Annotated in this window: 40 protein-coding genes, 1 other RNA gene and 3 pseudogenes (1 of these 44 running past the window's edge); 25 read left to right on the plus strand and 19 right to left on the minus strand. The window is 37.9% G+C overall.

Annotated elements, in window-relative coordinates:
• Positions 1–36 precede the first annotated feature (36 nt).
• From P375_RS07020 to P375_RS07045, 4 genes and pseudogenes are all read right to left on the minus strand, one after another.
• A complete protein-coding gene (locus tag P375_RS07020) occupies positions 37–399 on the minus strand; it encodes an Imm8 family immunity protein (RefSeq protein ID WP_039135749.1) in 363 nt (120 codons plus the stop codon).
• A 907-nt stretch (positions 400–1306) separates the two neighbouring features.
• Positions 1307–1600, minus strand: a pseudogene (locus P375_RS12995) (VENN motif pre-toxin domain-containing protein); the annotation flags it as partial.
• Between the two features lie 256 nt (positions 1601–1856).
• Positions 1857–10549 (minus strand): annotated as a pseudogene (locus tag P375_RS13000) (hemagglutinin repeat-containing protein).
• A 456-nt stretch (positions 10550–11005) separates the two neighbouring features.
• Positions 11006–11611, minus strand: coding sequence for a DedA family protein (locus tag P375_RS07045; protein WP_039135752.1), 606 nt, complete (start codon positions 11609–11611; stop codon positions 11006–11008).
• A gap of 298 nt (positions 11612–11909) precedes the next feature.
• Between P375_RS07045 and rplY the strand changes: the two genes are divergently transcribed.
• The 3 genes from rplY (at position 11910) to accD (ending at position 14262) form a co-directional block, all read left to right on the plus strand.
• A complete protein-coding gene (gene rplY, locus P375_RS07050; RefSeq protein ID WP_039135753.1) occupies positions 11910–12194 on the plus strand; it encodes a 50S ribosomal protein L25 in 285 nt (94 codons plus the stop codon).
• A 170-nt stretch (positions 12195–12364) separates the two neighbouring features.
• Positions 12365–13162, plus strand: coding sequence for a tRNA pseudouridine(38-40) synthase TruA (gene truA / locus P375_RS07055; protein ID WP_039135754.1), 798 nt, complete (start codon positions 12365–12367; stop codon positions 13160–13162).
• Positions 13163–13368: 206 nt separating this feature from the next.
• Positions 13369–14262, plus strand: coding sequence for an acetyl-CoA carboxylase, carboxyltransferase subunit beta (gene accD / locus P375_RS07060; protein ID WP_039093793.1), 894 nt, complete (start codon positions 13369–13371; stop codon positions 14260–14262).
• A gap of 62 nt (positions 14263–14324) precedes the next feature.
• On the opposite strand, the gene P375_RS07065 is transcribed toward accD, so the two are convergent.
• Positions 14325–15482 carry an iron-containing alcohol dehydrogenase gene (locus tag P375_RS07065; protein ID WP_039135755.1) on the minus strand — a complete coding sequence of 386 codons (1158 nt, stop codon included), beginning with the start codon at positions 15480–15482 and terminating at the stop codon, positions 14325–14327.
• A 362-nt stretch (positions 15483–15844) separates the two neighbouring features.
• Between P375_RS07065 and P375_RS07070 the strand changes: the two genes are divergently transcribed.
• Together P375_RS07070 and mrcB are read left to right on the plus strand one after the other, a co-directional pair.
• Positions 15845–17503, plus strand: a complete 1659-nt coding sequence (locus P375_RS07070) for a SulP family inorganic anion transporter (protein WP_039135756.1) — start codon at positions 15845–15847, stop codon at positions 17501–17503.
• Between the two features lie 46 nt (positions 17504–17549).
• Positions 17550–19934 (plus strand): penicillin-binding protein 1B, encoded by a 2385-nt coding sequence (gene mrcB / locus P375_RS07075; RefSeq protein WP_039135757.1) that lies wholly within the window; start codon positions 17550–17552, stop codon positions 19932–19934.
• 29 nt (positions 19935–19963) lie between these two features.
• On the opposite strand, the gene mepM is transcribed toward mrcB, so the two are convergent.
• Complete coding sequence (gene mepM, locus P375_RS07080; RefSeq protein WP_039135758.1) at positions 19964–21430, minus strand: murein DD-endopeptidase MepM; 1467 nt, start codon at positions 21428–21430, stop codon at positions 19964–19966.
• 195 nt (positions 21431–21625) lie between these two features.
• Here mepM and znuC point away from each other — a divergent pair, with 195 nt between their 5' ends.
• From znuC to P375_RS07100, 4 genes are read left to right on the plus strand one after another with little or no spacing between them, the layout of a single operon-like run.
• Positions 21626–22411 carry a zinc ABC transporter ATP-binding protein ZnuC gene (znuC, locus tag P375_RS07085; RefSeq protein ID WP_039135759.1) on the plus strand — a complete coding sequence of 262 codons (786 nt, stop codon included), beginning with the start codon at positions 21626–21628 and terminating at the stop codon, positions 22409–22411.
• Positions 22412–22419: 8 nt separating this feature from the next.
• A complete protein-coding gene (gene znuB / locus P375_RS07090; protein ID WP_039135760.1) occupies positions 22420–23205 on the plus strand; it encodes a zinc ABC transporter permease subunit ZnuB in 786 nt (261 codons plus the stop codon).
• Between the two features lie 2 nt (positions 23206–23207).
• The gene (locus P375_RS07095) at positions 23208–23624 is read left to right on the plus strand and encodes a group III truncated hemoglobin (protein ID WP_039135761.1); all 417 of its coding nucleotides are present in this window, start codon (positions 23208–23210) and stop codon (positions 23622–23624) included.
• Positions 23625–23626: 2 nt separating this feature from the next.
• A complete protein-coding gene (locus P375_RS07100; RefSeq protein ID WP_039135762.1) occupies positions 23627–24178 on the plus strand; it encodes a DNA-3-methyladenine glycosylase I in 552 nt (183 codons plus the stop codon).
• A 296-nt stretch (positions 24179–24474) separates the two neighbouring features.
• On the opposite strand, the gene ssrA is transcribed toward P375_RS07100, so the two are convergent.
• Positions 24475–24841, minus strand: a transfer-messenger RNA (tmRNA) gene (ssrA, locus tag P375_RS12195).
• An 81-nt stretch (positions 24842–24922) separates the two neighbouring features.
• Positions 24923–25816 carry a Dyp-type peroxidase gene (locus tag P375_RS07105; RefSeq protein ID WP_039135763.1) on the minus strand — a complete coding sequence of 298 codons (894 nt, stop codon included), beginning with the start codon at positions 25814–25816 and terminating at the stop codon, positions 24923–24925.
• A gap of 201 nt (positions 25817–26017) precedes the next feature.
• Here P375_RS07105 and guaB point away from each other — a divergent pair, with 201 nt between their 5' ends.
• The 4 genes from guaB (at position 26018) to P375_RS07125 (ending at position 30603) form a co-directional block, all read left to right on the plus strand.
• A complete protein-coding gene (gene guaB, locus P375_RS07110) occupies positions 26018–27487 on the plus strand; it encodes an IMP dehydrogenase (RefSeq protein ID WP_039135764.1) in 1470 nt (489 codons plus the stop codon).
• 89 nt (positions 27488–27576) lie between these two features.
• On the plus strand, positions 27577–27864 hold the full coding sequence (locus P375_RS07115; protein ID WP_126372104.1) for a hypothetical protein: 288 nt from the start codon (positions 27577–27579) through the stop codon (positions 27862–27864).
• A gap of 30 nt (positions 27865–27894) precedes the next feature.
• Complete coding sequence (gene guaA, locus P375_RS07120) at positions 27895–29469, plus strand: glutamine-hydrolyzing GMP synthase (RefSeq protein ID WP_039135765.1); 1575 nt, start codon at positions 27895–27897, stop codon at positions 29467–29469.
• A gap of 201 nt (positions 29470–29670) precedes the next feature.
• Positions 29671–30603 carry a DUF4268 domain-containing protein gene (locus tag P375_RS07125; protein WP_039135790.1) on the plus strand — a complete coding sequence of 311 codons (933 nt, stop codon included), beginning with the start codon at positions 29671–29673 and terminating at the stop codon, positions 30601–30603.
• Between the two features lie 131 nt (positions 30604–30734).
• Here the strand turns inward: P375_RS07125 and P375_RS07130 are convergent, their stop codons facing one another.
• Both P375_RS07130 and P375_RS07135 read right to left on the minus strand, forming a co-directional pair.
• Entirely contained in the window at positions 30735–31925 is a 1191-nt protein-coding gene (locus P375_RS07130; RefSeq protein WP_039135766.1) for an MFS transporter, read from the minus strand.
• A 73-nt stretch (positions 31926–31998) separates the two neighbouring features.
• The gene (locus tag P375_RS07135; RefSeq protein ID WP_039135767.1) at positions 31999–32802 is read right to left on the minus strand and encodes an MOSC domain-containing protein; all 804 of its coding nucleotides are present in this window, start codon (positions 32800–32802) and stop codon (positions 31999–32001) included.
• Between the two features lie 309 nt (positions 32803–33111).
• Here P375_RS07135 and P375_RS07140 point away from each other — a divergent pair, with 309 nt between their 5' ends.
• Both P375_RS07140 and P375_RS07145 read left to right on the plus strand, forming a co-directional pair.
• Complete coding sequence (locus tag P375_RS07140; protein WP_039135768.1) at positions 33112–33450, plus strand: P-II family nitrogen regulator; 339 nt, start codon at positions 33112–33114, stop codon at positions 33448–33450.
• 44 nt (positions 33451–33494) lie between these two features.
• Entirely contained in the window at positions 33495–34787 is a 1293-nt protein-coding gene (locus P375_RS07145) for an ammonium transporter (RefSeq protein ID WP_039135769.1), read from the plus strand.
• 219 nt (positions 34788–35006) lie between these two features.
• On the opposite strand, the gene cydC is transcribed toward P375_RS07145, so the two are convergent.
• The 4 genes from cydC to P375_RS07165 all read right to left on the minus strand — a co-directional run bounded on the left by cydC (position 35007) and on the right by P375_RS07165 (position 40422).
• Positions 35007–36749 (minus strand): heme ABC transporter ATP-binding protein/permease CydC, encoded by a 1743-nt coding sequence (gene cydC, locus P375_RS07150; RefSeq protein ID WP_039135770.1) that lies wholly within the window; start codon positions 36747–36749, stop codon positions 35007–35009.
• Between the two features lie 10 nt (positions 36750–36759).
• Positions 36760–38514 carry a heme ABC transporter permease/ATP-binding protein CydD gene (gene cydD, locus P375_RS07155; protein ID WP_039135771.1) on the minus strand — a complete coding sequence of 585 codons (1755 nt, stop codon included), beginning with the start codon at positions 38512–38514 and terminating at the stop codon, positions 36760–36762.
• Positions 38515–38575: 61 nt separating this feature from the next.
• Positions 38576–39538 (minus strand): thioredoxin-disulfide reductase, encoded by a 963-nt coding sequence (gene trxB, locus P375_RS07160; RefSeq protein ID WP_039135772.1) that lies wholly within the window; start codon positions 39536–39538, stop codon positions 38576–38578.
• Positions 39539–39573: 35 nt separating this feature from the next.
• Positions 39574–40422 (minus strand): co-chaperone YbbN, encoded by an 849-nt coding sequence (locus P375_RS07165; RefSeq protein WP_039135773.1) that lies wholly within the window; start codon positions 40420–40422, stop codon positions 39574–39576.
• Positions 40423–40603: 181 nt separating this feature from the next.
• Between P375_RS07165 and P375_RS07170 the strand changes: the two genes are divergently transcribed.
• From P375_RS07170 to P375_RS07180, 3 genes are all read left to right on the plus strand, one after another.
• Positions 40604–42397 carry an AAA family ATPase gene (locus tag P375_RS07170; protein ID WP_084598499.1) on the plus strand — a complete coding sequence of 598 codons (1794 nt, stop codon included), beginning with the start codon at positions 40604–40606 and terminating at the stop codon, positions 42395–42397.
• A 136-nt stretch (positions 42398–42533) separates the two neighbouring features.
• Positions 42534–43079, plus strand: a complete 546-nt coding sequence (gene fabA, locus P375_RS07175; RefSeq protein WP_039135774.1) for a bifunctional 3-hydroxydecanoyl-ACP dehydratase/trans-2-decenoyl-ACP isomerase — start codon at positions 42534–42536, stop codon at positions 43077–43079.
• Positions 43080–43288: 209 nt separating this feature from the next.
• Complete coding sequence (locus P375_RS07180; RefSeq protein WP_039135775.1) at positions 43289–44215, plus strand: mechanosensitive ion channel family protein; 927 nt, start codon at positions 43289–43291, stop codon at positions 44213–44215.
• Between the two features lie 43 nt (positions 44216–44258).
• Here P375_RS07180 and P375_RS07185 read toward each other — a convergent pair whose 3' ends face one another.
• Genes P375_RS07185 through P375_RS07205 form a run of 5 tightly spaced genes read right to left on the minus strand, consistent with a single transcriptional unit; the run spans position 44259 to position 49624 of the window.
• Positions 44259–45020, minus strand: a complete 762-nt coding sequence (locus P375_RS07185; RefSeq protein ID WP_039135776.1) for an ATP-binding cassette domain-containing protein — start codon at positions 45018–45020, stop codon at positions 44259–44261.
• Between the two features lie 4 nt (positions 45021–45024).
• Positions 45025–46080: a peptide ABC transporter ATP-binding protein gene (locus P375_RS07190; protein ID WP_039135777.1), complete on the minus strand. Its 1056-nt coding sequence runs from the start codon at positions 46078–46080 to the stop codon at positions 45025–45027.
• 13 nt (positions 46081–46093) lie between these two features.
• Positions 46094–46981: an ABC transporter permease subunit gene (locus tag P375_RS07195; protein WP_039135778.1), complete on the minus strand. Its 888-nt coding sequence runs from the start codon at positions 46979–46981 to the stop codon at positions 46094–46096.
• Positions 46974–47933: an ABC transporter permease gene (locus tag P375_RS07200; protein WP_039135779.1), complete on the minus strand. Its 960-nt coding sequence runs from the start codon at positions 47931–47933 to the stop codon at positions 46974–46976. Before P375_RS07200 ends, P375_RS07195 begins: the two co-directional genes overlap by 8 nt.
• Positions 47930–49624 carry an ABC transporter substrate-binding protein gene (locus P375_RS07205; RefSeq protein WP_039135780.1) on the minus strand — a complete coding sequence of 565 codons (1695 nt, stop codon included), beginning with the start codon at positions 49622–49624 and terminating at the stop codon, positions 47930–47932. Before P375_RS07205 ends, P375_RS07200 begins: the two co-directional genes overlap by 4 nt.
• A 410-nt stretch (positions 49625–50034) precedes the next feature.
• Here P375_RS07205 and P375_RS07210 point away from each other — a divergent pair, with 410 nt between their 5' ends.
• The 7 genes and pseudogenes from P375_RS07210 to P375_RS07240 form a co-directional block, all read left to right on the plus strand.
• Positions 50035–50637: a YagU family protein gene (locus tag P375_RS07210; RefSeq protein ID WP_039135781.1), complete on the plus strand. Its 603-nt coding sequence runs from the start codon at positions 50035–50037 to the stop codon at positions 50635–50637.
• Positions 50638–50824: 187 nt separating this feature from the next.
• The gene (locus P375_RS07215; RefSeq protein ID WP_039135782.1) at positions 50825–52234 is read left to right on the plus strand and encodes a YcjX family protein; all 1410 of its coding nucleotides are present in this window, start codon (positions 50825–50827) and stop codon (positions 52232–52234) included.
• On the plus strand, positions 52234–53289 hold the full coding sequence (locus P375_RS07220; RefSeq protein ID WP_039135783.1) for a YcjF family protein: 1056 nt from the start codon (positions 52234–52236) through the stop codon (positions 53287–53289). The genes P375_RS07215 and P375_RS07220 overlap by 1 nt, the downstream gene beginning before the upstream one ends.
• 368 nt (positions 53290–53657) lie before the next feature.
• On the plus strand, positions 53658–54704 hold the full coding sequence (locus tag P375_RS07225) for an extracellular solute-binding protein (RefSeq protein WP_039135784.1): 1047 nt from the start codon (positions 53658–53660) through the stop codon (positions 54702–54704).
• Positions 54705–54800: 96 nt separating this feature from the next.
• The gene (locus tag P375_RS07230) at positions 54801–55970 is read left to right on the plus strand and encodes an MFS transporter (protein WP_039135785.1); all 1170 of its coding nucleotides are present in this window, start codon (positions 54801–54803) and stop codon (positions 55968–55970) included.
• An 85-nt stretch (positions 55971–56055) separates the two neighbouring features.
• Complete coding sequence (cls, locus tag P375_RS07235; protein WP_039135786.1) at positions 56056–57525, plus strand: cardiolipin synthase; 1470 nt, start codon at positions 56056–56058, stop codon at positions 57523–57525.
• A 7-nt stretch (positions 57526–57532) separates the two neighbouring features.
• Positions 57533–57671, plus strand: a pseudogene (locus tag P375_RS07240) (GNAT family N-acetyltransferase) (its annotated part continues 47 nt past the right edge of the window); the annotation flags it as partial.

The raw sequence follows: 57671 nt of genomic DNA on the forward strand, positions 1-57671 counted from the left end.
CGTTATTATCATGATAAAAATTCTTCCTAAACAAAATTAATCAATATGATAGTAGGTTTCATTATCATATTCCGAACCCATATAATACATTAAATGATTCCTTATTTCATCCCAAGATGTTCCTGTAATAGATGATATTGTTTTTCTAATTATAGCTTCTATTTTATCTAAATCATTACTCAAAACAAATAATACATTTTTCCCCCAACTATATTCATTTTTTAGTAAATAATTATAATCCATTATATATAAATAAAAATATTCAATAGCATCATCATGTGTACAACCAATACCTAAGCATACAGATAAGCAAAATTCCTTGCTAAGACAAACTTTTTCTGCTTTATCTCGTCCAATTGGGAAATCATAAGTAATAAATTTTAATTCTGCTTGATACATAATATTATTCCTTTACATTGATATGTTGATTACTTATAGAGTGAAAACGTTGCTTATTATCCATATATCCTCTTTCAAAATTTGCTTGTATACCTGTTTTAGCATATGGAGAATATTTTTTTAGCTTCGGTGGTCTATAACGTCTTGTACCATCAGCACTAACAAAACTCCCATCACTATTAATTTTATAATTTTCTCCAACCCAATCTTTAGCTAAGTTATCTAAAACTTTTTTATCGACTATACCTGGTGTTGTTAAATTACCATTCCCAAAAGCAGCATGCTCTAAAATAGGATTATTTTTGACAATATTCATTAAATTCTCTTGAATTAACTGTTCTTTTAATTTTGGATATAAAGCAATATTTTCAGCACCTCTAGATATACTAATATTGGCTACTTGATTTTCATATCCTAAAGATTCCCCAACAATAGGTAAATGCTTTGTAGAATCTAATTCTTCAGATACACGATAAGCAAAATTATCTAGTGTACCTTTCTTTGATATTCCTTTCACTGTTGGGGTTAAAACACCTATTATAAGTCCTGAAATATCTTCTAAGGCTTTTTGATCTCCTTGATAAGCTTGAATTGCGGTTGTTTGAATGGCATTCCAATAACTTCCATTCATTAGGCTATTTACTGCATCTGAAATAACTTGATTTTTGCTGCTTAAATCTTGCTTCGCTTGATCACAATAACTATCTTTTACTGCACAGGTTGTAATAGTGGCTAAAGTATCAAATCCACCATCTATTAAGAATAATGCACCATCAGAAGTTTCTTCTATAACATTAATTGCCCCATTTATCAGTTGAGACGTCGCTCCTTCACCGAATATATCTCGGACATTTTGTTTCCAGCTTTCAGCATCAGCTTTTTTTGCTGCTCTAAACTGATCCACAAGTAAAGAATTATTCTCAACCGCCCTCTTTCCAATCTCTGCCGCACTAATAGCACTTGAGGTGCTATCACCCACCAAGCCACCGGCTAATCCACTCGCTAACTGGCTTAATGCCGATACCGTTTGTTTTTGGTTTTCAGTTAAATTTTCGGGGTTAGTTTGATACAGTTTTTCGGTGATAATTTTTGCCGCCAATTCACCGCCAACCGCACCAGCTGCCCCTGCAGCAGTGTTGTTACCAGTCGCATAGGCTTCGATTGCACCTAATAAGGCTTGGGCAATTAAATTTGCTTGGGATATTGGCGATTTTATAATTCAAAAAAATTTCTTATTATTTTCTATATTCCTCTGGACCATACTTATAAAAAAGCCAATGCATAATAAAACATGGAATACAAACTGCTATTGTGGTTTTTAAATTATCATAAAGAAAATAATATTCCCAAACTATAATATTATTATTTTGATATATGCGAAAAATAAAAAAACATATCTTAAAAATAAAAGTAAATATACTCCAATGGAATAGAAAAACCATGATGTATAAAAATTACTATTTTTGAATATTCTCAAATTTATCCTCCTTAATATTTTTATATTGATAGTTCCAATTATTCGAATCACCAATTCCTTCTCCAACTATTCCAGAAATAATAGGTTTTAATAATTGATTATTATATTTATTACCAAAATTAACTCTATTTATAACAGAAGTCCCTATTGTACCTGCAACCGCCCCTAAAGCATTCCAACCATAATCATTTGGATTTTGGGTTGCCATACTACTAATTCCAACGTTGATACTAATCTGCTGTCCTAATGCTCTACCTCTTGTTAGAACGGTAGATAGCTCAGATTGTAATAAACTATATGGATCGTATGTTTTATTTTGAGTCAGTTGGTAGCCTGTATTTGCTATAGCCGTAGTAGTCATTTCTGTTGCAAGAGGATATTTTGTTGCAATCGTTCCAATTTTAGGTAAAAACTCCATTCCTTTTGAAATTGAACCAACACTACTCAAACCCAATGCACTAAATTCTAAAGCTTCTTTTAATGATTGAGCTTGCTTTACATCATAGGAATTATTGATAGCATTTTGGTTATTTAGATACGTTTTCAATGCTGTATCATTTCTTTCAATCGTATTAGAGAAATCCCAGTGATATAACGTTTCAATTGGAATTTGATTCGCTTTAGATATTCTCATTAAAGCAGCATTTAAATATGTTTTCTGAGCATACGTTAAACTATTTGGTGACGTTTGATACAAAGAAAGAAGACGATTAATTTCCTTATCTTGAGATAATAATGTTCCAACTAAGATTTGTTTATCTTTTGATAAATAACCTTTTCTTTGATATTCAACAGAAGCATTATAAATAATCTCATCTTCTTGATTTGTTAATAAATTATCCTCAACCGCTCGCTTACCAATTTCCGCTGCGTTAATCGCCCCTGCGGTGCTGTCGCTAATCAAGCCACCGGCTAATCCACTCGCTAACTGGCTTAATGCCGATACCGTTTGTTTTTGTGCTTCAGTCAGTTGGTCTGGTGTTTTTTGGTAAAGCTGTTCTGTGATAATTTTTGCCGCCAATTCACCGCCAACCGCTCCAGCTGCCCCTGCAGCAGCGTTGTTTCCTGTCGCATAGGCTTCGATTGCACCTAATAGAGCATGGGCAATTAAATTTGCTTGGGTATCTACTTCGCCTGTTATTTGATTAGTTGTGGCTTTCTTTATCGCATAATTGGCATACGGCGATAATCCACCAACCACCGCTTGCGAGGCTTCACCTGTCGCTATCCCTTGTAATACCCCTGTAACCGCACGCACGGCAAGTTGGATTTGACCGCCTTGTCCGTAGGTTTTTATGACCTTATTGGCTGTATCTAATTTCTGTTGTGCTGCTTGGTTATGCTCATCATTCTTTAATATCGCTTCCGCTTCAGCCTTTTGCCGTTCTGCTTCATCTACTTTTGGTTTTAAAACGATGGTAATGCCATTATTGGCTATCTCACCTATCACTTGTGCCATCTCTTGGCGCATTTTCAGGTCAGCAATCTCGGTTTTATCAATTCGTTCGTTTGCTGTGGTGGTATCGCGAGAAAGGGTAGTCGGAATATCACCTTGTTGCGTGGTGAGCTGAATATTGCTACCTATCGTACTATATGTGGTGCTGCTTTCGCGCTTTTGTATATTCCCCAACGCACTTAACGCCGCTGCCATACCATTGGCAATATTTTGTTCCATATTGGTCGAAATGCCTGCACTGATAGATTCCACTTTGGCTTCACTGTGATTCTCAATATTTTCTGAGGTTAAGCTGCCTGTGGTAAAGTGGTTTTTCTCTTGGCTTGCTTGACTGTCAACAATAGCCCCTTTTAAGTGCGTATTGCCTTGTACAGTAACCTCTAATCCTTCTTTGCCTGCGTGTAAACCACTCTGCTCTTCAACTTGGGCATAATTGAGCTTGCCTTTGTTCAAGCTTGCATTGACTGAAGCATTTGAGCCGCTGCCATAAATCGCCACCGATGCCGAAACACCTGCTTGAACTTGGTTACTATCATAGTGTTGCTTATCTTGTCGGCTTGCTATCGTGAGATGACGCCCTATCTCTGCTTGAATGTGGTCAGCATTAACTACGGCTCCTTTCAGGTTTGTGTCTTGCCCACTACGAAGCATAGCGTTATCCGCTTGTATGGCTGTATTTACTTGCGTAACACTATCGCTGTTCTCGTCTCCTTTTCCTACTTGAGCAGAGCCTTCCACTCCAAAACCATAGCTACCGCCGCTATAGCCCACAAATACCCCAGCACTCCAACCGCTATTCTTATTATCACTACGATGACTCATCGTATCTTGTGTAGACAATAAGTTAAGGTTGCCTGCTGCGTCTAATATGGTATTGCCTGCCTTGATAGAAGAGCCAATAATATCTAAATCGCCTTCTGTAGTCGTCAAATTCACATTACCTGCACTTAAGGTACTGCCTTGGTGTATCACTTGTGTGGTTCGACTATGTGATTCTGATTTTTGCTCGCCCACCGACACGGAGATTTTAAAGTCTGAACGCTGACCTGATTGTGCTGCTTGAGCCACTTTTGAGGCTTCTTGTGCGGCTAATACGCCTTCCTGAGCCGCTTTGATTTCATAAAGGGCTTTTAAACGACTATCCTGCACCTGTTGACTACGTGTCATACTGTCTCGTGCTTTCATCGCCATATCAGTCACTGGAGAAGACAGGGATACGGTCAAACCTGACTGTTTAAACTCGTGGTCTTCTGTGCGCTCAATCACGTCTTTACCTGCTTCTACTTTTAAGGACTTGGCGGTGACATTAATACTTTTCTCTGGTTGAACAATCAGGTCAGTCCCCAGAATATTAGCTTGACTGCCAGCGACTAAGGTAACATTACCGCCTAAGCTGCCTACTGTGGCACGTGCATCGGATTGGGTAATTTCATTATCGGTATAATCCTGTTTTTCTGAGCGGCTGCCAATGGTAAAACCAAACCCACCACTACTCATTAAACCTGATTTCTTCTCTGCGTAAAAATCATGTTCTTGTCTGGTGTTTTTAGCCGCAGTGATCTCTATATCTTGAGCTTGTAAGCCCACATTGTTATCAGCAACCATGGCACTGCCTTTAACAGAGACTTTGCCTTGATTTGCAGTAAGTACAATGTTGTCTCCTGAGAGTTGTGAACCTTGGGCTAAGTCATATTGGTGATCATGTTTAATGATTGTTGTGCTACGGCTCAGTAGGCTTTTATCTTTGTATTTGGTTGCAAATGAGAGTGTTTCTTGGTCACGCCCTGCTTGTAGTTGAATATTACCTTGCTCACTATTAACAATAAGGTCGCCACCCGCATTAATTTGTGCGGCACATAACGTGACATCTTGTTTACTATTGAGTACCGCATCTTCTTTAATCTCAAAGGTAGAGCCGATTTCTCTTTGTTGGTCGAGTTTCCAATAGTTTTCTGAATTGGCGACATAGTGTGAGCGTTCGCTTTCGGTGACAGTTCCGATATGTATATCACTACCTGCTTGTAGTAAGGCTGAGCCTGCTTTAACGTTGGTTGCATTTAATTGAATATCGCCTTGGCTTTGCAAAATAAGCGCTTGTTTTACCTGTAATAAAGCTTGCTGATCTAATTGACGATGCGCATAGTTAGGGTTGGCTTTTGCTTCGCTCATTCGCCCTTCAATCTGAATTGAACCTGCATTGAGATAAAGATTATTGGCATTAAGCTCTCCACCTTGCTGATAGAAACGCTTCGCTAGCTGAAAATTCAGTTGATCAGCAGAGAAGGTACCAGTATTGACGACATTTTGTGCGGAAATTTGTGTTAAATTGCGTCCGGCAATTATGCCACTATTGTTGACTTCACCCTCACTATCTATTTCAATTTCTCTTGCAGAGATAATAGCGCCTGTTGGCTGAATATCGACATCACGTTTTACCAGATAAACTTGAGGGACAAGCACTTGAACTTGAGTACCGTCCTTTAAGGTGACGGTTTGAGGCGCAAGCCATACCATATCTTCGGTTAATTCCTGCATTTGTGCAGCGCTAAGCGCAACACCAGGAATCAACTGATAACGTTGTGCATAACGAATACCAGCATCCATTAATGCCTTGTATTGTTGATAATCCGAAGTGTAATTACCTAAGAAACGTTGCTCGTAATAACCATCCCCTAATCGTTTGAGTATCGTTTGCGGATCAGCACGTAGGGCATTAAACATATAGTCAGAACTTAGCCATTGGCGTTTATTGGCAAAGCGTGGATCAGTTTCTACTAAGATATGGCTATCCGTATTTGGATTAATACGGTAGAGGCTGACTTCTGGTAAATGAATTTCAGGTTGATACGTTCTTACTTTACCAACCGCTTGACTCATTTCAACACTGATGATTGGTGGAAGAACTGGTGTTGATGCTTGATGTAGTTCCACAGAAGAAACGGGGGCTACATTTAATGTTTGTTTCGCAAGCGTTGTTGCTTGATGTTGTCCATCAATTGTGGTGTTGGTTGCTTGACTTGCTACTGCTTGCGTTTGACCGATAGTATTTTCGACTAAGTTAAAGTTAAAATACTTCACCGGTAAATCTCGACTAAATAGTTTATCATCATCACCATATTTAGCCCATACTTTTTTACCTCTCCAACCATGACGCTTACGTTTTGTCACCATGGTGTACCAAGTTCCTTCATCATGGCGATGAATTTCACCGATGAGGTCTTTATTCTCTAATCGAACAGAATTACCTTTTAAGTTACGATTTTTCTCATTTTGATTAAATACCCGTCCGCCTATACGGATTCGATTGCCGACCAAAATTTGTGAAACATCATTCACTAAATCTTCACCATTTAAACGTAAATCACCTGCAATCAAAATTTTAGCTGGGTCACGATGTTCCAATGTCGTTGTGACAGTATGACGATTAAAATGCCATTGTACCCAAGTTGGATTGCCCACTCGTGGTCTACCGTCATTAAAATTAAAATAAGAGTTTTTGTCATGCCGATTATTGTTATTACGATCAAACCATCCTTCGAGACTAGAATAGCGTTTACCTTTACTATGTACCGCATATTCACTGATACGTTGATCTTGATGATCTTCTCCAGTAATTAAATGCAAATCATGATTCCATAACCGTTTAGTATTAATTTTTCCATTCCCCAAAGCTTCAATAGTAGCACTACCATTATCCACAAAATCAGCTTGTCCAATGGCTCGTTGCTTTGCATCGATTTGTCCACCAATCGTTAAATCGCCTAAACTCAAAATTAAGGCATGATCACTATTGGTTAAGGTACCTACCCCTAGATGAAGGTTTTTACGTGCCGCTATGGTTGCAGTATGCACTTCATTATTGGAATGTTCTGGTTGATTATTTAACACATTGGCTTGAATCGCTAACTCATCGCCATAAATACGTCCTGTGCCGAGATTATTTAAAGTAATCGCCCATTGTTTTTATCGCTAAATGGCCAGCGACAGTAAAAGGTTGGGTAAGGATTAAATCTTTTTGTAGCTCAATCAAGGCATCCTGATGACTTTTAATATTACCTTCATTATTAAACTGTTGCAGAACCAACCTTAGATTTTGCCCGCTTTCAATGATACCGTGTTGATTATGTAATGTGAGAGAATCGCCCTGCAGATTCACGTTGCCTAAAGAGAGGATTTCACCTTGTTGATTATGGATATCTTGAGCCACATTCACACTAAGTTGATCGGTGGTATAAATGCCACCTTGCTGATTATCCAGTTGATGACTACTCAAGATAAGCTGATGACCTAATAAGCCTTGCGTTGGTATCGCTGTCGTTGCTTTGGTGGCTTGATTATTCAGGTGATTTGTGATCAAGGTGAGCGTGGCACCACTTTGAATCACCGAACCTTTAGCGTTGATTGCTTGATTGTTAATTTCACGATTTGCCGTAATTTCAATATTTTGTTGTGCTTGAATAGCCCCCTGACGATTATCTAATGTATTCCCTGTTAAAGATATTTGTTGTTGGCTAAGTAAGTTTCCTTGTTGGTTATCAATTTGTTCACTTTGGATAACCAAATTGCCTTTCGTACTGAGGTTGCCTTGTTGATTATTTAATACAGAAAGGGCTTGTAAACGAATATCACCTTGACTTGTTATCCCTTGATGTTGGGTTTGTTGATTATTTAATGTATGGTTATGTGTATTAATAGTTATGCCAGTTTGTCCATTAATAAAACCTTGCTGATTATTAAGCTCACCACTGTCGAGATGCAGAGATTGTTGTGCAAATAAAACACCTTGTTCATTGCGTAATAACGATTGATGGGTGTCAATCACTAAGTGAGCAGCACTACTAATTACCCCTTGCTGTGCATTATCAACTCCAAGTACAGAAATTGTTGCATCACCATGGCTAAGTAGATTGCCTTGCCAGTTGGTCAGTTGTCCTCGTGCCTGTAATGTCAGCTGACCATTTTCAGTCACAATCAGACCTTTGTAATTATTGAGATCATCTGTATCAAGAAGTAAATTGTTGCTTGCTACGATTTGTCCTTGAGTATTGTTTAATGTACTAAGGCTAATCAAATGTTGGGCATTATCACTTTGAATAAACCCATCTGAATTGTCTATCTGCTTTGCGGTGATTTGCTGGTTTTGATGACTTGCAATAAAGCCATTTTGATTGATTAACTCACCTGTTTTTACAGCTAATTTATCTCCCTTGCTGACGTGAAGATTGCTTCGTTGCTTGATTGCTTAACCGTTGTTGATGTGTATCAATAGCCATTGCAGCAAGACTTTGAATCAGTCCTGAGTCATTGATTAGCTCGCCACTTTGGAGATCAAGTTGATCCTCTGTATTGATTACACCTTGTTGATTATTAATTCGTGTTTGTTGACTATTAAGAGTTAAATGTCCTTTAGCGAAAAGCAGACCTTGCTGATTATTAATTTCTTGAGCGAGAAGATTGAAGCTGCCTTGTGTAAAAATCTGCCCTTGTTGATTATTAATACCTTTTAGTAATTGAAGGTTAAATGGTTGTTGATCTCGGTTAATCCAAGTACCTAGTCGATTATCAAGTGAAGAGGCTGTGGTAAAAATATGAGCCGCTTGTAAATTCGCTTGCTGACTAGAAAGATGAGTTGGCGTAGATAAGTGAAGTGTATTTTTCAGCTCAAGATGACTTTGATCTAATACTAAATTATTTTGGGTCGCCGTTAAATCAGCTTGATAAGCCAGAAATCCACTTTGAGAGAAATCAAGTTGTTTTGCTTGGGCGGTAATTTGCGTAGAAGCAAGATGTTTCCCGTGAGAGGTAATAGATTCTTCCGCTATTAACTCTAGTGTATTCCCTGAAGAATGGTAAGCAGGAATAGTCACTTGCTCACCTTGTGGAGTATGTGTAAACATCCCGCCAGCTATAAAGTTTGCTGTTGTGAGTGTTTCAATATTCTTCGCTTGATAAGTGATATTCCCCTCTGCCAAACTCTCACCAGATTGACTCATCGTTTCTTTGGCTTTTAAGGTAATATTGCCTTTTCCTTGTGCTTTGCCTTTGGCAATCAAACTACCTTGTTGTTGAATACCGTTCTGTTTACTCGTTGCTTGCAGATTGCCTTGCTGGCTATATATCACGCCAGCAGGCTGATTTGCTATCTGCTGTTGGCTTTGTAAGGTAATATCTTGTTTGGCTCCGAGATAGCCTGTATTGACTAATTGCCCTTCGGTAGTAATTTTGACTTCACCTACAGAAGCGCCAATATGCCCTGCATTGCGAACCCCTAAACCATTTTCTGTGCCAATGAGGTGAATTTTATTGGCATACATTCCGCCTAATTCGGCGACATCGACGGCATAACCAACGGGATGCGCCGTTTCTTCTTCTGCTCCTGCGTGAATGACCTGTACGGCATCATTATTTTTGGAAACTTTATTTTTCCCCGTGGTAACTTTAAGGTTATTTGCCCAAATGCCGGCATTTACCTTAACTTCTTTGGCAATAATATCGGTGTAATCTTGACGGCTACTATCGAATCCACGACCTGAAACGGTGACCGAACCTTTCTCAACACGATAGCTTTTCACTTCTCCATTTTCAATCTGCACCTCGCCAGTGGTTAACGTGCTGCGTCCGGCATTAATAATGCCGCAGCCTTCGCAATGAATCCCACTTGGGTTGGCAATAATTACATCCGCTTTTTTGCCTGCTACTTCAATATAGCCTTTTAATTGGCTTGGCTTTTTGGCATTAATTTCATTTAAAATGACTTTCGCTTCACCACCCACCAAGTAAGGATTTGCCTGTACCCAGCCGCCTTGTTCTGTTTGCGTATTTTTACGGCTGTTATTGAGAATCGCTCCTTTTTGTGCCACATCAAATTGTTGGTATTTATTATGCGATAACCCTTTATCGTTTGGCGTTTGAATATTGACTTGTGGCAAGCCGTTGGCGGTTTGTAATACTATCGGTTGTTGGTTTTTCGGGGCAGCATTGTCTGCTCGGATTTGTAATTCGTCTGCGTGTGCGGAAGTTAAATAGAAAAAACCTAAAAGACTATATAACCCGACGGTTAAAGCTTTTAATCGCCAATGAGGGCGTTGACTAAACGAAGCAGTATGGCAATGTTGACCTTCATATTTGGCTTTTCCTTCACGCGTTGCAATTTCAGAAACCACGACTAAACGTTGTAATCTTTTATTAAAGATAATGCGATAAAGATGTTTATTCATAATTTACCCCTCAACGTTTCGCTTAGAATTGATAACTTAAATTGAAACCTGTAGTCATGTGCGATGTTTTGAAACCTGTCGGTTTATGCAAGGGTATCAGGTTGCACTGCCTAAATATTCACGATAGCATAATCTTCATATTCCCCAAAAAAATATCTAGATAATTTTAATCCAATTTCTTCCCAAGATTCGCATTTATCTACACATAGATTTATATAGCTCTCTATTTTTTAAAATCATATTTATCAATGATCATAGTATGTCTTAATATATTTGGCTTACTTTCATAAAGTTTTAATCACTCCAAAGAACAAACAGTTAAAATCTGTTGCTTCCGAAGCATCATCAACACCTATACATAATAGTAGATTTACACAAAATATTTTTTCATTCTCAGGCTGATATGTTTCTAATTCAAAAGTACAAGTTTGTTACGCCAAGAATTCCAAAATAACTTTAATTCTTTTTTTCTTGGAATTTTTTACGAAAATAGTGAAACAATAAATAAACTGCTAAAAGCGCAACAAAAATATAAATTCCAGTCTGCCCTTTACTTACTTGCTCTTTGATCCAATCAATATTATGTGCGCCGTGATATCCCAAATAAACCCAAATAGGTACAGAAATAATTGCAGCACAAAAATCCAAAACAACAAAACGAACATAGCTGATACGGCGTGTGATCCCTGCTACCATATAAATTGGCGCTCTTAATCCGGGAAGAAAACGAGCAACGAATAATACTCGATTACCATAACGATCAAATTTTTCACGTACAGTTCGCATTGTTTTCGGCTTTAAAATTCGACGTAACGGACGGAAACGCAAAATTTTCACTCCGTAAATTCGACCTAGCCAATACATTGTGCTGTCACCGACCAGCACACCTAGCATACTGACTACCAACATAATATGTGGATTAGCATACCCCAACCCAGCGATAATACCACCTGAAACTAAGGTAATATCCTCAGGAATAGGCACGCCAAAACCACAAATAATTAAAACAAATAAAACAGCAAAGTAACCATAACTACTGAAAAATTCTACTAATAATTGCACAACAGACTTCCAAATAAAAATAATAAAAGCACATTTCTTAGCTCAGTATTTTGCCTTCTTTGTCACAAAATTTCTACTCAATTTGTTACTATTATCAACACAAATAAAAAACTTTTGCTCCGTTACAAAATTATCGCAATTGTTTAAACAAAACTCTCAATTAACGATTGCATTTTATCGTCATTTCTCTATAATGCGACAGCTGATTTATTTTCAGCCCTATTTTGTCAAGCTACTGGGTCGCCTGTAGCTTGTTTTGTCTAACGACCGTTTAGGTCATAACATAAAGAGAATTAAAATGTTTAAATTTAATGCTGAAGTTCGTGAAACGCAAGGAAAGGGTGCGAGCCGCCGCTTGCGTAAAGCAGGCAAAATCCCTGCAATCGTTTATGGTGGTAATGAAGCACCTATTTCTATCGTATTAAACCACAATGAATTAAATAACGCTCAAGTTGAAGATAGCTTCTATTCTGAAGTGATTACTTTAGTGATCAATGGCAAAGAAGTTGCGGTGAAAGTTCAAGCTATGCAACGTCACCCATTCAAACCAAAATTAGTTCACATCGACTTCAAGCGTGCTTAATTAACGTTTTTAAATACAGAACACCAACAGTAATGTTGGTGTTTTTGTTTATGTCTACAACGTATTCACTTTCAGAATTCGCTAATCCATTTTGGAGATGTTTATGTTTCTCAAATTGAATACTATCTACTATCGTGAACGGCAAGGTTTCAACCATTTAGGAGTTTTTAATGAAAAAAATTGCATTAGGTATCAGTTATGACGGCTCTCGTTATTTTGGTTGGCAAAAGCAACAATCTGTACAAAGCATTCAAAACGAATTGGAACAAGCACTTTCCACTATCGCCAATGAACCTATCGAAATTTTTTGTGCTGGACGAACTGATGCCGGGGTACACGCCACAGGTCAAGTAATTCACTTTGAAACATCCGCTTCTCGACCATTACAGGCTTGGATCTTCGGAACAAATGTACATTTACCAAATGATATTGCGGTGAAATGGTCAACAGAAGTAAACGAAGATTTTCACGCCAGATTCAGTGCTTTATCACGTCGTTATCGTTACATTATTTATAATCGTCCACAACGCTTTGCTATTTTACCGACTGGTATCACCCATCATCATTATCCATTAGATGAAAAATTGATGCATATTGCCGGTCAATACTTACTTGGAGAGAATGACTTTAGCTCATTCAGAGCTGCCCAGTGCCAATCCAAATCACCTTATCGTAATGTACATCATTTACAAGTTTCTCGCATTGGTGATTATCTTATTGTTGATATACAAGCCAATGCTTTTGTACATCATATGGTACGAAATATTGTCGGCAGTTTACTCGTCGTTGGTGAAGGAAAACAAAAGCCGGAATGGATTAAATGGTTATTACAACAAAGAGATCGTTCTTGTGCCGCTCCTACTGCTAAAGCTGCTGGTTTATATTTAGTGGAAGTTCATTACCCTAATATTTTTCAGTTGCCAAAAAGTGCGGTTGGCCCATTATTTTTACCGGATGAAATAATTTAAGCCAATTTTGCGATAATCTTGATATAGAAATAGTGAAAAAGATAGATAATACAAACTTTCAAACACGTTATCCTCAATAATGATCATAACGGTATTATCAACAAATAATACCGCTTTTATCTAGCAAAAAAGATATTAAATTCTATGAAATTATGCTTTAATAAGCGCTATTTGCTATCATCTCGAACCAATTTCTGGAGATAAATATGAGTTGGATTGAAAGAATTTTTAATAAGAATCCCGTTTCCGGTTCACGCAAAGCGAATGTGCCGGAAGGAGTTTGGACAAAATGTACTGGTTGCGGGCAAGTATTATATCGAGAAGAACTTAGTCGTAATTTGGAAGTTTGTCCTAAATGCGGTCATCATATGCGTATTGATGCTCGTACTCGCCTGCTTGCACTATTAGATCAGGATAGCACTGTTGAAATTGCGCCGGAATTAGAACCGCAAGATGTGCTCAAATTTAAAGATTTGAAAAAATATAAAGATCGTCTTTCCGCTGCCCAGAAACAGACCGGTGAAAAAGATGCAATGATCGCTTTTTCCGGCAAACTCTATGAAATGCCGATTGTTGCCGCAGCCTCAAACTTTGATTTTATGGGGGGATCTATGGGATCCGTTGTCGGAGCAAAATTTGTCAGAGCGGCAGAAAAAGCCATTGAAGACAACTGTCCGTTTGTTTGTTTCTCTGCCAGTGGCGGTGCCCGTATGCAAGAAGCATTAATTTCATTGATGCAAATGGCAAAAACCAGTGCGGTATTAGCAAGAATGCGTGAAAAAGGCGTGCCGTTTATTTCCGTTTTAACCGATCCTACTTTAGGCGGTGTATCCGCTAGTTTTGCTATGCTTGGTGATATTAATATTGCCGAACCGAAAGCATTAATCGGTTTTGCCGGCCCACGAGTAATTGAACAAACAGTGCGTGAAAAATTGCCAGAAGGTTTCCAACGCAGCGAATTTTTATTAGAAAAAGGTGCGATTGATATGATCGTACATCGTAAAGATATGCGTCAAACATTGGCGAGTATTTTGGCGAAATTAACTAACCAGCCTTCTCCATTCAAAACGCCGGAAATGGTTGAAGAAATGTCAGAGTAAAAATAAAGGCATCTGTTAATCAGCAGATGCCTTTTTTCACTTCACTTTATTGCCAATAGAGGTTATTCCCCTTCATAAGCACGACGATAAATTTCAACCACTTGCGCTTTGGTCGCTTTGCGTGGATTGGTTAAACAACAAACGTCTTTTTGTGCGTTTTCAGCCATAATTTCAAAATCTTCCGGTTTCACACCAAGAACTTTAAGATTTGCAGGAATTCCGATTTGACGATTAATCAATTTAATCGCATCAATACAGGCTTGTGCTGCATCAGTAGTGGTCATATTTGAAGTGTTGATCCCCATTGCTTCTGCAATATTACGGAAACGGTTCATATTACCGATAATGTTAAACTCTTCAACATACGGTAATAAAATCGCATTACAAACACCGTGAGGAAGATTGTAATAACCACCAAGTTGGTGCGCCATTGCGTGAACATAACCAAGAGAAGCATTATTAAAAGCAATACCGGCAAGATATTGTGCATATGCCATTTTATCACGTGCGTGCATATAATCGCCGTTTGCTACCGCTTTCGGCAAATAGCGATAAATCATTTCAATTGCTTTTAATGCTGCCGCATCTGTTAATGGGTTGGCCGCAGAAGACACATAAGCTTCGATAGCGTGAGTCAATGCATCCATACCGGTTGCGGCGGTGAGTGATGGTGGCATACATTTCATTAATTCAGGGTCATTAACCGCAACTTTTGGTGTAACACGCCAGTCAACAATGGCCATTTTAACGTGGCGAGAGGTGTCGGTAATAATACAGAAACGAGTAATTTCAGATGCAGTACCGGCAGTAGTATTAATCGCCAAGAGCGGCATAATATCCTTAGTGGCTTTATCAATACCTTCATAATCGTGAATGCGTCCGCCATTGGAAGCAACAAGGGCAATCCCCTTAGCACAGTCGTGAGATGAACCACCACCAAGAGAAATTATGCCTTCACAGTCGTGATGTTTGAAGAATTCAACACCGGCTTCAACATTTTTATCGGTAGGGTTAGGCTCTGCGCCATCAAAAACAACAGCTTTAATGTTACTTTTTGCCAAAATATCCACTACTTGATCCGCCATACCGGATTTGGCAAGGAATTTGTCTGTTACAATCATTACTGAATGAGCGTCAAGCGAAAGCATTAGATGACCAACTTCATTCACAGCGCCTTCACCGAAAACATTACGAGTAGGTAGAAAATAATAAGTAGACATAGATACAAACCTCCTTAGTTTGTCGTAACAATAAATACGTATCGAGAGTACGTTTCATTTTCCTCTTACTTAAAAATTACTTTACGCTAAGAAATAATTAACACATTCTTAACGAAGAATTATTTTACTCCTCACAATGAGTGATAACCAGTACTTTTTATATTCAAAACTTGCTGTCTTGTGCGTCAACAAAGCCAAATAGCTAGCCATATTCGTGCAGCAGTTTTTCTATTTTTGCAATAATTAAGGATACATAGCTTTAAAATCGTTTCATTTTATCCTATCAATTTTCCGCTAATTTATTTGAGAAAGATCCGCTCTGCCTTATAATAACAACTCATTTTTCCTTTTAAACTTCACTTATGTTTGCAATTCAAGAGGCCTACAAAGCCGGGCTGTTACAAAAAAAATATTGGCTTAACAATTTAATTGCCGGCGTTATCGTCGGTGTTGTTGCTCTCCCTTTAGCAATGGCATTTGCAATTGCTTCCGGAGTAAAACCTGAACAAGGTATCTATACTTCCATTATTGCTGGTTTAGCCGTTTCGCTTTTCGGTGGCAGCCGTTTACAAATTGCCGGGCCAACAGGGGCATTCATCGTTGTATTGTCCGGCATCACCGCACAATACGGCATTGAAGGATTACAGATCGCAACCTTAATGGCAGGAATCATCCTGTTTGCACTCGGTATCAGCAAAATGGGGGCAATTATCAAATTTATCCCCGCTCCGGTCATTGTCGGTTTTACTGCCGGTATCGGGGTCATCATTTGGGTGGGACAATGGCGCAACTTTTTTGGTTTACCGGCAATCCAAGGTGCGCATTTTCACCAACAGGTTTGGCAACTGATCCAAGTTTTCCCTCAATTACATCTTGCGACCACTGCATTAGCTATCTCTGCATTATTGTTGGTTCTTTACGCACCTAAAGTGAAATATCTGCATCGTATACCCGGCCCACTAATTGCTTTAGTTGTTATTACTGTGGTTCAGCAATTCGCTCAATTTGAAGGTGTTGCCACCATCGGCTCCGTTTTCGGGGGCATTCCGCAAGGATTACCGGAATTTAAACTGCCGCGTTTGGAATGGACACAAATGATGACCTTAATCGGTCCGGCATTTACCATTGCAATGTTGGGGGCTATTGAATCACTGCTCTCCGCAGTGGTTGCCGATGGGATGTCAGGAACGAAACATCACTCCAATCAAGAATTGATCGGGCAAGGCATCGCTAATATATTATCCCCGTTATTCGGCGGTTTTGCCGCAACCGGTGCGATTGCACGTACCGCAACCAATATCCGTAACGGAGGCAACAGCCCTCTCGCCGGTATTATTCACGCAATCACTTTAGTGATTATTCTGGTTGTTCTCGCACCGCTCGCTTCCAACATTCCACTTGCTGCATTGGCTGCAATTCTGTTTGTGGTCGCTTGGAATATGAGCGATGTCAGACGCTTTATTAATATGATCAAACGTGCACCTCGTGCCGATGTGGTGATTTTACTGATAACCTTCTTTTTAACTGTTTTTGCTGATTTGGTGATTGCAGTGAATATTGGTGTTATTTTAGCCACACTCTATTTTTTGAAACGTATGGCTGCAAGCGTTGAGGTGTCGCCGAACAGCGCGCATCAAATTAATCAGGAATTGGGTCGTCAGGGAGAAAAAGAGGGATTACCGGAATCAGCACTAGTGTTTGCCTTAGAAGGACCTTTTTTCTTCGGCGCAGTTGAAAATTTTGAGCGTGCTTTAGCCGGCACCAATACCGATGCCAGATTTTTGATTATTCGCCTAAAATGGGTTCCTTTTATTGATATGACCGGTATCCAAGCGCTGGAAGATGTCATTAATTCGTTGCAAAAACGCAATGTTATCGTTCTGCTTTCCGGTGCCAATAAACGTGTGGATCGTGAATTGCGAAAATCCGGAATATTAAATTTAATCGGCGAATCTCGATACTTTGCCCATTTTGAACAAGCACTGGAACACGTTATCGAATTAGATCAACAGGCTCACTAAACTTGTAGTGCTCAATGTGAGCCATATATGTAGTAAAAGATAGAAAATGACAAAACAAGCACCCAAAAAACAGACTAAGCCTAAGAAAAACAACCCTAAACTGAAACAGCGATTTTTCACTTTTTCGATAAAACTCGGCATCACTGCTCTTTGTATGGGTAGCTTTTATGCTATTTACCTAGATGGAAAAATTCGTTCAAAAATGGATGGGCAAATTTGGCAACTTCCAGCCGAAGTATATAGCCAAATTCCGGTTATACAACAACCGGAACATCCTACATTGCTCGAAGTAAAGCAACTACTGATTGATAACGGTTATCGTCAAACCTCTCTGCTTGCCGCTCCGGGTGATTTCAAAATTGATGACGATGACACTTTGGTGTTAATTCGACGGGCTTTTCCTTTCCCTGATATTGCTGAACCGCAACGTGTTTTGCGATTACGATTCCAACAGCAACAACTTCACGTCATTGAAGATCTGGTGGCACGAAAAGCAATCACTGAATTTCGCTTATCGCCAAAATTGATTGCAATGTTGAATTCCGATGATGAAGAGCGTTTAGCGATTCCTTTGCAGCAATACCCACGATTTTTGATTGATACCCTGATCTTAACCGAAGATCGCAACTTTTTTACTCACGATGGCGTCAGTTTTATTGGGATTGCCCGCGCTTTAATCAATAATTTAAGAGCAGGTCATACCGTTCAAGGCGGAAGTACATTAACGCAACAGCTTGTTAAAAACCTCTTTTTAAGTAATGAACGTACCCTAAGCCGCAAAGCGAATGAAATCATTATGGCATTGATGCTGGATTGGCATTATGACAAAAACCGCATTTTGGAAACCTATCTGAATGAAATCTATTTGGGACAAAGCGGTGATACGCAAATTCACGGTTTCGCCCTCGCCAGTCAATTCTATTTCGGTCGTCCGATCCAAGAAATCAGTTTAGATCAAATTGCACTGCTGGTAGGAATGGTCAAAGGCCCTTCACTTTATAACCCGTGGCGCAATCCTGAAAATGCAACCAAACGGCGTAACATAGTATTGCAGATGATGTTGGAGCATAACATTATCGATCACTCTTTGTACCAAATGTTAAGCCAGCGTCCATTGGGTGTTCAAAGCCAACGACCAGTACAACAAGCTCAACCTGGTTTTATGCAGGCGGTTAGACACGAACTGACAGATTTACTCGGTAATAAAAAACTCAATTTTTTATCCGGTGCAAGAATCTTTACTACACTTGACCCTAAGTTACAGACGCAAGCAGAAAACGCTATTATCAGTGGAACAACAACACTGAAATTACGCCATAAAATTCCGGATTTGGAAGCAGCGATGATTATTGCCAATTATCATACTGGTGAAATTCAAGCATTAGTGGCAGGAACGAATGTACAATATGCCGGCTTTAATCGTGTTTTGTCAGCAAGGCGACAAATTGGCTCTTTAGTTAAACCTTCCGTTTATTTAACAGCGTTATCCTATCCAGAACGTTTTGCTCTGAACACACCGGTGAAAAACCAACCTATTAGTATTCCACTACGTGGTCAACCGGCTTGGCAACCACGCAATTATGATCGCAAATATAGTGGTTCAGTGACCTTATTGAATGCCTTAGTTCGTTCCTTAAATATTCCGACAGTAAATATCGGAATGGCGGTAGGGTTGGATAATATTATTCGCAATCAAAAAAGTATGGGGTGGGATCAAGTCAAAATTCCTCGCGTACCCTCAATGCTGCTCGGCTCTTACTCTATTTCTCCCTATGATGTAACTAAACTTTATCAGGTCATCGCCAATAAAGGGGCAAAAGTTCCATTAACGACGATTCGTTACATTGTGGAACGAGATGGTCATCAATTTTATCAACACCAGACCAATCCAGAACAAGTCGTTGCTGAAGAAGCGGCTATCGAAACATTATTTGCGATGCAGCAGGTTGTGGATCGAGGTACAGCTCGTTCATTACAAGCTGATTTCGGCAAACTTCATCTTGCAGGCAAAACGGGTACAACTAACGATGGACGTGACACTTGGTTTGTCGGCATTGATGGTAATAATGTTACTACCGTCTGGGCAGGGTTGGATAATAATCGAAAAACAAAATTAACCGGTGCTTCCGGTGCATTACAAATCTACAAAACATTATTACTTAATATTTCAGTAAAACCTTTCAAATTGCCTCATACCGATACATTAAAATGGGTGAGAATCGATAATCACGGCAGTTGGAGTTGTGACAACGGAATGGAAATCCCTGTTTGGACTTCTCATAACCCTTGTGCAGTACAACAGCAAAATTCAGCTCCTGCACAAAGTGTATGGGATGCGTTGCAATTAAACGAATCCTCCGATGAGGCAACCGATGATGATAATCCGGATAACAACCAAGTACCAGTAGAAGAAGCTGTTCCTGTACATTAAAAAATATCAGCCAACAGGCTGATATTTTCTTACATCTTCAATTTATCCTGAACAATTCTCGCTTGTCGTAAGAATCGCTGACGTTCTTTACTTGCCATAGTATTATTCATACCTGGCAATTTCACTTTCATTGGGTTAACCGCAACGCCATTGATATGAAATTCATAGTGTAAATGCGGACCGGTTGAACGCCCGGTATTACCTGATAATGCGATGCGTTGCCCTTTCTTTACTGTTTGCCCCGGTTTAACTAATGAGCGACTTAAATGCATATAAACAGTTTGATACTCACGCCCGTGTCGTAACATTACATAACGTCCTGCACCACCTGCCTGATAAGATACCTTCACCACTACGCCATCTGCTGGCGCAATAATTGGTGTACCAATCGGCATTGAAAAATCGACGCCTTTATGTGGTGCAATACGCCCTGTTACCGGATTTTTTCGACGTGGATTAAAATGCGAAGAAATTCTATATTGACGCTGTGTCGGATAACGAGAAAAACCTTTACCCAAAGTTTCACCGTGATTATTGTAATAACGTCCATTCTCTGCTTGAATAGCATAATAACTCTTGCCTCGGCTGATAATATGAATTCCCATCACATTTCCTTGACCGGTCAATTTATTATTCAAATATTCACGATTAACCAAAATAGCGTAACGATCACCTTTTTGTAATTTGGTTAAACTAATTTGCCACTGTAAGGCATTAATCAGCTGATAAATTTGTTTGGAATCTAAACCGTTTGCACGCAAATGGTTATACAAATTACCTTCAATATCCCCCTTTAGTACTTCTTCTTTCCAAATACTTTGCTTTTGGATAACTTGCATCGTAAATTGACCATCTGCCTGCCGCTCATAAATACGCTCCTCTTTTCGAGAAACTAACCAGTTTAAATATTGTAAATCGCCATCCTTAGACAAAATCCAATAAAGCTGTTGCCCAGTTTGTAGTTTTTTCAAAGTCGGATCTAACTGATACAACTCATTGACGGTATCTACCTCTAAACCGCTCGATCCCAATATATCAGCTAGAGTATCACCGTCTGCTACAGTCGCACCGAATTGATTGGTAATACTAAGCGCCTGTCCAGCTGCATTGAGAAGTTCATTAAGTGCATCTTTCGCATCTTGTGGCAACTCATCATCACTAAAAAAGGTATCATCCGATAACTGATCATCAAAATTTTCATCACTATCTGTATCTGTCGCATTAGTATCATTACTCTGTGTAGTCTGATTGTTTTCTATTTGATTACTATCACTATTTTTCCATTTTAATCGAGCTTTATTTTGCTCATCAGCAGTAGATGTTTTAGTTTCAACCATTTCTTTCAATAGCGGCTCATCCGTACTACTCATTGGTTTAGTTTGATGCAATAAAAAATAAAGTATTGATGTAAAACAGAGAATCGCAACACTAGCAAGTAGTGTTCTAATTATTATTTTTCGCTTTAAACGATCTCTGGCTAATTTAATATGTTGCATTTTAATTAACTCAAATAACTAACTCATATAATCTATTTTGAATTGAAATAAGACATAATATTAACGGAAAAATTCCCCCTTTTTAGGAACATATTTCATTAAATGCATAAATCTTAAACATTATCTAAAAATTTATTTGATCCCCTACAGGATTTGCATAAAATACAGACCGATTTTTAGAAAGGTATCGTTATTATGCACACTTCACAACCGCCCCTAGTTGAATTAAAAAATATTTCAGTTGAGTTTAATAACAAAATTGTATTGCAAGATGTTTCGTTATCAATTCAACCACGATCCATCACTACTATCGTTGGGCCGAACGGCGGTGGAAAATCTACTTTGCTTAAAGTTTTGTTAAAACTGATTATGCCTAAGAGTGGATCTGTCCACTATGCTGCCAATACCAAAATTGGTTATGTACCACAAAAAATACATTTGGATAACTCATTCCCTATTACAGTAAAAAAATTTCTTTCACTTAAACCGAAAACAACGAAACAGGATATTGAAAAGGTACTACAATTGCTTTCTATCACCCGTTTGGGGGAACAAAGTATGCAAAAATTATCCGGTGGAGAAATGCAACGTGTTCTATTGGCGCGTGCTATCTTGAACAAACCTAATCTATTGGTATTGGATGAGCCAACTCAAGGTGTTGATATTATTGGGCAAAATGAACTTTACCAGTTAATTAATCAAATGAGGGAGCGATTTGATTGTGCTGTACTAATGGTTTCTCACGATCTACATTTAGTGATGGCAAAAACCGATCACGTACTCTGCATCAATCATCATATCTGTTGTGAGGGTACGCCGGACTCCATCAGTGCTCATCCGAATTTTATTGACTTTTTTAACAATCAGAATGAACAGAATGTTGCTATTTATACGCACCATCATAATCATAAACACAATCTACACGGTGATGTCTGCTGTTCTGGCGAACATCATTCTGCTGATTGCCAACATCAACATTAAGGTTAATTATGTTTGAAATTATTTTTCCTGCTTGGATAACCGGCATTATTTTATCTTTAATCACAGCCCCACTCGGTGCTTTTGTTGTTTGGCGGAAAATGGCTTATTTTGGAGACACCCTGTCACATTCCGCATTACTCGGTATTGCTTTGGGCATCGCTTTTAATTTTAATCCTTATATCGCCATTCTTTTACTGATTATTTTATTAGCGCTTATTCTGGTTTGGTTAGAAAACAACACCCATTTTGCTGCTGATACCTTGCTCGGTATTATTGCTCACACTTCTCTTTCATTAGGTGTAGTTACTATTGGCTTAATTGGCGGCGTCAGAGTCGATTTAATGAATTATCTGTTCGGCGATCTGCTCGCCATTACTTATCAAGATTTACTCTGGATAGGTATTGGCGTTATTTTAGTATTGGGTATTCTATGTTACTTCTGGCAAGCATTGATTTCTGCCACAGTAAACCCGGAATTAGCGCAAATTGAAGGGATTGATGTCAAAAAAGGACGCATTGTGTTAATGTTGCTAACTGCCATTACGATTGCATTAAGTATGAAATTTGTCGGCGCATTAATTATTACCTCTCTACTGATTATTCCTGCTGCTACTGCTCGCCGTTTTTCCCGCACACCGGAAAGTATGGCAATTATTGCCGTGGTAATCAGTATGATTGCAGTAACCGGAGGATTACTACTCTCGGCATTTTATGATACAGCTGCCGGTCCATCTGTGGTGATTTGTTCTGCTTTACTATTTGTCTTATCATTATTCAAAAAACAACAGGAGTAGCTATGAGCAAACTTTTAGAAGATCGTAATGATATTGAACTACTGGTTAATCGCTTTTATGATTCGCTTTTAGCCGATGAAAGAATTGGATATATGTTCGCTCATCTACGCGGAAAACATTGGCAAACCCATTTAGAAAAAATGTATCGATTTTGGGAAAGTAATATTTTTGATATGGAAAGTTATCAAGGAAATCCAATGTTGGCACATATCAAAATACACAACCGCCAGCCAATGAGCGAAGAGATGTTCGCTATTTGGCTATCTCACTGGCAAAATACGGTAAATCAGCTCTTCTACGGCGAAAAAGCTGAAAAAGCCCTTTTTCGAGCGGCGACAATTAAAGATTTGATGCAACAACGTGTACTCACTGATGAGCTACCAATGTTTATGCAGAAAATCAGACCAATTCGAGGTTAATAATGAGCTATTGTGATTATGTTAATCAATTAGCGGAGGATGAAGATCCATTTAATAAATCATATCACGATCATCGTTATGGTTTTCCGATTGAAGATGATAATGAGCTGTTTGCCCGTTTAGTAATGGAAATTAATCAAGCAGGGCTTAGCTGGACGTTGATCTTAAAGAAAGAACAGGGCTTTCGACTTGCTTATGACCAATTCAATATCGCAAAAGTGGCTAACTATAATGATGAAGATCGCCAACGCTTATTGAATAATCCGGATATTATTCGCAATCGTCTTAAAATTAATGCCGCTATTTATAATGCCAAACAGATCTTACAACTACAGCAACAATTCGGTTCATTTAAAACGTGGCTCGATCATCACTATCCCCAAACACTACCCGAATGGGTCAAACTGTTTAAAAAACAGTTTAAATTTGTTGGCGGAGAAATTGTTAATGAATTTCTGATGAGTACTGGTTACTTACCGAACGCTCACGATAAAACCTGCCCGATTTATCAAAAAATTCTACAAACAAATGTGAAATGGAAAGAATCATCTTGAATTGGTGATGTAGTAATTTGTCTACTATGCCAAGAAATAGCCAATGCTATTTAAATGGTGTTATTACAGGAGCTAAAGACAAATCATCAAAATGAGGAATGTGGGACAAAATCAGAAAATTTCATCAACCCTTGTCCTATAATGGTTTATAGAATTGATGTAACGTTTTATAAAACCATTATTTAAAAAGTTACATCAATCTTGAAAACAAATGCAATCCTATGCAACAAATAAAAATGACCTTTTTATATTTTTCAATAACTTGCAACGCTATGCAATGTTATGAATATAACCAGTGGTGGAGCTGGGGGGAGTTGAACCCCCGTCCGAAATTCCTCTACCTTCAGCACTACATGTTTAGTCTAGTCTTTAATTTCACTTAATCACTGCGGACAGACACGCGATAACTAAGCTAGTTTGATTCAATTTAGTGTTTCGATCCTCAAACGGCGGCTTCCACACGATCTCGTTTAAGTTGACTCCTCTTTAATCCCCGTCTTACGAGCGGAAGCTAGGGAGAGAAGGCTTTACGCAGGTTATTAAGCTGCTAAAGCGTAGTTTTCGTCATTTGCGACTATTGTTTTGCGGTTTATTTACGAGGCCTACCGCACCTCGACATGCACCTTGGGCTTTGCTAATCCCGTCGAATCCTAGATCAGCCCCAAATTGTTGGCTATTCTAGCAGAAAGTGAGAAAAATGAAAGTTAAAGTTATCAATCACTTGCCGCTAGAATAACTTTTACACTACAAATTTAATAAGCGCTCCAACGAAGGAGCAAAATAGTAACTACCGGTAACAGGCTTCGTAAAACCTAACAGACGATCTGTTTTACCATCAGTTTCCCCAAACATACTCAATAATTGTTGTTCAATATTGTGTAATGCGCTGCAGTAAGCAATAAAAAATAAGCCATGCTTACCGCTCGCTGTGCCGTATGGCAGACTTTGGCGAATAATTTTAAGCCCTTTGCCATTTTCTTTTAAATCAACACGACCAACGTGTGAGGTCGGTGGCACATCATCAAGTTCGACACTATCCGGTTTTGTTCGTCCAATCACTTGTTCTTGTTTATATTGATCCAATTTTGCCCATTTATCCAACTGATGTTCCCAACGTTGAGCGAATACATAACTACCATCTTTATCTATTCCGTCAGCCACCAGCCCAATTGATCTGCGTAATTCATCTCCTACTGGATTTTCAGTTCCATCAATAAAACCTGTAAGATCTCGTTCTTCTACCCAGCGGAAACCGTGAGTTTCTTCTTTAACCTCAATTGCTTCACCAAAAATTTGTAACGCTTGCTGTGCAAGAGAAAAATTTACATCATGTCGCAACGAGAGAATATGAATTAATAAATCATTCTGTGTTGAAGGCGCTGCCAAATTTCCCTTTCCTAATTGAGTAAAAGGTTTTAATTCTGTCGCATCAGTTTGATTAGATAACTCTCTCCAGGCATCATTACCAAAGGCTACAATACTATAAAGATGTGCATCAGGATATTGTTGTTGTAATGCTTCTGTTGCTTTGACCAAAGCTCTGCAGGATTGAGCTACTGCCGAAAAATCAGCAATGTTTGCTTCAATAAAAATTGCCGCTTTGCAATGTTCCAATAAAATGCCTGTTTGTGCTGTCATACTTTCCCCTATTTATTTCAATAAAAATAATTGAACGTTATTATAATGCAAATGGGGAAAAGGTTGAGGCATTATTTTTAAGCAAACGTTTGCTTAAAAATATTAAAAGAGATTTTCATTTCAATCAAAAATCTGTATAATGCCGCCGCAATATTTTTCAATCATTTTATTTATTAACTTTTAACAAAGAGAGATATTGCAATGCTTAGAGTAATTAAAGAAGCCCTCACCTTCGATGATGTTCTTCTTGTTCCTGCACATTCCACCGTATTACCAAATACGGCAAATCTTTCAACCCAGCTTACTCAAAAAATCCGTTTAAATATCCCTATTCTGTCTGCCGCGATGGATACCGTAACTGAAGCCAAAATGGCGATTGCACTTGCACAGGAAGGTGGTATCGGCTTTATCCATAAAAATATGAGTATTGAACGCCAAGCTGAGCGTGTACGTAAAGTGAAAAAATTTGAAAGCGGTATTGTTAATGATCCAATTACCGTACGCCCAACTACGACACTCGCTGAAGTAGCAGAATTGACAAAGAAAAATAAATTTGCTGGATATCCAGTGACTTCAGAAGATGGGGATTTATTAGGAATCGTAACCGGTCGTGATACTCGTTTTGTTTCTGATTTATCGTTACCAGTTACATCAGTAATGACACCAAAAGAACGACTTGTAACTGTAACTGAAGGCAATTCATTCGATCGGGATCATATTTTTGCCTTGATGCATCGTCATCGTGTGGAAAAAATCTTAGTAGTTAATGAGCAATTTAAATTAAAAGGGATGATTACCCTTAAAGATTACCAAAAATCTGAACAGAAACCAAATGCCTGTAAAGATGAATTTGGACGTTTACGCGTTGGTGCAGCGGTTGGTGCCGGAGCTGGTAATGAAGCTAGAATTGATGCTTTAGTAAAAGCTGGTGTAGATGTTTTATTAATTGACTCGTCTCACGGTCATTCTGAAGGTGTGTTACAGCGTGTTCGTGAAACACGTGCAAAATATCCTGATTTACAAATTATTGCTGGTAACGTAGCGACTGCTGAAGGTGCGATTGCTTTAGCTGATGCTGGTGCGAGTGCAGTGAAAATTGGAATTGGGCCAGGTTCAATCTGTACAACTCGTATCGTGACAGGGGTAGGCGTGCCGCAAATTACAGCAATTGCTGATGCAGCAGAAGCATTAAAAGATCGAGGTATTCCTGTTATTGCAGATGGTGGTATTCGTTATTCAGGTGATATTGCCAAAGCGATTGCTGCTGGTGCATATTGTGTTATGGTGGGGTCAATGTTAGCAGGAACAGAAGAAGCACCAGGCGAAATTGAACTTTATCAAGGACGTGCTTTTAAATCTTACCGTGGTATGGGGTCTTTAGGGGCGATGGCAAAAGGTTCATCAGATCGCTACTTCCAAAGCGATAACGCCGCCGACAAACTCGTGCCAGAAGGCATCGAAGGACGCATTCCATACAAAGGCTACTTAAAAGAAATTATCCACCAACAAATGGGCGGCTTGCGTTCTTGTATGGGCTTAACGGGCTGTGCCACCATTGAAGATCTCCGCACCAAAGCCCAATTTGTGCGAATCAGCGGTGCAGGTATTAAAGAAAGCCACGTCCATGATGTTACCATCACCAAAGAAGCGCCAAATTATAGAATGGGGTAAATAAAAGTGCGGTCAATTTTTTGGAGGTTTTATAGATGAAATTTATTAGGATGTTAAGTTTAAGCACTCTACTATTAACAGGATGTGCAATGTTTTATCCTCAATACAGTGGAGAAAGTACAGCTGATTCTCAATTAAAATCTGATACTGAGCGAGCTTTAATTTTCCCATTTGTGCATTACTATAGTTGTTCTATAGGAAAGATAAAAATTCATACACAAATATTAAATGTTGAACAAGAGCCTAATAGTAATACATTAAAATTGGCTCAAGAATTATGGAAAGTAAATGCTTGCGGAAATCTTAAAGATATTTATATAGATTTCATCCCTGATGGACATGGTGGCACTTTTATAAAAAGTAGATTTACACCTTAAAAATATTATTAATTCTGAGAAAAATAAAAAATGAACAACATCCACAATCACAAAATTTTAATCTTAGACTTTGGTTCGCAATATACCCAATTAATCGCACGCCGTATTCGTGAAATTGGCGTTTATTGTGAATTATGGGCATGGGACGTTGCAGAAGACGATATTCGCCATTTTGCACCAAATGGGATCATTCTTTCAGGTGGTCCGGAAAGTACAACTGAAGCAGGAAGCCCACGTGCACCAGAATATGTATTTAAAGCAGGTGTACCTGTACTTGGTATTTGTTATGGTATGCAAACTATGGCAATGCAATTAGGTGGTTTAGTTGAACCATCTAATGAACGTGAATTTGGTTATGCATCAGTTGAAGTCGTTACACAAGATAAATTATTTGCCAATTTAGCAGATGCACATTCTGCACAAGGTAATGCATTGCTTGATGTATGGATGAGCCACGGCGATAAAGTTACCCAATTACCACCGCACTTTCAAATCACGGGAACAACTCCAACTTGCCCGATTGCGGCGATGTCCGATGAAAGCCGCCATTTCTATGGCGTACAATTCCACCCAGAAGTTACCCACACCAAGAGTGGCTTAGCCCTTTTAACCAATTTCGTGGTGAATATTTGTGGTTGTGAACGCAACTGGACACCAGAAAACATTATCGAAGATGCCGTTGCTCGCATTAAAGCACAGGTGGGTGATGATGAAGTGATTCTCGGCTTGTCTGGCGGGGTAGATTCCTCCGTTACCGCTCTTCTTTTACACCGTGCTATTGGTAAAAATTTGCACTGCGTCTTCGTGGATAACGGCTTGTTGCGCCTAAACGAAGCTGATCAAGTGATGGAAATGTTTGGTGATAAATTCGGTCTAAATATTATCCGTGTTGATGCTGAGGATCGTTTCTTAAATGCGTTAAAAGGTATTGATGATCCGGAAGCAAAACGAAAAACAATCGGTAAAGTATTCGTTGAGGTTTTCGATGATGAATCTAAGAAATTAACTAGCGTAAAATGGTTGGCACAAGGCACTATTTACCCTGATGTAATCGAATCCGCTGCTAGCAAAACCGGAAAAGCACACGTTATCAAATCTCACCACAATGTGGGGGGCTTGCCTGATTATATGAAACTAGGTTTAGTTGAACCATTACGCGAATTGTTCAAAGACGAAGTGCGTAAAATCGGTTTAGCACTTGGTTTGCCTGCTGAAATGCTCAATCGTCATCCATTCCCAGGTCCGGGGTTAGGTGTACGTGTACTTGGTGAAGTGAAAAAAGAATATTGCGATTTACTTCGTCGTGCCGATGCAATCTTTATCGAAGAACTTTACAATTCGGGTTGGTACTATAAAGTTAGCCAAGCGTTTACCGTATTTTTACCAGTCAAATCCGTTGGTGTAATGGGAGATGGACGTAAATATGATTGGGTTGTTTCCTTGCGTGCGGTAGAAACTATTGATTTTATGACAGCACATTGGGCTCATTTACCTTATGATTTGATCGGTAAAATCTCCAACCGTATTATTAATGAAGTAGATGGCATTTCCCGTGTAGTCTATGATGTCAGCGGAAAACCTCCTGCAACGATTGAGTGGGAATAGAAGCTATTTCATCGACAATGACTTTACAAAGTAAAATAAAAATTAGACCGTAGCTTAGTCGTTACGGTCTTTTTATGTCCTTCAATTGCCAAGAGTGATAAAAAAATTTGGAAATGTAGCGTGAAAATGATATGAAAGCAAAAGAAACAAACCAAATAACAGATCTATTGAAAAATATTTAAAGAAAGGATGGTGAATAAGGTGAATAAATTGAAGTTAGGAAAATTAGAGGAAGTTGACATTAGAGAACTATGGAAGCACGAACAGTATGATTTTTCTGAATGGCTTGCCAAAGAAGAAAATATAGAAATGCTAAGTAATAAAGTAGGATTAACATTGACTGATATAAATAAAGAGGTTTTTGTTGGTTCATATCGCTGTGATTTAGTTGCAAAAGATGAAACTACAGAAATTAAGGTTATCATTGAAAATCAGTTGGAAACGACCAACCATGACCATTTAGGAAAAATTATAACGTATGCTTCTGGGTTAGATGCAAATGTAGTAATTTGGATTGTTAAAGAAGCAAGAGAAGAACACAGAAGTGCGATAGAGTGGCTAAATAATAAGACAACTACAGATATTTCCTTTTTTCTAATAGAAATACGTGCATTTAGAATAGGAGATTCTTTGCCAGCACCTCAATTTGTGGTTGTAGAAAAACCTAATGATTTTGTCAAGGTAACAAATGTGGGCGTAGATAATGGAGAATTAAGCAAAGCTCAATCCGAAAGATTTAACTTTTGGAATAAATTTAATGAAATTGTAGCTTCAAGGAATAAACCTTTTAATATAAGAAAAGCAACAACAGATCATTGGTATAATGTTGCTCTTGGTACAAGTGAGGCACATATATCTATTACATTAGTAAATAAAACAAACAGCATTGGGATAGCAGTTTATATAAATGATAATAAAAAACTTTTCAACAAGCTGTACTCTGAATCCGAATCAATACAAAATGAATTAGGATTTAATATGGATTGGCAAAGATTAGATGATAAAAAAGCTTCTAGAATTATTTACTATATTGATGGATTAGATTTTAATAATCATAAAAACTATGATGAACTTATAAATAAAGTAATAGATAAAGTGATTGCTATCAGAGATGCTTTTAAAGATCGCTTATAGTAGAACTAGAATAGGAAGAAAAAATACAAACGAGCTTCAATTAAACAAATTTGCCAGTAAGTAAGCTAACCCAACGCAAGAAAGAAATTTAATTGGAACTTGCGTTGGGATATTTTTAGATAAAAGGAAAATTATTTTCGGCGTTGTTGCAATTCTACCTGACGCATTCCCCAGATACATAACGGAATAAAGGCTAGCAACACCAGTGAACCTAAAATAACACTCTGCCAAGCAAAATGTCGCCATAAGAAAATCAGATAAAAGCCGACAACACTTGAGCCGAAATAATAAAACGAGAGATATAACGCTGAGGCTAATGCTCTTGCCTGTTTAGCCTGTTTGCCGACCCAACCGCTTGCCAATGCGTGTGTTGTAAAAAAACCAACGCTACAGATTAATAACCCCATAATAATTAATGGCAATGATGACACCAACAACCATAACACCCCAACAATCAACACGCACCAGCCAAAAAACATTCCTTGTAAAGAGGAATAACGTTGTGTTAATTTTCCGGTCAAACTGGCGGCAAAGGTGCCGCTTAAATAGCATAAGAAAAGCAAAGAAACTTGTGTGGTCGAAAAATTATAAGGTTCGCTTAGCAGACGTAAACTCACTACAGAATACAGATTGATAAAGACACCGAACCCTAACCCTCCAATAAAAAATGTTCGCCATAATTTCGGATTACGGATATGTCCGCACAAATTATTTTTTAAATTCGTAAATTCTAATGTTTGCTTTTGGAAATGCTGCTCTTTAGGTAAACAATAAATAATCAGCAGTGCGCCGATAACCGCCAATATTCCGCAAAACAGCATCGGCATATTCAGCCCGAAATGATCAGCAAGAAACCCGCCCAATAAACGCCCTGAAATGCCGCCTAATGAGTTCGCAGCGATATATGAACCGACAACCGAAGTAATCGAACGCGGTTCAAATTCCTCACTAATATAAGCCACCGCAACTGCCGGCAATCCGCCTAAGGTTACCCCTTGAATAACACGCAATGTGATCCAACTACTGACACTATCAGCAAAATAAAGAATGATGCCCAAAATCGCCGTTAAAATTAGGCTAATCATCATCATTAGTCGCCGTCCGAAACGATCCGCCAATAAAGCCCACGGAATTAAACTCAAACTTAACCCTAATGAAGCACCGGCAAAGATCCAATTCGACAGAGTAATCGACACCTGATAAGTTTTCGCAAACTCTGCCAGAATCGGTTGTACTGAATATAAATTACAGAACACTAAGAAAGAAGAGAATGCCAGTGCTGCACTGGCAAAATAGAATTCTCGAGAACGGAGTGTAATCATAATGCTGTATCATTTTAGGATTTAGGAAAGTATGATTTTATCTTAATCCTTTAACATTTCTTTTACAAACATTTTATTCTGCACGATATTGTAACACTGTCACTTTATCCCCGACTCGCACTACGCCACTATTCAACGGCACCAAATTAATACCAAATAACGGCTCACCATCAGCATTGGTATGCATTTTCTTTAAAGTACGGAAAGGCTCGCATTTTGCATCCAATTCTCCACTTTGCAAATTTCTGGTTGTTAAAATGCAACGAGATGATGGCTTGGCGTGGAAAAATTCCACTTCACCAATCTTAATTTTTAACCACTGCTCTTCAGCAAATGCCTCCTCGCCCGTTACCACCAAATTAGCACGAAATTGATCAATACTAATTGCTGTTGGGCACGCTGCCTGTACCGCATCAAAAGAACGTTGAGTAGCCAACAACAATGGGTAACCATCCGCGAATGAAACACTGTTTTCAGGCATTTTTTTCACAAAACGTTGATCCACTTCCCCTAACCAACGTAATACCACCTCTTCCTGCAGTTTTTCGCTAAACCAACGATTAATATTCGCCGGCGCAACAAATGAAGGGAAATGCGTTCCCCACACTTCACAACTTTCCTGCACATTAAAATCACGATAACGCACTACAATTTGCGAACCATCACAATGACGCACAATCAACCCTTGAGCCACCGGAAATGCAGAAAGTTGATATAAGGCACCGTGCTTACGCGCAGTAATAAATTTTCCATTAACATCCGTCAACATAAATTCACGATCAAAATTCAAACCGTGCGGCTGTACATACGCTTGTTGCACAAAATAGGGCTGTGTCGATTTAATTGGGAATAGGGTAATTTTTTGCACTTGATTCATTTTGCTTTTCCTCTTTTTTCTCCTATATCGGCACTAATCTATAACGTTTTCAACTTAAAAACCATATTTTTAATAAAAACATATCTTTTAAACAGATCTGATAAGGATTAAACAAAAAAAATCGTAATATCTTAATTTTTTATAAAAATTACAAAAAATTATTTGATATCATCCAATTTTTGATTTTATTATCTATAAAAAATTTAAATAAAAACAGATTTTAATAAAAAATATCTAATTAAAATTAGATTTTATTAGAAAAACCACGATTATCACATAGATTCTTATAAAAACATACAGGAGAAAGTTATGAAACTCGTTAGTGCAATTATTCAACCGTTCCGTTTGGATGAAGTTCGTGAAGCCTTGACCGACATTGGTGTACACGGTATCACGGTTAGTGAAGTCAAAGGTTTCGGTCGCCAAAAAGGGCATACTGAAATTTATCGTGGCAGCGAATATACCATCGACTTTTTACCAAAAATTCAGATCGATATTGCTGTCGGCGATGATTTAGTGGAAAACGTGATTGAAACCATTGTGGAAGCCGCCCAAACCGGTCGTATCGGCGATGGCAAAATTTTTGTATTGCCACTTGAACAAGTTGTCCGTATTCGCACACGAGAAACCGGAGATGATGCACTCTAAATTCATTCAATAATGCAAACACAACACACTTAGGGGAAATGAAAATGAAAAAATATCGTTGGTTATTAGCATTCCTGCCAATCACGGCTCACGCAGAACTTACTGATTGGATACAACCAATCTCCGCCATCAGTGCCGGAGATACCGCTTGGGTTATGTTAGCCGCCATTTTAGTGCTATTTATGACTATTCCGGGGTTAGCACTCTTTTATGCCGGAATGGTTCGTAAGAAAAATATCCTTGCCACAATGGTACAAAGTTTCGCTGTTTGCTGCTTAGTAGCAGTGATTTGGTTAGTCTGCGGATACAGTTTAGCCTTTACACCGAACAACGCCTTTATTGGTGGCTTAGATCGCCTATTCTTAAACAGATTGAATGTTTTTACTGAACAAGAAAAACTCACTATTTATCCGGATGCCGCTTCGATTCCAGAATCAGTATTTATGGTATTCCAAATGGCGTTCGCAATTATTGCCGGTGCGATTATTACTGGTGCTTTTGCTGAAAGAATTAAATTCAGTGCAGTTTTATTTTTTGTTGGAATTTGGACATTATTGGTTTACGTCCCGACTGCCCACTGGGTATGGAGTATCGGCGGTTGGTTAGCGGAAGATGGCGTTCTCGACTATGCAGGTGGAACCGTTATCCATATTAACGCCGGTGTTGCCGGATTATGTGCTGCAATTTTTATCGATAAACGCATTGGTTATGGCAAAGATGCAATGCCTCCATACAACCTTACATTAACCTTAATCGGTTGTGCGATGCTTTGGATTGGTTGGTTCGGTTTTAACGCTGGTTCTGCCCTTGCTGCCGACAGCCGTGCCGGAATGGCATTAGCCACCACACAAATTGCTGCCGCAGTTGCCGCATTAACTTGGATGCTTTGCGAAGTAATCAGCAAACATAAACCGTCCGCATTAGGTTTGGCATCCGGCGCAGTGGCAGGATTAGTTGGTATTACCCCGGCAGCAGGTTTCGTCTCCGCACAAAGTGCAGTGTTAATCGGCTTAATTACCAGTGTATTCTGCTTCGTGGCAGTCACCAAAATTAAATACAAATTAGGCTATGATGATTCACTCGATGCATTCGGGATTCACGGTATCGGCGGTATTGTAGGTGCGGTATTGACAGGTGTCTTTGTTTCAACCGATATTACCGGCGGCGATGCCAGCGTATTGGCTCAAGTAGAAAGTGTCGTAATTACTTTAATCTACAGTAGTGTAATGTCTGTCATCATCCTTTGGGTAATGAGCAAATTTACAGACATCCGCGTTTCAACCGATGAAGAACGCCAAGGTTTAGACCTCGTTTCTCACGGCGAACGCTTAGAATAATAAGAACCGAATACTTTCCTATTGCTGTACCAATAAAAAAGGTGCAGCTTTTTTGATCTACACCGTTCTCTATTCTGCTTATTCAGCAGCAAACTTAATAAAGATTAGCCCGTTTAGAATGCAAAATCGTCTGTAAATTAGAAGAAGTAAGATAATCTTTTTGTTTCATATCAGAACTCCTAGAGACAAAAAAGTGCGTTTACACGCACCTTTCATTATTTAATGTTCACTAATTCTATTTAATAATTTATAAAAAATAGTTTCCTGATGACTTGCCAACGTTTGAAAATCACCTTGCTCAACCACTTGAGCATTATCCATAACCACAAGTTGATCAAATTGATCCAAACCACTTAATCGATGAGTAACCATAATCAATGTTTTATCTCGACAATGTTGCAATAACAAAGCGAGAATATGACGTTCCGTTTCACGATCCAAGCCCTCCGTTGGTTCATCTAATAAAATTATCGGGGCAGATGATAATAAAACTCGTGCAATACCTAAACGGCGTTGTTCACCACCCGATAAAGTTCTGCCACCATCACCCAGCCAACTATCTAGCCCCTGTTCCTGTTCAAGCAGATACTCTAACCCCACTTGCCTAATCACCTCATTAAGCTTTTGATCATCGGCATTAGGGTTTGCCAATAACAAATTTTGACGTAATGTATCACTAAAAATATGAACACGCTGTGTCAGCAGGATCATCGTTGAACGCAATATTTGCTCGCTATAAGTGGCTATCGGTTCACCCGCCAACAAAATTTGCCCTTGTGTTGGATCATAATTACGAATAAGGAGCTGCAATAATGTCGATTTACCACTACCTGTTTTCCCCAAAATAGCAATTTTTTGTTTTATTACGAAAGTGAGATTAATCTGTGATAACACCTTTTCTTTTCGATCTGGATAATAAAAATGAACATCTTGAAATGTTAATAATTTATCTGTGTTGCTTAGGTTGATTTGTTCAAGTTTGCCGTCAAATGTGACTAATGGCTGCTGCGTAATAATATCATTTACACGTTCCGCCGAAGCAATAACCTGACCTAAGTGTAAGAATGCAGCGCCAATCGGCATTAAAATTTCAAACGAGGCTAACGCAGAAAAAGTGACCAATGCAATCAATGCCAATTTAAATTCATCATTACCCATTTGAGTTGTTGCTGCCATCCATAAAGTACATACAATAATTAATCCATTAACAAACAACAAAATTGCACTGGAAGCCCCTGATAGCTGAGCCTCTTTTTGTTGATATTGCAACCAATTTTTTTCTGTTGTTGCTAATTGTTGTTTTAAATTATCGCTAGCATTAAACAGCAATAGTTCAGCTTGAGCTTGGATATATTCAACAAATTGATTACGATATTGCGCCCGGCTTGCCGTCAATTTTGCCCCGAACTTTCTGCCCAAACGATAAAAAATTGTTGGTAGCACCACTAATAACAATAAAAGCGTGCTTGCAATGAAACAGGCAATAGTTTTATCGAGAAAACTTAAGCCAATGCCGATAAAAAGAATCATCAAAACTGCACTGACGAACGGTGCAAACAACCGTAAATAAAGGGTATCCAGCGTATCCACATCCGCTACTAACCGATTCAATAATTCGCTATTACGATAACGACTCAACACTGCCGGACTTAACGGAATAATTTTGGAAAAAATCATTACGCGCAATTTCGCTAAAATCTCAAAGGTCACATCGTGGGTTACTATTTTCTCAAAATAACGTGCCACCGTGCGTCCGATCGCCAATCCTCTTACTCCAGCAGAAGGATAGAAAAAATTGAACATTAACGACACCCCGGCAATAGCCGCTGCTGCTAAGAACCAACCGGAAAGGGTTAATAAACCAATACTCGCTGCCAAACCGGTCAACATCAAAATAATGCCTAACACCAAACGTGCCGGTGAATGTTTAAACATCGCTAAAAATGGTAATAATGATCGCATCACTTTATCCTTAATTCACTTCCGTTTGTCGTTGTGCCAACAATTCAGCAAAAAATCCTTGATGTTGTAACTGAGTAAATTGTCCCTGTTGCACAATTTCCCCTGCTTGCATCACTAAAATACTATCGGATTGTTTCAAATCCTCAATGCGATGGGTGATCATTAATGCAGTTTTCGCTTTGCTTAATTGTTGCAAACTGTTCAACACCTGATTCTCAGAACGGGCATCCAAACTGGCGGTCGGCTCGTCCAATAGCAATAATGGCGTATCCTGCTTCAATAACGCTCTTGCCACCGCTAAACGTTGTGCTTGCCCAACTGATACCCCAAAACCACCATCCTGTAATGGTTTATCCAATAAAGGGATCAGTTCTTCAACATAAGCCTGTTGCAAAGCAGATTTGAGTTGTTCATTGCTAGCATTCTGATTAGCAAGACATAAATTTTCACGAATTGTGCCTTGCAACAACAATGGATTTTGCCCAACCCAAGCCAGTTTTTGTCGCCACACATTCAAATCCAGTTGATTCAGTTCAATACCATTAATCAATAAACTTCCTCGATAAGGTAAAAATCCCAATAACACATTCATCAATGAGGTTTTTCCAGCCCCACTTTGCCCTACCAATGCGATATTTTCACCTGCATTAATGGTGAAAGTTAATGGTTTGGTCAGTGCCTTACCTGTCGCCGACAACACCTCTAACGCTTTTGCTTCGATATGAATCGTGTTGCTATTAATTGTTTCATTTCCTTGCTGTGCGATTAAAAAATCCTGAGTAAGGAACTCTTCTATTGTATCTGCTGCCCCAATTGCAGCCGCTTTGTCGTGATAATAAGTGCCGAGATCACGCAATGGTTGATAAAACTCCGGAGCTAAAATCAAGCAGAAAAAGCCTGCAAACAATGTTACCCCCGTATCATAACTACCGAATTCGATTTGACCTAAATAACTAAACCCGAAATAAACCGCTGTCAAAGCAATTGAAATTGAAGTGAAAAATTCAAGTACTGCTGATGAGAGAAAAGCGATTTTCAGCACATCCATCGTTGTTTCACGAAAATCTTCAGTACTGTCTTCGATTTGTTCCGTCTGTTGTTGTGTGCGGTTAAAAATACGCAAATTTTCCAATCCTTGTAAACGATCCAAAAACTGACCGCTCAGACGGGAAAGTGTAGTGATATTACGCTGATTTGCTTCCGCCGCCTTAATGCCGACCAACGCCATAAAAATTGGAATCAACGGCGCGGTCAACAATAAAATCAAGCCTGCTGCCCAATTTACCGGGAAAATAGCAATTAATAAAATCAATGGTGCCGCCCCTGCCAAATATTGCTGAGGCAAATAACGCGCATAAAAGTTATGCAAATTCTCTACCTGTTCCAATGCCAACGTTGCCCAGCTACCTACCGGCTTATAAGACAATGTGGCCGGACCGACTTGCTGCAATTTAGTTAAAATCTGTTGGCGTAAATGCCGACGCAACCGTTGTCCGCTGTAAAAACCGACTTTCTCTCGCGCGTAAAGCAACCCAGCCCTGACAAAAAAAATAATCGGCAAAGCAATAAATGAAGGCAGCAGCTGTTCTCGTGGCAACTGCGCAATGATGAGATCGTGCAGTAATCCTGCTAATAACCAAGTTTGAACAACTAAGAGAATTGTTGAAATAATCGCAAATAGAAGGTTTAGTCTTAAAGGCTTGCGAATCAGTTTATTTTGCTGTTTTAACCAGTTTTGTAATTGTTTTTGGCGTGATTTTTCCATAACGGTTTAAAGACAAAAAGAGAAACAAAATCCCCTCAAAAGATTGAGAGGAATAACATCATTAAGCACCTTTCGCTGATTGTGCATCAAGATAACGTTCAGCATCCAACGCTGCCATACATCCGGTTCCCGCTGAAGTAATTGCTTGACGATAATGTTGATCCATCACATCGCCGGCAGCAAATACCCCCTCAACGGAAGTAGCAGTTGCATTGCCTTGTAAGCCTGATTTCACCACAATATAACCATTATTTAACGCTAATTGACCAGCAAAAATATCGGTATTCGGTGCGTGACCAATCGCTACAAAAACACCATCTACACTCAAAGTTTCTTGTTGTTCAGATTGTGTGTCTTTTAACTGTAAGTAAGTAACCCCCATATTGTCCCCACAAACCTCCGCTAAAGTACGATTAGTGTGCAACACGATTTTCCCTTCTTCCACCTTCTTCATTAGACGATCCAAGAGAATTTTTTCGCTACGAAATTCATCACGACGATGCACTAAATGTACAGTGGACGCAATATTAGCTAAATATAACGCCTCTTCTACAGCAGTATTACCACCACCAATCACAGCTACCGGCTTATTGCGATAGAAGAAACCATCACAAGTAGCACAAGCTGATACACCGCGACCTTTATAATTCTCTTCCGATGGCAAGCCTAAATATTTTGCCGATGCTCCAGTAGCAATAATTAGGGCATCACAAGTAAATGTTTGGCTATCACCATATAAAGTGAATGGACGCTTGGCGAGATCAACTTTATTAATATGATCGAACACAATTTCTGCTTCAAATTTTTCAGCGTGTTCCAACATTCTTTGCATTAATTCGGGGCCTGTGGTTTCACCTGCATCACCTGGCCAATTTTCAATTTCATTGGTTGTAGTTAATTGTCCACCTTGTTGTAAACCGGTTACCAATACTGGTTTTAAATTTGCACGCGCCGCATAAATTGCAGCAGTGTAACCTGCTGGGCCGGAACCTAAAATTAATAATTTACTATGTTTTGTTTCCATTTTTTGCCTCTACTCTTGTTCTTACAAAAACACCGTTAATACAACAATGAATATACTAACCGACGATATTTATTCGTTAACGGATCACTATTGCCTAAAGCGGATAAAATCGCCAAATATTGACGTTTAACCTCTCCCTCTTCAGCATTTAGATCTTTTTGTAAAATTGATAATAACAAATTCAATGCTTCTTCATTACGATTCGCTTGATGCAGTTGTACCGCTAATTTAATCGCAATTTCCGCTGTCGGATTTTTTTGATAATCCTGCTGTAACTGCTGAATTTCCGGTGTATCTGCCGCTTGAATTAATAATTCGATTTGTGATTGCAAACCTTGCCAACGACTATCCCTATCTTGTAATGGAATCTGATTAAGAATTTCCTGTGCCGGCTCAACCTTTTTCATTGCAATATAGGTTTCAGCATATAACAGCGCAACCTCACTGTTTTTCTTATCGGAAAGTTCCCACGCCTGTTTTAACAGTGGTAATGCTTGCTCATAATTTTCTACTGCTAAATAATCCAACGCTTGATTAAATTTGATTTCGTCCTCTTTCGGCAAGATTACTTGCAAACGTTGTTCCAATTCCGCCTCTGGTAACATACCTTGAAAACCATCCACCGGTGCGCCATCTTTAAAAAGATAGGTGGTAGGCAGCGCTTGAATACGAAATTGCGCAGCAATCATCTGTTCCGTTTCACAATTAACCTTCGCCAGAATGAACTGCTCCGCATATTTTGCAGCAAGTCGCTCCATTGTAGCGACAAAATCAAGCGAAGTGCGATCTGAAGCCACATAAAACAGAAATGCCAATGGGTGTGTTTTGCCCATATCCAACACTTCTGCCAGATTCTGCCCGTTTACCTCAATAATTTGTTGCATATATTATCCCTATTCTTCCAACAAAAGTTGTTAGAGTTTAGCAAAAAGAAAATACATTCGCAGTATCAATTTAGAATGATTCTGTCTATTGTAGGATTTTTCAGCGGAACACTTAATCAAGAAAGAAGTTATAAGTACTTTTGTGTATAATTTGCCGGTTAAATTTATTATGAGAACGATTATGGATTTATTAAAACTAAAATGGCAAGCATTGGCACCTACTTTCTCTTTTTCTCAACAATCTGTAGAGCCGCAACAAACTTTTTGGGATCTTCAGCCAAGAGCCACTGCCGCTATTGATAATTGGCTAGCACAAAATAGCAATGCAATTTTAGTGCTAAAAGGCGAAGAGCAGTTTGTCGATTTGCTAAGACTGCAACACTATTTAATAGAGCATTATTTTGCTGATAAACCTGTAACGGTGAATGGCGTGCATTACCAATTTAAGCAGCCTGATGCCAATGATTTTCCGACAATTGAGATGCGTCCGGCACAATCCGTGCAAGATAACTTTGCTCAACGTTATTGGGTGAAATGTGCCGATTATCTCTCTCCGCAATATCTTTTTGGGCAAGTGTTACAGCTGGTTAACAGTAATAAAATCCAACTGATACCAGGCTTAATTCACCAAATAAACGGCGGTATCCTCATTTTGTCCGCCGCGCAATTACTCTCACAGTTTGACCTTTGGCAACGTTTATTAAGCATTCTGCAACAGCAACAATTTCATTGGCAACTAGATGATATTTTACAGCGTCAAACCTGCGTTATTCCGCCAATGCCATTGAAATTAAAATTAATTATTGTAGGCAGTCGAGATAATCTTGCCGAATTTGAAACTTTTCAGACGGATCTTTATCAATTAGCAGATTATGCTGAAATCGCTGCTTATACAGAGATTGAAGATGAACAGCAACAACAGCAATGGGCAAGCTATCTTATTGAGTTAGCAAAAAATGAGTTGCAATGTAATCTTGATCTTTCCGCCATTAATCGGATTTATCAATGGCTGACCAGAGAAAGTGAAGATCGGCATTTAATCGCCAATTCACCAACACAGCTTATCACTATTCTGAAAGGTGCATTAAGTTATCAAGCAAATAGTAACGATAACAGCATTAATGCTGAAATGGTGGAGCAGTTCTATCAACAGCAGTGTTATCAACGCAATTTGTTACAACAACGCAGTTGCCAAAGCATCCTTTCTGAACAGGTCTACATTGATACTGACGGCGAGGAAGTCGGACAAATCAACGGTCTATCTGTGATTGAATATCCGGGAGTTCCTTATAGCTTTGGCGAACCATCCCGCATTAGTTGTTTAGTTCAAATCGGCGAAGGTGGAGAAATTATCGATGTTGATCGCAAAAATGAATTAGCTGGCAATATTCACAGTAAAGGAATGATGATTGCACAATCTTGTTTAAGTAATATTTTGCAGCTACCGAGCCAACTTCCATTTTCTGCGTCACTGGTTTTTGAACAGTCGTACACTGAAATTGATGGTGACAGTGCCTCATTAGCAATGTTATGTGTGCTTGTCAGTGCGCTTGCCGAATTGCCGTTACCACAAAATATCGCCGTAACAGGAGCTATCGATCAATTCGGCTTGGTTCACGCCGTTGGTGGTGTCAATCAGAAAATTGAAAGTTTCTTTGCCATTTGCCAACAACGTGGTTTAAATGGTAACCAAGGAGTCATTATTCCTGCCGTTGTCTGCAATCAGCTCAGCCTAAATCAAGAGGTTATTGCTGCAGTGAAAGCTCAACAATTCCACCTTTGGGTTGTGGAAGATGCGGCACAAGCATTACAAATTTTATTACAACGCGATTTAATCGAAATGCCGGATAAAACTTATCACGCCGATAATCGTCCATTAAATCAGCTCATTTTGCAGAATATCGAACAAAAATCAGAACATAAATCAGCTTGTTCAAAGTGGTTTTCCTGGTTAAGTGCGATGAAAAAAGCATAAAACGAACAAAAACTGATCCGACCATTCAGCTAACAGATGTAAGCTATTTTAAAAAGTATTTTTCCTTGCTAAAATAGCTCACATCTCATTTTCCCTTTTCAGAAAACTATTTTTATGCATATCGCAGGAGATCAGTATGCCTAACACAAGTACACAAAAAAGAAATTTCACCGCTCAGAAATCATTTAATTATGAAGATTTATTAGCCTCCGGTCGGGGCGAATTATTCGGCGAAAAAGGACCTCAACTACCAGCACCATCAATGTTAATGATGGATCGTATTGTCGAAATGGATGAATATAAAGGTCGATTTGGCAAAGGTTACATTGAAGCTGAACTTGATATTCGCCCAGATTTACCATTTTTTGGTTGTCATTTTATTGGAGATCCTGTGATGCCCGGTTGCTTAGGTTTAGATGCAATGTGGCAATTAGTCGGTTTCTTCTTAGGGTGGATCGGTGGTGAAGGTAAAGGACGAGCATTAGGAGTAGGTGAAGTAAAATTCACTGGACAAATTTTGCCTACTGCTCAAAAGGTAACTTATCGCATCCATTTAAAACGTGTAATTAACCGCAAACTAATTATGGGATTAGCAGACGGAGAAGTAGAAGTTGACGGTCGTATTATTTATACTGCGACTGATCTAAAAGTAGGATTATTCCAAGATACAACAATGTTCTAATCAAATCAAATAAAGATGGGAAATTTTCCATCTTTATTATTATAAAAATTATTTTTAGTTATTAAATATCAAACCTATTTTCTAATGACATACTGACAAAAATTATAATAATGATTACTAAAAATCATATTTTCTTATAAATCTCATTCTTTAATTTTTTAAATTATCTCATTATAATAGTTTCCTTTTATCAATTAACAGGAGAAGCTATGTCACAAAATACAGAACACGTTAACAATCAAGTTAGCAATGCTTTAGATTTACAAAATGTTGATTGGCATTCATTATTAGATGAACGACATTTACTTAATATTTTTAATGACTGGATTGTTCCTTATTCAATTAAAATTTTATTAGCTATCGTTATTTTCTTGGTTGGGAAGCGACTAGCAAAATTTATTAGTAAATTATTAGCAACAATGATTCTTCGCACAGTAAAAGACGAAATGTTAAGTGAATTTATTCGATCAATTGCCTATTTTGCTTTATTATTAATTGTAGTAATCGCATCACTCTCTCAACTAGGCATTAATACTACCTCTTTGGTAGCATTAATTGGTGCTGCCGGTTTAGCTATCGGTTTATCCCTACAAAATTCACTGCAAAATTTTGCTGCCGGTGTAATGATTTTAATATTTAAACCTTTCCGTAAAGGGGACTTTATCGAAGTTGCCAGTGGTTCCGGAACAGTAACACAAATTGGTTTATTAATGCTGGAACTAAGAACTGGAGATAATAAAACTGTATTAGTGCCGAATAATCAAATTTTCACACAAAAAATTACCAATTATTCTTTAAATTCGACTCGCCGTATTGATTTTATTTTTGATATTTCTTACGAATCGGATATTACCAAAGCAAAAGAAATTATTGCTCGTTGTTTGCAAGAAGAACCTCGTGTATTAAAAGAACCTGCACCATTAATTGCAGTGGGTGCATTAGCAGCAAGTAGTGTGCAATTATTTGTGCGTCCTTGGGTCAATACTGCCGATTATTGGGGTGTGCATTTTGATATTATGGAAAAGGTAAAATTGGAATTTGATGCTGCCGGTATTGATATTCCATTTAATCAACTCGATATTAATTTTCCTGAAAAAGCAGTAGAAATTATTAAGCAAAATTCAGAAAATAAATAAACTTTAATTCCAAAAATCAAGGCGTGTTCAAATTAGCACGCCTTTATTGTTGCAATAATCGTTTGGTATATTCGGTCTGTGGATCAGAAATTACTTCTAATGTATCTCCATATTCAATGATTTGCCCATCCTGCAACACTAATAATTGATCAGAAATATGTTTAATAATTCCAATATTTTGCCCAATATAAATATAAGCGATACCTAATTGTTCCTGTAATTTCAGTAATAAATTAATTAATTGAGCGCGTACTAAAGAGTCAAGAAAATTAAGTGCATCATCGACAATAATAACTTCCGGCTCTAAAATTACTGTTCTTGCCAGTGCTACCCGTTGTTTTTGACTGATCGTTAAATCACTGAAACGAATATTGGTATGATTCGGTGATAACCCGACTAAACGTAATGTATGAAAAATTTTCCGATTCCGCTCGCGTTCCGAAAGAGGTGTTGCTAATCTTAACGGTAAATCTAATGTCTGTCCCACATTTAAATGTGTATTAAATGTTGAGTTCGGATCTTGGAATAACATACGGATGTGTTTAGAACGAAATGAATAGTCACCAAATTTCAGCAATTTATTTTTAAAATAAATTTCACCTCGGCTTGGCTCGGTAATGCCCATAATCATTTTTGCCAAAGTTGATTTACCTGAACTGTTTTCGCCAATAATTGCTAATGTTTGCTTTTGTTCCAATTGAAATGAAATATCTCTAACTGCATCAAAAGCTCGATTAAACAAGGATTTGCCGCTAGTCGGGAAGGTTTTAGTCAAATTCTCAATGCGTAATACTACTTCACCCATCTTATTACTCTTCTTTTCCAGTTAATGTTGCTTGGATCGTAATCGGCTCCACTTTCTCTTTTGTTTCAGAATGAACACGAATATTTAACGGATAATAACAAGCATATTCGTGTTGTTTTAATCTCCGCAACGGTGGTTTTATTACACATTTACGTTGAGAGAATGGGCATCGTGGCCCTAAACGACAACCAATCGGAATATTCGTTAATAAAGGTACCATTCCCGGTAATGCATTAAGCTGGGTTTTAGGCGCCAACGGAATATTATAATCCGGATTGGAATTCATTAACGCCATTGTATATGGATGAAATGGCGAGTTCATAATAATCTCTTTCGGTCCACTTTCCACTGATTGACCACAATACAAAACATTAATTGTTTCACACCATTCGCTGACAGAAACTAAATCACTGCTTAAAAATAAAATCGTAGTACCGTGATTTTGATTCATTGCTAATAAAAGACGGTAAATTTGACTTTGTGTATTAGTTCCTAGTGCGGTTGTTGCTTCATCAGCAATCAATAAACGGGGCTGATTAGCAATTGCCATTGCGATCATCACTTTTTGTCCTTCACCTTCCGTAATTTCGTTAGGATAACTCCGCATAATATCTTTATGATCACGAATACCAACACGATGCAACAATTCCACAACACGCCGCTTTTTCCAACCAAACCAACGCCACCATTTGCCTTTGAAAGTCCAATTTGGAATAGATTGAATCAGCTGATCTCCAATGGTTTTACTTGGGTCGAGATAAGTCAAAGGATCTTGATAAATTAGTGAAATTTCTCTGCCAACCAGTTTACGTCTCTTTGCCGGTGAAAGTTTTAATAATTCAATATCATTAAAACGGAACCGATCCGCACTAATAATCCAATCATCTTTTACAGCATTACAAATTACTTTAGCAATTAAACTTTTCCCTGAACCCGATTCCCCAACTAATGCATAAATATCTTCTTCATTAATAGTTAAGTTCACATTATCAACAATGCGAATTTTTCCATTTGCTGTTTTAAGATCAATACATAAATTACGAATATCCAATAAAGCCATTATTTTCTCCCTCCTATGAATAATATTTATAGAAGGATCGTAATAAGCTGTTACTTAATACGTTAATGACCAAAATAGAAAACATTATCGCAGTTCCTGGTAACACAACCGCCCAAGGCGCAATATATAATAAATCAACCGAATCTCTTATCATCGCTCCCCATTCCGGCATTGTTGATGATGCTCCCAAAGAAATAAAGCTTAATGCACTCACATCCATAATTGCTAGAATAAATATTCTAGCTGTCTCTCTAACAAAAACCGGAAAAATATTAGGTAAAATAGTTTCTTTTAATAAAATATATTTTGAAATACCTTCCAAACGAAGTAATAATACATAATCTTTTTGTAATTCCTGTTGTACAGCATTATCTATTTGATGAATAAAATGAGGTAATAAAGCTAAAAAAATAGCCAACATTGCATTGGTTAACCCACTATTAATTAATGCCGCAATAATAATAGCGACCAATAAAATTGGAATGGATAAAAATACATCACCAAGATATTTTAATGTTCTAGATTTTACCCCTTGATTAATTCCAATGATTAACCCTAGACCACCACCAATTATTAAAATTGCTAACACAATAATCAATGCAGAACCGAATGTATAATGAACTCCCCATAGAATACGACTAAATAAATCTCGTCCGATATCATCAGTTCCCAATAAAAAAACTAAATTACCACTTTTATCCCAAAATGGTGGCATTAATTCATTACCTATAAATTGTTGATCCGGAGAATATGGTGATAAAAATGGTACTAAAATAGCAATAACTACCAATCCGGAAAAACAGAATAAACTGAATAAAGCAATACGATCTTTACTGAATATTTTCCAAATTGCTTTTTTTGCTTTCGTATTCCGGAAATCTTCTACCCTCTGCTCAATCATACCAAGCCTTTTTCTTAAACGGATCTAAAATAAATTCACTTAAATCTGCTAATAAATTAATAAATAATACCACTATTCCAATTACAATAACCCCACTTGCTACCGCATTATAATCCTGTTCAGAAAGTGCAGCAATTAACCACTGACCTATGCCAGACCAATTAAAAATATTTTCAATCAACATACAAGCTGCTAGTGTCAAAGTAAATGTACGAATAATATAAGGCAATATAGGTGCTAATGTGTTACGTAATAAATAAACACGAAGAATCTTAAATTTTGACCAACCACGAGTTAAAGCAGTCTTAGTATAATTGGCCGAAATAACCTGCTCCGCCCTATGCTGTGTTAATCGGATAATCTCCATCATCGGCATAATCATTAAAACCAATGTCGGCAATACCAAATGTTGCAATACACTTTGCACAATTTTAATTTTATACGGTTCTTCCACAAACCAAACATCAATAATCGCAAAACCGGTTACCGGTTTAATTTCATATAATGCATTATATTGACCAACTGATGAAATTTCCCAATTATAAATTGCTGCCAAATATAATAAAATTAAACCAATCCAATAAACTGGAATAGATAGCCCTACTGAAGAAAAACCTCGTATGAATTTACTAACAGAACGATTACTTAATGCTCCTATAAACCCTAATGGAATTCCAAATAACAAAGCCAAAATCATCGCAGCAATACATAATTCTAAAGTTGAAGGTAAAACAGATAAAATTTGATCTCTTAAGAGTTCACCACCGATATATGTAATACCAAAATCTGCATTTGCTAATTTTTCAATATACTGCAAATATCCTTGAAGGGTTGAACCTTCAAATAAGACTTGATTAAGAGGATCTTTCAACATAATGGTATATGCTAATATTGATAAAATCACTAAAGAGATAAAAATCAGTAATAGTCGTCTAATCAAAGCAATAATCATTTTTTCCCCTCATTTAAAGACAATGATGAAAAATGAATATTTCCAAATGACGTCATATTTAATCCTATTACCCGATTATTTGAAACTAATACATTATTTACTGTAGCAATCGGGATAATCGGCACTTGTCTAATAATTAATTGCTGTGCCATATCATAGTCCAATGCTCTTAATAACTGTACATTAGTTTGCAATGCTCTAATTAATAATGCATCAAGTGGTGGATGACACCAATTACTTAAATTAGAGATAGTATTTTGTGATGGACAACTTAATATTGGTCTTAGGAAACTATCCGGATCTAAATTATTTGTAATCCAACCTGTTAAAATCATATCATAATTATCCGTACCATCCTCTACACTCTGTTTAAGAAAATTATAAGACACTACTTTTACATTCAATTTTATACCTAATTGTTCCAAATCATATTTTATCATTTCTGCTAATTTGATTGGATTAGGATCATAAACTTGCTCTTCATTAATTACCCAAAGAGAGAGATTAAGTAATTTATCAGATAATAATGATTTTGCCTTTATTGGATCATAACTATATTCAAATGAAGTCGCATTAAAACGCGAAGCCCACGAAATTTGCGGAATAATACTTTGTGCAATTTTAGCCGTATCATAAAAAATATGTTTAATAATCCGAGGTCGATTAATTGCATAAGCTATCCCTCGTCTTACATCAATATTTTGCATAATTGGGCGCTTCATATTTAATGCTAAAAAAGATAAATTCATACTATCGGAAGAACTTATTTGCACACTAGGCAAACGTTCATTTAATAATTTGAGCTGGCTTGCATCTGGAAATGCGACAATATCACATTCACCATTTAAAAACCTTGCCAAGCGTCCTGTTTTTGTTGTTGAAACATCAATGACAATATTTTTAATATTCGCTTTTTCTCCCCAATAACTATCATTTCTTACTAAGCGAATATTTTTATCGCGAAAATAACTCTTTAATTGATAAGACCCAGTACCGATAGGCAAAATATCCAATTGTGCCAAATTATCATCAGCATTGAGTTGTAGAGCATATTCATACGACAAAATCACGGCATTAGGTCCGGAAAGATGGGAAAGCACTGAAGCATCTGGAGAAACCAGATTAATCTGAACTTGATAAGGATTTAAAGCGACAACCGAATTAATTTTATTCCTTAATTTAATACTTTCAAAATAGGGGAAATGTTTATTTTTTGCTTTCTCATTGAACAACTGATATTGCGAAATTTTACTGTTTTCCTCATCAAAATCATCATTCACAGGCAAAATACCGTCATTTTTCCCTAAAATACGATTTAAAGAAAAAACAACATCTTCCGCATTAAAATCTCTTGTTGGCGTAAACCAACCTGTACTGTGAAATTTCACACCTCGACGTAAATTAATCAAAATATGTTTACCGTCCGCTGAGATGTGATACGAAGTTGCCAACGAAGGTACGACCTGATTATCATTTCCCGTCAGTTCAAATAATTTATTATATATCTGATCAGCAACAATATTGGTATGACTACCAATCTCTGCCGTTTGTGGATTCAACGACACAGGTAAATCGTGTGTACAATAAACTAAACCATTATTCAACACCTCTTTTGGAACTCTTGGTGCCGAAAATGCCGTCTGTACGAAGATAAAGCAGATAAAAATTGTAATATATTTAATCAAAGCCATTGAAAAACCAGCTTACTTACTAATCTATTCTCATCTAAATTCAGCAAACCAGCATATTAACTAGCGATTGCTCCTTTGTAAAAGGATATTATCGTTAATAGTCTATTAAATCATCAAAATCACGATCTTAATCAATACTTTGTTTTTAATTCTAGATACAAAAAATATCATAATCTTAATTAAAATACTCCAAACAGAATAAATTTTATTCCTTAATTTATAAAAAATCATCACTAAACCGATTTAGCTTTAATAAAATTGGTGTAATTTTTAACCAAATAACTCCTATTGATTATTTTTTTATTGTATAAAATATTTTTTGTTTTATCATTTCGTCAGTTATCATTTCAACAAAATGAAAGCTAATAGTAAAAAACACTATATCTTATTGATAAAATTAGGAAATTTTTATGATTAATCTATTTCAACAAACAGAACCGAGTCGCCGTCGTTATGGTGTGGCGATTTTTGTCGGTATCATTGCCGGTATTATTTCAGCATTTGTAAAATGGGGAGCAGAACATCCTTTCCCACCTCGTAGCCCGTTAGATCTTTTCGTGGCAGCGTGTCAAGATCCGTCTCAAGCACTTGAGGTTTGTTCACGTGCTTTCTTAAATCCACCGCACGTCTTCTTAAGAGATTATTTAGGTATCGATCCGACTGCACCAGCATTTACCTTTGCAGATCAAGCATTTAACTGGATTGGTGTAACTCACATTATATTCTCTCTCGTTTTTGCTATCGCTTATTGTGTAGTTGCGGAACGCTTCCCTAAAGTCAAATTATGGCAAGGTGTATTGGCTGGTATTATCTGTGATATCTGTGTTCACTATATTACTTTCCCTTTGCTTGGTTTAACGCCACCGGTAGCAGAATGGCCATTCTACGAACACGTTTCAGAATTTGTCGGTCATATCTTCTGGTTCTGGACTATTGAAATTATCCGCCGTGATTTACGTAACCGTATCACTCACGAACCGGATGCAGAAGTCCCACTTGGTGAAAATCGCTAATCTGATTAAAAAAACCTCCTTTTGAAAATACGTTTTAACATTATGTTAAAACGTATTTTTCTTTAATCTTTCTTAAAAATCGTTCTCTTGATAAAACGCAATTCATCGTTATATATCACAACAAATACTTTTTTCACTTCTAAAAAATCAGCTACACTAACAACAATTAAATAAATTTAAGTCTATTATGCTAAAAACGTTACAAAACGAACTAGATAATTTGATTGAACGCAGCTTGGATCAAACTTTACGTCTGGCGGTAACCGGCTTAAGCCAAAGTGGGAAAACTACATTTATCACCGGATTTATCAATCAACTATTATCATTAAATACGGTAGAACACCCTCAATTGCCATTATTCAATGCTGCTCGTCATCACCGCATTTTAGGTGTTAAGCGCCTAACTCAAAAAAATTGGGAGCTTCCCCGTTTTGAATATGAAGATAATTTGCTATCACTGCAAAAATCACCACCACAATGGCCTCAATCAACTCGTGGATTAAGTGAAACCAGATTAGAAATTCATTACCAACATAGCCGAAGTTTATTACGTCATATTAAAACAAATGGCGTATTGTATCTGGACATTTTTGACTATCCCGGAGAATGGCTGCTTGATTTACCTTTATTATCACAAGATTTTCAACATTGGTCGCAAGCTATGCACCAACTGTTGCAAGGAGAACGAAAACAACTGGCTCAGCCTTGGTTGGAAAAATTGCAAAAGCTCGATCTTACACAAGTCGCAGATGAACACTTTTTAGCTCAACTTGCCAAAGATTACACCGACTATCTGCATCAATGTAAATCTGCCGGTTTCTACTTTATTCAACCGGGTCGATTTATTCTTCCGGGAGAAGCGGAGGGAGCTATCGCTTTGCAATTTTTTCCATTAGTTCATCTTTCCGAACAACAATGGCAACAGCTACAAAAAAATAGCAATAAACAGAGTTATTTTTCCGTGTTGCAACAACGTTATTACTACTATCGTGATCAAATCGTTAAAGCCTTTTATCAACAGCATTTTTCACGTTTTGATCGTCAAATTATTCTGGCTGATTGTCTAACAGCGCTTAATCATAGCCATCAAGCGTTTATTGATATGCAAATGGCATTACGGGCTTTATTCCAAAGTTTTCATTACGGGCAACGCAATTTTTTCAGCCGTCTGTTTTCGCCAAAAATCGACAAATTGTTGTTTGCCGCAACTAAAGCGGATCATATTACAACCGATCAAATTCCCAATTTGATCAGTCTGTTACGACAATTAGTTCAGTCAGAAGGTGAGCATCTACAATTTTCACATATTGATATTGATTTCACCGCATTTGCGGCGATTCGTGCCACACAACAAGTGATTGTCGAAGAACAGGGACAGCAATTTAAAGCCATTCAAGGCGTTAGAAGTATAGATAAAAAATCGGTAACACTCTTTCCCGGATCAGTGCCACAACGGCTACCAACTGCCGATTTCTGGAAAAATTCCGCTTTTGAATTTGATCAGTTTGAACCGCAAACGGCGCTTGAAGGCGAGCCATTACCACACTTACGACTTGATTCAGTTTTAGAATATTTATTAGGAGACAAATTAACATAATGAACAATAAACACCTATTTCAACCCCAAGACAGCGAACCGCAGCCGAAAAAGCTAAAAACAAAACGAGAATTTCACCCTACCCAAGTTGAACTCGATCAAAGCGCATATCAGGAAGAGGGTGAAATGGAGCAACAATTACAACAAGCCATTCAGCGTCCGCTTTCTTGGTGGCAAAAAGGATTAATTGGCACTGTTGCCCTGTTTGGCGCAGCAACCATTGCGCAGGCAATTCAGTGGTTGGTCGATGCTTGGCAGCAGCACCAATGGATTAATTTCGCATTTGCACTCGTTTTTGCTGCCATTGTTGTCTTTGGTGTCAGTGCCGTAGTCAAAGAATTTCGTCAATTACGACAACTCAAAAAGCTGGCAATATTACAACAACAGAGTCAACACTTGCAGCTTAATTCGCCGATCAGCAACACAGAAGATAGTACTAAGCTGACGAAGCAATTACTAAACTATATGCAAATATCACCACAACAACCGCAATATCAACAGTGGCAGCAATATGCAAATCAAGGCTATAACGCATCAGAATTGCTCAAACTCTTCAGTGAAGAATTTCTGCATCCACTCGATCAGCAAGCGCAAAAAATTGTTAATAAACAAGCCCTTGAAGCAACAATGATTGTGGCAATTAGTCCATTAGCACTGGTAGATATGGCTTTTGTTGCTTGGCGTCATCTACGTTTAATCAACAAATTGGCAGCATTATATGGGGTTAAATTGGGTTATTTCAGTCGTATCCGTTTAATCAGAATGGTGTTGTTCAATATTGCTTTCGCCGGCGCAACCGATGTTATTCGTGATATTGGAATGGATTGGCTTTCGCAAGATCTTACTGCAAAGCTGTCAGCACGTGTCGCGCAAGGTATTGGTGTCGGTCTGCTTACAGCACGATTAGGCATTAAAACGATGGAATTTTGTCGCCCCGTTCCTTTCACTGCAAAAGAGAAACCAAGATTACATACCATTCATAAGTTATTAATTACTGAAGTTAAAAATGTGATTAAAGATAATATTTTCAAAACCGCAGAAAAAGAAGCACGTTAATATTATTACCTAGTGGCATGATGACTAACATTTTTTTGATGGGCAACATATGAAGGTTGCCCTATAACTAATTTATATTTATCCGTATTAGTTGTTGCCTTATTTGCCCACACTTTATAGAATAGCTTACCTTGTCTAAATGTGGTTTCATTGAAACTCTTCTTCACCCTTTCGGGTAGAATGCTTCACTAGAAGTGAATCTCACTTCGAAGTCAGAATAGTGCATCAAATGAGTTCCATTTAATGCACTGTTTGATGAGTTGAAACATTTACACATTGTTCAAGTACCAATAAAAATCGTAAGATTTTTTAGTCGCTTGGCATTGGTCGAGCTATGGCATTAACTCACTACTGTAATGGAGAATTTTGTGAAAAAAATCACTACTTTATTAGGTATTAGCGCACTTGCTCTTGGTATCAATACGGCTGTTCACGCTGATGCGGACACCGTTTACCTTTATACTTGGACAGAATACGTACCTGACGGTTTGTTGGATGACTTTACTAAAGAAACTGGCATTAAAGTTAATGTTTCCAGTCTTGAATCCAATGAAACAATGTACGCTAAGTTAAAAACTTTGGGTGATAGTGCAACTTATGATGTCATTGCGCCATCAAATTACTTTGTATCCAAAATGGCAAAAGAAGGGATGTTACAACCTTTAGATCACAGTAAATTACCTGTGATTAAAGACCTTGATCCAAATATGTTGGATAAACCATATGATCCAGGTAATAAATATTCTCTTCCTCAATTGTTAGGCGCGCCTGAAATTGCTTTCAATACTGACACCTACAAAGCGGAACAATTCACCTCTTGGGCGGATCTTTGGAAACCGGAATATAAAGGTAAAGTACAGTTATTGGATGATGCCCGTGAAGTCTTCAACATCGCTTTATTAAAACTTGGTGAAGATCCAAACACTAAAGATCCAGCCATTATTAAAAAAGCATACGAAGAGTTATTAAAACTCCGCCCGAATGTATTGGCATTTAATTCCGATAATCCAGCAAACTCATTTATCGCTGGTGAAGTTGAATTAGGTCAATTGTGGAACGGTTCTATTCGTATTGCGAAAAAAGAAAATGCACCTATCAATGCCGTTTATCCAAAAGAAGGACCGGTTTTATGGGTAGACACTTTAGCTATTCCTAAAACATCTAAAAATCCTGATGCTGCACATAAATTAATTAACTATTTATTAAGTCCTAAAGTTGCTGCTCGTTTGGCAACCGAAATTGGTTACCCAACAACCAACTTGAAAGCAAAAGAATTATTGCCAAAAGAAATTACTGAAGATCCAAGCATCTACCCACCAGCAGATGTATTGAAAAACAGTTATTGGCAAGACGATGTTGGTGATGCAATTCAATATTACGAAAACTATTATCAACAATTAAAAGCAGCTGAATAAGTGATATAACAATAAACTTTTTAATTAACGCCCTCATTTTTGAGGGCGTGTTATTTCTACTTTTTGATTTAAAATCTATTTCCTAATTTATTAAAAATGAAACAAAGAAATACCACTTTTTTAATTTTAGGCATTATGATGATTGGCGTAGTGCTAAGAATGCCATTTACTGCTATTCCGCCTATTCTGCATGAAATTGCTACTGAATTTTCTATTCCAATCAGTCAACTTGGTATACTAACAACCTTACCACTTATTATGTTTGCTTTAGTTTCGCCTTTTGCGGCAAAACTCGGTCAACGCTTCGGTTTAGAAAAACTATTTGCAATGGCGTTGGTTTTAATGTTAATTGGCTCTACATTAAGAATTTTCTCTTTATCACTGCTCTTTACTGGCACCGTACTAATCGGTATCAGCATTGCAGTACTCAATGTACTGTTACCAAGCACTATTATGGCGAATCAACCAAACCGCTTAGGCAAACTCACTTCACTCTATTCTCTATCAATGACCTTTGCCACTATCATCGGCTCATCATTAGCAATGCCAATTACTACAGCTTACAGTTGGCAAACTATGATTCTGCTACTTTCTGCTATTTTGCTGATTGCATTGTTGGTTTGGTTGCCTAATATCAAACATAACCATTATTTAGACATGCACAATAAAAACCAAAATAATCCGACGCTATGGAAAAATAAATATGTATGGTGTTTCGTGATTTTCGGTGGCTTACAATCGCTTTATTTCTATACTACGTTGGCGTGGTTACCGACAATGGGGCAACAGGCCGGTCTGTCTGCCAACACAACCGGCTATTTGCTTGGTGTTTTTATGTTGGTAACAATTCCATTAATGCTGTTTTTACCCACTGCTTTTATCCGTTGGTCAAGCCAAAAACGCCAAATCGTTATTATACTTTTTATGTTAATCGCTTTACTTGGCGTAATGATGATGTTATTAAATTACCAAAGCATTACCTATTGGCTATTTGTCAATATTTTTACCGGATTAGCAGGTGGTGCATTATTCCCTTATCTTTTAACAATGCTATCTGTAAAAACTACCTCACCAACCAATACGGCTAGATTATCAGGGGTTGTTCAATCCGGAGGATATCTCTTAGCTGCCTGTGGGCCGGTATTATTCGGTTACAGCTATGGTATTTGGCATAGCTGGTTACCACAAATCTGGGTTCTTTGCGGTTTAGTATTAGTAATGGCTATCGCAGCGTGGTTTATTGAAAAAACAGACAAAATTATCTAATTCAATCGACATCGCATAAATTAAATCGCGATGTCGATTTTCTTTGTTAAAATAACGTTTCCTTAATTAGGTTATTGATGATGTTATGATTATTACCACTGATATTATTACTATTTTACAATATACTATTCCTATCACTATCTGGATTTGTCAAGTTTCTATCACTTTACGTCTGTTATTCAAACAGCAGGCAATGTCGGTTACCTTATCGTGGTTATTAATTGTTTATATCGTGCCAATTGTTGGCATCATTGCTTACTTTATTTTTGGGGAAATCAAGTTAGGTTCGCATCGCGCTAAGCTTTTCCACCAATTAAGACCTAAATATGTCGCTTGGTTTAATCAATATAAAGATTATAAAAATCTTGTCGAAAATAAAGAGGCATTACGATACAAATCACTGTTTGATCTTTGTCAACGTCGTCAAAACATTCCTTGTATTATTGGCAATGATCTACATATTTTGCAAACACCACAATCCATTATTCAAAGTATTATTAAAGATATTGAGCAGGCTAATTTTTCTATCAATATGACTTTTTATATTTGGCAAAGTGGAGGGCTTATCACTCAAGTTGAACAAGCATTATTAAAAGCTAAGCAACGTGGTGTGCAAATTCATATTCTACTTGATTCTGTAGGTAGTCGAGATTTTCTCTTGAGTAAGCATTGCCAACAATTACGCGACCAAGGAATCGAATTTTTAGAAGCATTACACGCTAATCCATTACGAATGTTTTTAGAGCGTATTGATCTTCGTCAACATCGCAAAATTGTAGTGATCGATAATCAAATTGCCTATACCGGCAGTATGAATATGGTTGACCCAAGTGAATTTAAACAGGATGCTAACGTTGGGCAATGGATTGATATTATGGTTAGAATTGACGGGCCGGTTTCCTCTATTCTTAATCATCTACACGCATGGGATTGGGAAATCGAAACTGAGCAACAGCAGCCTTTTGCTTTTGCACTTTGCCCATTATTGCCGATTGAAAATGACAATTCGCACGCTGTACAAATTGTTGCCACAGGCCCCGGCTTCCCAGATGATTTAATGTCGCAAACACTTTCAGTAGCCATATTTTCTGCTAGAAAATCAATCACAATCACCTCACCTTACTTCGTGCCAAACCAAAGCATTGAGGATGCTTTAAAAATCGCAGCGCAACGTGGCGTAGAAGTGAATATTATTTTGCCGAAAAAGAATGACTCAACTATGGTGCAATGGGCAAGTCGCGCACTTTTCGATAATTTATTAGCTGCTGGAGTAAAAATTCATCGATTTAAAGGCGGATTATTACACACTAAAAGTATTTTGATTGATCAACGATTAGCATTAGTCGGTAGCGTTAATATGGATATTCGCAGTTTTATGCTTAATTTTGAAGTAATGATGATTGTAGAAGATCGCGATTTTGCCAAAGAAATTTTGCAGCTACACCACAACTATTATCAGCAAACTGAAACCATCGATTATCAACAATGGCAACAGCGCCCTTTGTGGCAACGCTTTTTTGAGCGGTTATTTTTCTTTTTCAGCCCACTTTTGTAAAAACATTATGCAACAACAAGTTAGAACATTTAATCAATTGACTACACGAGAGCTTTTTCAGATTTATCAGGCTCGTACGGCAGTTTTTGTCGTTGAACAACAATGTTCATATCAGGAAGTGGATGAAATTGATCTATGCGCATTTC

This window comes from Gallibacterium genomosp. 2 (assembly GCF_000771895.1).
Classification (GTDB): domain Bacteria; phylum Pseudomonadota; class Gammaproteobacteria; order Enterobacterales; family Pasteurellaceae; genus Gallibacterium.

Coding starts and splice junctions, on each gene's coding strand:
- P375_RS07105 (WP_039135763.1), bottom strand. CDS start 25,816: ATGACAGCACAAACAGGCATTTTATTGGAACATTGCAAAGCGGCAATT.
- P375_RS07100 (WP_039135762.1), top strand. CDS start 23,627: ATGAGCTATTGTGATTATGTTAATCAATTAGCGGAGGATGAAGATCCA.
- P375_RS07200 (WP_039135779.1), bottom strand. CDS start 47,933: ATGATTATTGCTTTGATTAGACGACTATTACTGATTTTTATCTCTTTA.
- P375_RS07070 (WP_039135756.1), top strand. CDS start 15,845: ATGTTTGCAATTCAAGAGGCCTACAAAGCCGGGCTGTTACAAAAAAAA.
- P375_RS07210 (WP_039135781.1), top strand. CDS start 50,035: ATGATTAATCTATTTCAACAAACAGAACCGAGTCGCCGTCGTTATGGT.
- P375_RS07135 (WP_039135767.1), bottom strand. CDS start 32,802: ATGAATCAAGTGCAAAAAATTACCCTATTCCCAATTAAATCGACACAG.
- P375_RS07215 (WP_039135782.1), top strand. CDS start 50,825: ATGCTAAAAACGTTACAAAACGAACTAGATAATTTGATTGAACGCAGC.
- znuB (WP_039135760.1), top strand. CDS start 22,420: ATGTTTGAAATTATTTTTCCTGCTTGGATAACCGGCATTATTTTATCT.
- P375_RS07205 (WP_039135780.1), bottom strand. CDS start 49,624: ATGGCTTTGATTAAATATATTACAATTTTTATCTGCTTTATCTTCGTA.
- P375_RS07195 (WP_039135778.1), bottom strand. CDS start 46,981: ATGATTGAGCAGAGGGTAGAAGATTTCCGGAATACGAAAGCAAAAAAA.
- trxB (WP_039135772.1), bottom strand. CDS start 39,538: ATGGAAACAAAACATAGTAAATTATTAATTTTAGGTTCCGGCCCAGCA.
- cydD (WP_039135771.1), bottom strand. CDS start 38,514: ATGGAAAAATCACGCCAAAAACAATTACAAAACTGGTTAAAACAGCAA.
- P375_RS07170 (WP_084598499.1), top strand. CDS start 40,604: ATGGATTTATTAAAACTAAAATGGCAAGCATTGGCACCTACTTTCTCT.
- P375_RS07230 (WP_039135785.1), top strand. CDS start 54,801: ATGAAACAAAGAAATACCACTTTTTTAATTTTAGGCATTATGATGATT.
- cls (WP_039135786.1), top strand. CDS start 56,056: ATGATTATTACCACTGATATTATTACTATTTTACAATATACTATTCCT.
- P375_RS07165 (WP_039135773.1), bottom strand. CDS start 40,422: ATGCAACAAATTATTGAGGTAAACGGGCAGAATCTGGCAGAAGTGTTG.
- mrcB (WP_039135757.1), top strand. CDS start 17,550: ATGACAAAACAAGCACCCAAAAAACAGACTAAGCCTAAGAAAAACAAC.
- P375_RS07220 (WP_039135783.1), top strand. CDS start 52,234: ATGAACAATAAACACCTATTTCAACCCCAAGACAGCGAACCGCAGCCG.
- P375_RS07115 (WP_126372104.1), top strand. CDS start 27,577: ATGTTTTATCCTCAATACAGTGGAGAAAGTACAGCTGATTCTCAATTA.
- P375_RS07140 (WP_039135768.1), top strand. CDS start 33,112: ATGAAACTCGTTAGTGCAATTATTCAACCGTTCCGTTTGGATGAAGTT.
- accD (WP_039093793.1), top strand. CDS start 13,369: ATGAGTTGGATTGAAAGAATTTTTAATAAGAATCCCGTTTCCGGTTCA.
- P375_RS07145 (WP_039135769.1), top strand. CDS start 33,495: ATGAAAAAATATCGTTGGTTATTAGCATTCCTGCCAATCACGGCTCAC.
- P375_RS07020 (WP_039135749.1), bottom strand. CDS start 399: ATGTATCAAGCAGAATTAAAATTTATTACTTATGATTTCCCAATTGGA.
- P375_RS07095 (WP_039135761.1), top strand. CDS start 23,208: ATGAGCAAACTTTTAGAAGATCGTAATGATATTGAACTACTGGTTAAT.
- znuC (WP_039135759.1), top strand. CDS start 21,626: ATGCACACTTCACAACCGCCCCTAGTTGAATTAAAAAATATTTCAGTT.
- rplY (WP_039135753.1), top strand. CDS start 11,910: ATGTTTAAATTTAATGCTGAAGTTCGTGAAACGCAAGGAAAGGGTGCG.
- guaB (WP_039135764.1), top strand. CDS start 26,018: ATGCTTAGAGTAATTAAAGAAGCCCTCACCTTCGATGATGTTCTTCTT.
- P375_RS07180 (WP_039135775.1), top strand. CDS start 43,289: ATGTCACAAAATACAGAACACGTTAACAATCAAGTTAGCAATGCTTTA.
- P375_RS07065 (WP_039135755.1), bottom strand. CDS start 15,482: ATGTCTACTTATTATTTTCTACCTACTCGTAATGTTTTCGGTGAAGGC.
- cydC (WP_039135770.1), bottom strand. CDS start 36,749: ATGCGATCATTATTACCATTTTTAGCGATGTTTAAACATTCACCGGCA.
- P375_RS07185 (WP_039135776.1), bottom strand. CDS start 45,020: ATGGGTGAAGTAGTATTACGCATTGAGAATTTGACTAAAACCTTCCCG.
- P375_RS07190 (WP_039135777.1), bottom strand. CDS start 46,080: ATGGCTTTATTGGATATTCGTAATTTATGTATTGATCTTAAAACAGCA.
- mepM (WP_039135758.1), bottom strand. CDS start 21,430: ATGCAACATATTAAATTAGCCAGAGATCGTTTAAAGCGAAAAATAATA.
- P375_RS07130 (WP_039135766.1), bottom strand. CDS start 31,925: ATGATTACACTCCGTTCTCGAGAATTCTATTTTGCCAGTGCAGCACTG.
- guaA (WP_039135765.1), top strand. CDS start 27,895: ATGAACAACATCCACAATCACAAAATTTTAATCTTAGACTTTGGTTCG.
- fabA (WP_039135774.1), top strand. CDS start 42,534: ATGCCTAACACAAGTACACAAAAAAGAAATTTCACCGCTCAGAAATCA.
- truA (WP_039135754.1), top strand. CDS start 12,365: ATGAAAAAAATTGCATTAGGTATCAGTTATGACGGCTCTCGTTATTTT.